This window comes from Paraburkholderia nodosa DSM 21604 (assembly GCF_000519185.1).
Lineage (GTDB): Bacteria > Pseudomonadota > Gammaproteobacteria > Burkholderiales > Burkholderiaceae > Paraburkholderia > Paraburkholderia nodosa.
Genome location: NZ_JAFA01000006.1, coordinates 57,672 through 114,174, shown reverse-complemented (window position 1 = coordinate 114,174; position 56,503 = coordinate 57,672). Strand labels below are relative to the sequence as shown.

Annotated in this window: 54 protein-coding genes (2 of these 54 only partly in view); 20 read left to right on the top strand and 34 right to left on the bottom strand. The window is 63.5% G+C overall.

Annotated features, from left to right (window positions below; genetic code table 11):
- The 3 genes in view from scpB to A3CW_RS0110565 are tightly spaced (at most 39 nt apart) and all read right to left on the bottom strand, a layout consistent with a single transcriptional unit that may run on beyond the window.
- Positions 1 to 214: the beginning of a methylmalonyl-CoA decarboxylase gene (gene scpB / locus A3CW_RS0110575; protein ID WP_028203539.1), read on the bottom strand. It extends 590 nt beyond the left edge of the window; only the first 214 of its 804 coding nucleotides appear in the window; the start codon lies at positions 212 to 214; the stop codon falls past the left edge of the window.
- A 4-nt stretch (positions 215 to 218) separates the two neighbouring features.
- Positions 219 to 1,478, bottom strand: coding sequence for a CaiB/BaiF CoA transferase family protein (locus A3CW_RS45880; protein WP_051481372.1), 1,260 nt, complete (start codon positions 1,476 to 1,478; stop codon positions 219 to 221).
- 39 nt (positions 1,479 to 1,517) lie between these two features.
- A complete protein-coding gene (locus A3CW_RS0110565; protein WP_028203538.1) occupies positions 1,518 to 2,837 on the bottom strand; it encodes an MFS transporter in 1,320 nt (439 codons plus the stop codon).
- Between the two features lie 153 nt (positions 2,838 to 2,990).
- On the opposite strand from A3CW_RS0110565, the gene A3CW_RS0110560 reads away from it, so the two are divergent.
- Complete coding sequence (locus A3CW_RS0110560) at positions 2,991 to 3,941, top strand: LysR substrate-binding domain-containing protein (RefSeq protein WP_028203537.1); 951 nt, start codon at positions 2,991 to 2,993, stop codon at positions 3,939 to 3,941.
- Between the two features lie 36 nt (positions 3,942 to 3,977).
- On the opposite strand, the gene A3CW_RS0110555 is transcribed toward A3CW_RS0110560, so the two are convergent.
- Entirely contained in the window at positions 3,978 to 5,753 is a 1,776-nt protein-coding gene (locus tag A3CW_RS0110555) for a phospholipase D-like domain-containing protein (protein ID WP_028203536.1), read from the bottom strand.
- A gap of 123 nt (positions 5,754 to 5,876) precedes the next feature.
- The gene (locus tag A3CW_RS0110550) at positions 5,877 to 6,620 is read right to left on the bottom strand and encodes a FadR/GntR family transcriptional regulator (RefSeq protein ID WP_028203535.1); all 744 of its coding nucleotides are present in this window, start codon (positions 6,618 to 6,620) and stop codon (positions 5,877 to 5,879) included.
- Between the two features lie 318 nt (positions 6,621 to 6,938).
- Here A3CW_RS0110550 and lhpI (A3CW_RS0110545) point away from each other — a divergent pair, with 318 nt between their 5' ends.
- From lhpI (A3CW_RS0110545) to A3CW_RS0110520, 6 genes are all read left to right on the top strand, one after another.
- Positions 6,939 to 7,856, top strand: coding sequence for a bifunctional Delta(1)-pyrroline-2-carboxylate/Delta(1)-piperideine-2-carboxylate reductase (lhpI, locus tag A3CW_RS0110545; RefSeq protein ID WP_028203534.1), 918 nt, complete (start codon positions 6,939 to 6,941; stop codon positions 7,854 to 7,856).
- A gap of 85 nt (positions 7,857 to 7,941) precedes the next feature.
- On the top strand, positions 7,942 to 9,063 hold the full coding sequence (locus A3CW_RS0110540; protein WP_028203533.1) for a branched-chain amino acid ABC transporter substrate-binding protein: 1,122 nt from the start codon (positions 7,942 to 7,944) through the stop codon (positions 9,061 to 9,063).
- 20 nt (positions 9,064 to 9,083) lie between these two features.
- Positions 9,084 to 10,091 (top strand): trans-3-hydroxy-L-proline dehydratase, encoded by a 1,008-nt coding sequence (gene lhpH, locus A3CW_RS0110535; RefSeq protein ID WP_028203532.1) that lies wholly within the window; start codon positions 9,084 to 9,086, stop codon positions 10,089 to 10,091.
- A 193-nt stretch (positions 10,092 to 10,284) separates the two neighbouring features.
- Positions 10,285 to 10,590, top strand: a complete 306-nt coding sequence (locus tag A3CW_RS0110530) for a hypothetical protein (RefSeq protein WP_028203531.1) — start codon at positions 10,285 to 10,287, stop codon at positions 10,588 to 10,590.
- A 37-nt stretch (positions 10,591 to 10,627) separates the two neighbouring features.
- Positions 10,628 to 10,879: a hypothetical protein gene (locus A3CW_RS53805; RefSeq protein ID WP_081771614.1), complete on the top strand. Its 252-nt coding sequence runs from the start codon at positions 10,628 to 10,630 to the stop codon at positions 10,877 to 10,879.
- 71 nt (positions 10,880 to 10,950) lie between these two features.
- Positions 10,951 to 11,343, top strand: a complete 393-nt coding sequence (locus A3CW_RS0110520) for an H-NS family nucleoid-associated regulatory protein (protein WP_407669734.1) — start codon at positions 10,951 to 10,953, stop codon at positions 11,341 to 11,343.
- Positions 11,344 to 11,385: 42 nt separating this feature from the next.
- Here the strand turns inward: A3CW_RS0110520 and A3CW_RS0110515 are convergent, their stop codons facing one another.
- From A3CW_RS0110515 to A3CW_RS0110460, 12 genes are all read right to left on the bottom strand, one after another.
- A complete protein-coding gene (locus A3CW_RS0110515) occupies positions 11,386 to 12,024 on the bottom strand; it encodes an NUDIX hydrolase (protein ID WP_028203528.1) in 639 nt (212 codons plus the stop codon).
- A 10-nt stretch (positions 12,025 to 12,034) separates the two neighbouring features.
- Positions 12,035 to 12,760, bottom strand: a complete 726-nt coding sequence (locus A3CW_RS0110510; protein WP_028203527.1) for a haloacid dehalogenase type II — start codon at positions 12,758 to 12,760, stop codon at positions 12,035 to 12,037.
- A gap of 66 nt (positions 12,761 to 12,826) precedes the next feature.
- A complete protein-coding gene (locus A3CW_RS0110505) occupies positions 12,827 to 13,534 on the bottom strand; it encodes a GntR family transcriptional regulator (protein WP_028203526.1) in 708 nt (235 codons plus the stop codon).
- Between the two features lie 72 nt (positions 13,535 to 13,606).
- Positions 13,607 to 14,638, bottom strand: coding sequence for a proline racemase family protein (locus A3CW_RS0110500; RefSeq protein ID WP_028203525.1), 1,032 nt, complete (start codon positions 14,636 to 14,638; stop codon positions 13,607 to 13,609).
- Positions 14,639 to 14,650: 12 nt separating this feature from the next.
- The gene (locus tag A3CW_RS0110495; protein ID WP_028203524.1) at positions 14,651 to 16,132 is read right to left on the bottom strand and encodes an aldehyde dehydrogenase family protein; all 1,482 of its coding nucleotides are present in this window, start codon (positions 16,130 to 16,132) and stop codon (positions 14,651 to 14,653) included.
- A gap of 56 nt (positions 16,133 to 16,188) precedes the next feature.
- Complete coding sequence (locus tag A3CW_RS0110490; protein ID WP_051481371.1) at positions 16,189 to 17,478, bottom strand: NAD(P)/FAD-dependent oxidoreductase; 1,290 nt, start codon at positions 17,476 to 17,478, stop codon at positions 16,189 to 16,191.
- Positions 17,475 to 18,491: a 4-hydroxyproline epimerase gene (locus A3CW_RS0110485; RefSeq protein ID WP_028203522.1), complete on the bottom strand. Its 1,017-nt coding sequence runs from the start codon at positions 18,489 to 18,491 to the stop codon at positions 17,475 to 17,477. Before A3CW_RS0110485 ends, A3CW_RS0110490 begins: the two co-directional genes overlap by 4 nt.
- Before the next feature lie 56 nt (positions 18,492 to 18,547).
- A complete protein-coding gene (locus A3CW_RS0110480; RefSeq protein ID WP_028203521.1) occupies positions 18,548 to 19,426 on the bottom strand; it encodes a dihydrodipicolinate synthase family protein in 879 nt (292 codons plus the stop codon).
- A 33-nt stretch (positions 19,427 to 19,459) separates the two neighbouring features.
- Entirely contained in the window at positions 19,460 to 20,125 is a 666-nt protein-coding gene (locus tag A3CW_RS0110475; protein WP_028203520.1) for an amino acid ABC transporter permease, read from the bottom strand.
- Positions 20,126 to 20,135: 10 nt separating this feature from the next.
- Complete coding sequence (locus A3CW_RS0110470) at positions 20,136 to 20,807, bottom strand: amino acid ABC transporter permease (protein ID WP_028203519.1); 672 nt, start codon at positions 20,805 to 20,807, stop codon at positions 20,136 to 20,138.
- A gap of 8 nt (positions 20,808 to 20,815) precedes the next feature.
- A complete protein-coding gene (locus A3CW_RS0110465) occupies positions 20,816 to 21,649 on the bottom strand; it encodes an amino acid ABC transporter ATP-binding protein (RefSeq protein ID WP_028203518.1) in 834 nt (277 codons plus the stop codon).
- A 361-nt stretch (positions 21,650 to 22,010) separates the two neighbouring features.
- Positions 22,011 to 22,844, bottom strand: coding sequence for a substrate-binding periplasmic protein (locus tag A3CW_RS0110460; RefSeq protein ID WP_028203517.1), 834 nt, complete (start codon positions 22,842 to 22,844; stop codon positions 22,011 to 22,013).
- Positions 22,845 to 23,286: 442 nt separating this feature from the next.
- Here A3CW_RS0110460 and A3CW_RS52285 point away from each other — a divergent pair, with 442 nt between their 5' ends.
- Positions 23,287 to 23,457, top strand: coding sequence for a hypothetical protein (locus tag A3CW_RS52285; RefSeq protein ID WP_154677899.1), 171 nt, complete (start codon positions 23,287 to 23,289; stop codon positions 23,455 to 23,457).
- 12 nt (positions 23,458 to 23,469) lie between these two features.
- Here A3CW_RS52285 and A3CW_RS0110445 read toward each other — a convergent pair whose 3' ends face one another.
- The 4 genes from A3CW_RS0110445 to A3CW_RS0110430 all read right to left on the bottom strand — a co-directional run bounded on the left by A3CW_RS0110445 (position 23,470) and on the right by A3CW_RS0110430 (position 29,064).
- On the bottom strand, positions 23,470 to 24,690 hold the full coding sequence (locus A3CW_RS0110445) for an aminotransferase-like domain-containing protein (RefSeq protein WP_028203516.1): 1,221 nt from the start codon (positions 24,688 to 24,690) through the stop codon (positions 23,470 to 23,472).
- A gap of 183 nt (positions 24,691 to 24,873) precedes the next feature.
- Positions 24,874 to 26,046 carry an NAD(P)/FAD-dependent oxidoreductase gene (locus A3CW_RS0110440; RefSeq protein ID WP_028203515.1) on the bottom strand — a complete coding sequence of 391 codons (1,173 nt, stop codon included), beginning with the start codon at positions 26,044 to 26,046 and terminating at the stop codon, positions 24,874 to 24,876.
- Between the two features lie 116 nt (positions 26,047 to 26,162).
- Complete coding sequence (amaB, locus tag A3CW_RS0110435) at positions 26,163 to 27,662, bottom strand: L-piperidine-6-carboxylate dehydrogenase (RefSeq protein WP_028203514.1); 1,500 nt, start codon at positions 27,660 to 27,662, stop codon at positions 26,163 to 26,165.
- A gap of 250 nt (positions 27,663 to 27,912) precedes the next feature.
- The gene (locus tag A3CW_RS0110430) at positions 27,913 to 29,064 is read right to left on the bottom strand and encodes a branched-chain amino acid ABC transporter substrate-binding protein (RefSeq protein ID WP_028203513.1); all 1,152 of its coding nucleotides are present in this window, start codon (positions 29,062 to 29,064) and stop codon (positions 27,913 to 27,915) included.
- 489 nt (positions 29,065 to 29,553) lie between these two features.
- On the opposite strand from A3CW_RS0110430, the gene A3CW_RS0110425 reads away from it, so the two are divergent.
- The gene (locus A3CW_RS0110425; RefSeq protein WP_028203512.1) at positions 29,554 to 30,177 is read left to right on the top strand and encodes a helix-turn-helix domain-containing protein; all 624 of its coding nucleotides are present in this window, start codon (positions 29,554 to 29,556) and stop codon (positions 30,175 to 30,177) included.
- 10 nt (positions 30,178 to 30,187) lie between these two features.
- On the opposite strand, the gene A3CW_RS0110420 is transcribed toward A3CW_RS0110425, so the two are convergent.
- Positions 30,188 to 31,213 (bottom strand): DUF1338 domain-containing protein, encoded by a 1,026-nt coding sequence (locus A3CW_RS0110420; protein WP_028203511.1) that lies wholly within the window; start codon positions 31,211 to 31,213, stop codon positions 30,188 to 30,190.
- 155 nt (positions 31,214 to 31,368) lie between these two features.
- On the opposite strand from A3CW_RS0110420, the gene A3CW_RS0110415 reads away from it, so the two are divergent.
- The 4 genes from A3CW_RS0110415 (at position 31,369) to A3CW_RS0110400 (ending at position 35,776) form a co-directional block, all read left to right on the top strand.
- Positions 31,369 to 32,280, top strand: coding sequence for a LysR family transcriptional regulator (locus tag A3CW_RS0110415; RefSeq protein WP_028203510.1), 912 nt, complete (start codon positions 31,369 to 31,371; stop codon positions 32,278 to 32,280).
- Between the two features lie 101 nt (positions 32,281 to 32,381).
- Positions 32,382 to 33,623, top strand: a complete 1,242-nt coding sequence (locus A3CW_RS0110410; protein WP_028203509.1) for an NAD(P)/FAD-dependent oxidoreductase — start codon at positions 32,382 to 32,384, stop codon at positions 33,621 to 33,623.
- A 57-nt stretch (positions 33,624 to 33,680) separates the two neighbouring features.
- Positions 33,681 to 34,589: a bifunctional Delta(1)-pyrroline-2-carboxylate/Delta(1)-piperideine-2-carboxylate reductase gene (lhpI, locus tag A3CW_RS0110405; RefSeq protein WP_028203508.1), complete on the top strand. Its 909-nt coding sequence runs from the start codon at positions 33,681 to 33,683 to the stop codon at positions 34,587 to 34,589.
- 95 nt (positions 34,590 to 34,684) lie between these two features.
- The gene (locus tag A3CW_RS0110400) at positions 34,685 to 35,776 is read left to right on the top strand and encodes an asparaginase (protein WP_028203507.1); all 1,092 of its coding nucleotides are present in this window, start codon (positions 34,685 to 34,687) and stop codon (positions 35,774 to 35,776) included.
- 45 nt (positions 35,777 to 35,821) lie between these two features.
- Here A3CW_RS0110400 and A3CW_RS0110395 read toward each other — a convergent pair whose 3' ends face one another.
- Complete coding sequence (locus A3CW_RS0110395) at positions 35,822 to 38,101, bottom strand: amylo-alpha-1,6-glucosidase (RefSeq protein ID WP_028203506.1); 2,280 nt, start codon at positions 38,099 to 38,101, stop codon at positions 35,822 to 35,824.
- Between the two features lie 250 nt (positions 38,102 to 38,351).
- Positions 38,352 to 39,653: a citrate synthase gene (gene gltA, locus A3CW_RS0110385; protein WP_028203505.1), complete on the bottom strand. Its 1,302-nt coding sequence runs from the start codon at positions 39,651 to 39,653 to the stop codon at positions 38,352 to 38,354.
- Positions 39,654 to 40,025: 372 nt separating this feature from the next.
- Between gltA and A3CW_RS0110380 the strand changes: the two genes are divergently transcribed.
- Positions 40,026 to 40,427 (top strand): hypothetical protein, encoded by a 402-nt coding sequence (locus tag A3CW_RS0110380; protein WP_028203504.1) that lies wholly within the window; start codon positions 40,026 to 40,028, stop codon positions 40,425 to 40,427.
- 98 nt (positions 40,428 to 40,525) lie between these two features.
- Here the strand turns inward: A3CW_RS0110380 and A3CW_RS0110375 are convergent, their stop codons facing one another.
- The 3 genes from A3CW_RS0110375 to A3CW_RS0110365 form a co-directional block, all read right to left on the bottom strand.
- Positions 40,526 to 41,311 (bottom strand): alpha/beta fold hydrolase, encoded by a 786-nt coding sequence (locus A3CW_RS0110375; protein WP_028203503.1) that lies wholly within the window; start codon positions 41,309 to 41,311, stop codon positions 40,526 to 40,528.
- A 236-nt stretch (positions 41,312 to 41,547) separates the two neighbouring features.
- Positions 41,548 to 42,603, bottom strand: coding sequence for a rod shape-determining protein (gene mreB / locus A3CW_RS0110370; protein ID WP_028203502.1), 1,056 nt, complete (start codon positions 42,601 to 42,603; stop codon positions 41,548 to 41,550).
- A gap of 353 nt (positions 42,604 to 42,956) precedes the next feature.
- The gene (locus A3CW_RS0110365) at positions 42,957 to 43,607 is read right to left on the bottom strand and encodes an alpha/beta hydrolase (RefSeq protein WP_028203501.1); all 651 of its coding nucleotides are present in this window, start codon (positions 43,605 to 43,607) and stop codon (positions 42,957 to 42,959) included.
- Between the two features lie 276 nt (positions 43,608 to 43,883).
- On the opposite strand from A3CW_RS0110365, the gene A3CW_RS0110360 reads away from it, so the two are divergent.
- Together A3CW_RS0110360 and A3CW_RS0110355 are read left to right on the top strand one after the other, a co-directional pair.
- Positions 43,884 to 45,455 carry a DHA2 family efflux MFS transporter permease subunit gene (locus A3CW_RS0110360; RefSeq protein ID WP_028203500.1) on the top strand — a complete coding sequence of 524 codons (1,572 nt, stop codon included), beginning with the start codon at positions 43,884 to 43,886 and terminating at the stop codon, positions 45,453 to 45,455.
- Positions 45,456 to 45,564: 109 nt separating this feature from the next.
- Entirely contained in the window at positions 45,565 to 46,491 is a 927-nt protein-coding gene (locus A3CW_RS0110355) for a glutaminase (RefSeq protein ID WP_028203499.1), read from the top strand.
- A gap of 152 nt (positions 46,492 to 46,643) precedes the next feature.
- Here the strand turns inward: A3CW_RS0110355 and yfcF are convergent, their stop codons facing one another.
- Positions 46,644 to 47,276, bottom strand: a complete 633-nt coding sequence (yfcF, locus tag A3CW_RS0110350) for a glutathione transferase (RefSeq protein ID WP_028203498.1) — start codon at positions 47,274 to 47,276, stop codon at positions 46,644 to 46,646.
- A 97-nt stretch (positions 47,277 to 47,373) separates the two neighbouring features.
- On the bottom strand, positions 47,374 to 47,643 hold the full coding sequence (locus A3CW_RS0110345) for a hypothetical protein (RefSeq protein WP_028203497.1): 270 nt from the start codon (positions 47,641 to 47,643) through the stop codon (positions 47,374 to 47,376).
- Here A3CW_RS0110345 and A3CW_RS50115 point away from each other — a divergent pair.
- Positions 47,630 to 47,881, top strand: coding sequence for a hypothetical protein (locus tag A3CW_RS50115; protein ID WP_028203496.1), 252 nt, complete (start codon positions 47,630 to 47,632; stop codon positions 47,879 to 47,881). The two genes, A3CW_RS0110345 and A3CW_RS50115, sit on opposite strands and share 14 nt — an antisense overlap.
- A gap of 172 nt (positions 47,882 to 48,053) precedes the next feature.
- Here A3CW_RS50115 and A3CW_RS0110335 read toward each other — a convergent pair whose 3' ends face one another.
- The gene (locus A3CW_RS0110335) at positions 48,054 to 48,722 is read right to left on the bottom strand and encodes a response regulator transcription factor (protein ID WP_035512756.1); all 669 of its coding nucleotides are present in this window, start codon (positions 48,720 to 48,722) and stop codon (positions 48,054 to 48,056) included.
- Between the two features lie 18 nt (positions 48,723 to 48,740).
- Positions 48,741 to 49,646, bottom strand: a complete 906-nt coding sequence (locus A3CW_RS0110330) for a S1C family serine protease (RefSeq protein WP_028203494.1) — start codon at positions 49,644 to 49,646, stop codon at positions 48,741 to 48,743.
- A 202-nt stretch (positions 49,647 to 49,848) separates the two neighbouring features.
- Between A3CW_RS0110330 and A3CW_RS0110325 the strand changes: the two genes are divergently transcribed.
- Positions 49,849 to 50,727, top strand: a complete 879-nt coding sequence (locus A3CW_RS0110325; RefSeq protein WP_407669735.1) for a hypothetical protein — start codon at positions 49,849 to 49,851, stop codon at positions 50,725 to 50,727.
- A gap of 47 nt (positions 50,728 to 50,774) precedes the next feature.
- On the opposite strand, the gene A3CW_RS0110320 is transcribed toward A3CW_RS0110325, so the two are convergent.
- Positions 50,775 to 52,445 (bottom strand): thiamine pyrophosphate-binding protein, encoded by a 1,671-nt coding sequence (locus A3CW_RS0110320; protein ID WP_028203492.1) that lies wholly within the window; start codon positions 52,443 to 52,445, stop codon positions 50,775 to 50,777.
- A gap of 444 nt (positions 52,446 to 52,889) precedes the next feature.
- Here A3CW_RS0110320 and A3CW_RS0110315 point away from each other — a divergent pair, with 444 nt between their 5' ends.
- Positions 52,890 to 53,315 carry a tripartite tricarboxylate transporter TctB family protein gene (locus tag A3CW_RS0110315; RefSeq protein WP_035512754.1) on the top strand — a complete coding sequence of 142 codons (426 nt, stop codon included), beginning with the start codon at positions 52,890 to 52,892 and terminating at the stop codon, positions 53,313 to 53,315.
- Between the two features lie 8 nt (positions 53,316 to 53,323).
- A complete protein-coding gene (locus tag A3CW_RS45870; RefSeq protein ID WP_051481395.1) occupies positions 53,324 to 54,883 on the top strand; it encodes a tripartite tricarboxylate transporter permease in 1,560 nt (519 codons plus the stop codon).
- A gap of 450 nt (positions 54,884 to 55,333) precedes the next feature.
- Here the strand turns inward: A3CW_RS45870 and A3CW_RS0110305 are convergent, their stop codons facing one another.
- Together A3CW_RS0110305 and A3CW_RS0110300 are read right to left on the bottom strand one after the other, a co-directional pair.
- Positions 55,334 to 56,329 (bottom strand): Bug family tripartite tricarboxylate transporter substrate binding protein, encoded by a 996-nt coding sequence (locus A3CW_RS0110305; protein ID WP_028203490.1) that lies wholly within the window; start codon positions 56,327 to 56,329, stop codon positions 55,334 to 55,336.
- 98 nt (positions 56,330 to 56,427) lie between these two features.
- Positions 56,428 to 56,503, bottom strand: the 3' end of a protein-coding gene (locus tag A3CW_RS0110300; RefSeq protein ID WP_028203489.1) for an L-aspartate oxidase. It continues 1,655 nt past the right edge of the window; the window shows 76 of its 1,731 coding nt (coding positions 1,656-1,731); its start codon lies beyond the right edge, outside the window — the gene reads right to left on this strand; its stop codon occupies positions 56,428 to 56,430.

Below are 56,503 nucleotides of genomic sequence, written 5' to 3'. Positions count from 1 at the left end.
CCGCGCTCCAGACCTTCTCGCCCACGCCGCTCGTCAAGATCACTACGGGCACGCCCTTCGATGTCAGGTCCGTCAGTTGATCCTCGAGTGCGCCCAGCAATTCCGCATTCAAGGCATGGTGTCTGGAAGCGTTGCGGAAAATCACCTTTCCAATACGCCCTTCAATGATTTCAGTGGTGACCTTCACGCATTCTTCCGGCGCAATCGCACTCATTTCGTTACTCCACATGTTGCGTCAGACCGCGCTGTGACTCTTGCGCCGGCACGCGGGGAATTTGATAAAGCACACCCGCGGAGAGTAGCTCATAGAGTTCCGATTCGCTAAAGCCACTCTCGCGCAAGACTTCTACCGAGTGCTCACCCAGCGCAGGCGGCGCATGGCGTGTCGCTTCGCGAGCAGCCGGCTCGCCCTCCTTCGATGCATTGAACAAGGGAGTGGGGACCTGGCGCACTTCTCCGAGGATTCGATGTTGCACCGCTTCAACCAGACCACAGTGCTGGACCTGTGCATCGGCGAACACTTCCTCGAGCGTGTTGATGGGCCCGGCTGGCAATCCGGCATCGACAAATAACGCCGTCCACTCGCGTTTTCCCCTCGTCTTCAGTCGGCGCTCGATGATTTCCTTCAACTCGCCACGATTGGCCACGCGCGCTTCGTTGGTCGCAAAACGCGGATCGCCCGGCAATTGCGGGAGGTCGAGAAGCTGGCACAGCCGACGCCACATCTCCGTCGTGATCGGAGCGATATTGAGCGGGCCGTCCGCGGTCTCGAACACCCCGTACGGGGCGATGACCGAGTGCGCATTGCCCGTGCGCGCCGGAACGTCGCCGAGGCTCAGATAGCGTTGCGCATGCACGCTCAGCAGCCCGACCAGACTGGCGAGCAACGAGGTGCTGACATGCTGGCCCTGCCCCGTCCGCTCGCGTTCGAAGAGCGCGGAAATCACCGCAATGGTCAGCCAAAGGCCGGAACTCAGGTCGCCGATGGCCGTGCCCGTACGTGTCGGCTCGCCTTCCGGGAATCCCGTGAGACTCATGAGACCCGAATAGCCTTGCGCAATCTGGTCGAAACCCGGCCAATCCTTGAGCGGGCCGGAGTCGCCAAATCCGCTGATGCTCGCCATGACGAGGCCCGGATTGCGCTCACGCAACACGTCGTACCCCAAGCCCATTTTCTCCATGGTGCCAGGCTTGAAGTTCTCGAGCACAACGTCGGCCTCTTCGATCAGGCGTTTTACTGCGTCCAGTCCACGCGGATCGCGCATGTCGATGCATAGTGCCCGCTTGTTCCGGTTGCACGACAAGTAGTACGTACTAATGCCGCGATCGAACGGTCCCCAGGCGCGGCTCATGTCGCCGTCAGGACCGGATTCGACCTTGACGACGTCAGCACCAAGGTCGGCCAGCACCATCGCGCAAAACGGGCCCGAGAGCGCGCGCGTCAAATCGACGACCCTGATTTTCTCCAACGCTTTCATACGATGTCTCCAGTTGCCACTTTTGTGTTCCAGCCAAGATTACTCCGGAAGGCGCGCGTGGTGCGTCTCGGTAGCAAAAGGCAGGATGAGAATGCCTAACCCGAAAGCCGCCGCCGTCCAGGCGACCGGCGTACCCAGCGAGCCCTGCCAGTTAATCGCGGCGGCGAGGACGAAATTGACCCCTGCGCCAATGAATCGGCCTACCGATGCATTGAACGCAAATGCCGTCGCGCGGATGCGCGTCGGGTACTGTTCCGGCAGCCACAGCGAGAAAATCGCGAAGTTTCCGCCGAAGAATCCCAACAACGCGAGCGATGCCATGAATAGACGCAGCCCGTCTGGCAGATAGAACGCCCATCCGAACGCCAGCACGATAGCGCCCGCCATCCCCACGAAATACAGACCGAGAGCCGTTCTGCGCCCCACTTTTTCCGCGAGATACGGCGCGACCAGACAGCCGATAATCGTGCCAACGGACAGAATGGCCGCTCCCACCGACGCAAGGTGAATCGCGTCGACTTTGCTCAGTCCGGCACGGGTCGCGAGGCTCACGACGGCACTCGCCTCATAGACGGAGCCGGCCCACAGCCCCACGATTGCCACACCGACGAGCGCGGCGCTGGTGATGGTGCGCCGCCGAAACTCGGGAGCGAATATCAGCCGCAGTGGCGACACCGCGTGTCGAGCAGTTGAAGAATGGCGCGCGGATTCCCGGTCCCACTTCCCGGGTTCCTTTACCTTGAATACGGTGAAGATGGCGAGGAACGCCGGCGCCAGACCGCAAAGGAACATGGCGCGCCAGCCGTATTGGGCGCCGACGGTGTAGTTGAGCCACGCGGCGATGAAAAACCCCAGGTAGTAGCCGGTCTGCAGGTAGCCCGCGCCCATCTTCCGGCGGTCCTCGGGCCAACTCTCTGCGATGTACGTGCCGGCTAGCGCCCACTCACCGCCAACGCCGATGCCTGCAATCAGACGAAACACCCCAAGTTCCCACACGTTATGCGCGAAGGCCGCGGCGCCCGTGAAAATCGAGTAAATCAGAATACTGGCCGCGAGCGTTCGCACACGCCCGTAGCGGTCGGCGAGCGGCCCCCAGATGAACGACATGCCCCAGCCGATAAGGAACAAGGCGAACAGAATCGAGCCGTACATGCCGAGATTGCCGGGCGTTGGCTCGATGCCGGAAAGGGGAAGCAGTTCTGTGAGCGCGGGAACAAGCACCAGTGCGTAGATCACGGAGTCCACGCCGTCGAGAACCCAACCGAGGTAAACCGCCCAGAAGCCGCCTATCTGCTCCCGCGAAAGCGGCGTGCGCCGCGCCCTCACTTCGTTTGAGGCTGTCACAAGGGTTTTCTGCATGCTCGTCTCCGTTTGTATCGACCGTCCGGGCTTGAAAGTGCGTCGTTCGGCAGCGGTTATGTGAGGCGAGTATAAGAAGCGACACCATCCATGAAAAATATGATATTCCTCTCGCGCGAGAACAATTTCTTATGGCGAGACAGGAGGATCGGCGTGGACCTGAGACAATTGCGGTACTTCGTGAAGGTCGTGGAATACGGCAATGTGACGCGCGCCAGCGAGGCGCTTCACGTTGCGCAGCCTGCCGTCAGCCAGCAGATACGCAATCTGGAAAGCGAACTCGGCACCCAGCTGCTCGAGCGAAGCACCCAGGGCGTTGCGCCAACGGCGTCCGGAAAAACGCTGCATCGCCATGCACTGGAACTGTTGCGGCAGGCCGACCGCACTGGCGAACTCTTGCGGCAAGACGCCGAATCTCCCGAGGGCAAGGTTTCCGTCGGGCTGCCTTCGAGCACCTCCCGAGTGCTCGCCATCCCGCTCGCGCAGGCTGTGCGAGCGCGCTATCCGGGAATCGTGATCGAACTCATCGAGGCACCCACCGCCGATTTGCACAACCTGATTGCAGGTGGACGCGTGGACCTGGCAATCGTCGCAGATGCCGTTGAAACCCACGGCATCCAGGCCGAACACCTGCTGTCCGAGGCCTTGTATCTGATTGCCTGGCCCGAGTTCGAGCTTCCTCGAGAGCCGATTGCCTTGAGCGCGCTCGCGACGATGCCGATGGTGCTGCCAAGTGCGCCAAACACCATTCGCAGCCGCGTCGAGTGGGCACTGCGCGAAAAGGGCCTGGCATGCAAGATCCTTTTCGAGGCCAGTTCGACGGCATTGTTATTCGCGGCGGTGATGGCAAAGCTCGGCGTGACCGTTCTGCCGTGGACTGCGGCTCACGTCGAACTGGACGAGGGCAAATTGAAGCTGGCACAACTCAATCACAGCCTGTTTCGGCGCGATCTCTCGCTCTGCTGGAAAGACACGCCGCTCGTGAGCAACGCCGTTCTCAAGGTCAAGGATACGATGCGTGAGCTCGTGGCAACGCTGAGCGCGCGTCCTGAATGGGCGGCCGGCAACGCGCAACGCCCGCGGCGTGCGACGCGTGCGCGGTGACTGCGCAGCCAATGCGCAGTCACTGAAGCGATTGCATCAGTTGGCCGGATCCGATGCCAGGGCAATGCGCGCCTTCTCCTCCGGACTATTCGCCTTGTAATACTTGTCGGCCCACTTGCGGTCGGGCTGCAGCAACAGCCGCTGCACGGTTCTATGCTGCTGCTCCTCGATGCCAACGGCGCGAGCACGATAGTGCTCGTATAACCGCATGAATTCAGCGAGGTAAATGCCGGCAATTCGCGTGTCTTTTATTTCGAGCAGATTCTCGTCGTTGAAATGCTCGGAGTTATTGCTCATGTTCGCCGAGCCCGTGTAGACAATCGGATTGTCTCCCTCGGCGTCGATCACAATGAACTTGTGGTGGATGATGACCGGGGCGTAACTGGGCGCGACTTCGCCAGGAAAGAGCCGTAGTTCGGGTTCGAATCCTTCGGGCACGGTTGCCGGAGAAAAATACGATGCGTCGATGACGTCGCGGTTTTCCTTGCTTCTATGATAGAGCGCGAGATTTGCCAGCGCAGTCGTACTCACCGCTTCTCCGGCTTTTTGCGCCTCTTGTGCATTCTCAGCGGACTTTTCGCTAATGTTGTTGACGAGGCCGAACATCATTAGCCCCTTGTCACCGGCGGCAAAGCAGGCGTCGCGAAGCGGTTCGTCTGTCGGCATGAAGAGGCAAAACAGGACGGAATGCTGCGCCTTTCCTATCGCTTCGACGATGGTATCGATCTGGGTACGTCTGGTTTTCGTTTCCGGAGAGAAGCAAACACGCACAGCTGCGCTTCCCACCGTCACAGAATCAGACCAGCCATTCGTGAGTTCCGCGGTCTGGTTGATCGGCGGATTGCTCGCGATGGCTTTCGTTCTGTCGTCGTACAGTTTCGCGAGATCAACCGAATCGAACAGGTGAAGCACGTTGGCCTGTTCCGTAATGCCTTCCGTCGTGAAGTTCGCAGACCCCGCCACGACGAATGCCGGGTTGCCTTGTCGATCGCCCCTATCCGTCACGATAAGCTTGTCGTGCATGATATGCGTCTTGTCACGCGGGCAGAACGTCACGACGCTGCCTAGTTCATCGACTGCGGGTTGATTGGGCGATGGTGCGGGAGCTTTACCTTTTTCGCGAACCAGGTGGGAATCGTATACGACGGCAACATTCGCTTTGCCGTGAGCGGTCCCAAATTCCTTGAACGCCGGGATCGCCCAAAGCGGATCAGTCAGGTGATAGATGGCTGCTGCAGCGCGCGACGCGTCCAGAAATATTTCCTTGAACACAAGCTGCATGTCGTTCGCGAGCCACGTACGAAGTTCAAGCGCCTCTGCGGCCGGCGGCGCGGTATGCGGATCGATTCCCATGGCCTTCACCTGTCGTGCAAAAGCCTGTGAGCTCACCACTGCACGGTTGAACCAGGTACCGACGCCGTCTTCGATATGCGCCGGAAGCGTGACCTCAACCGAACTCGCCTCTGCGTTCAGCACATTCACATTGTCCGGCGTACCGACTACCGGATAGACGGTGTACTTGAACTGCTTGCCTCTGTCGGCCTCCTCGATACGCGCGTCCCACCACATGAATTTTTGAATCGGCGCGATGTTCGAAGGCGCATCGGGCTTCCCATCCGGCACCGGCCCGTTGAACGTGATTCGATTAGGGAGCCAGCTGCTCGCCTCATGGGATCTTCCGTCCGGGCTCGTGAAACCCGGGGCGCGCTCTATGGCAAAACCCAGGAAGTCGGCACGTGTCGCCCCTTCTGGCCAGTCGAGCGCGAGTAAAACCAGCGTCGGGGAGAGATAGCTACGGACCTTCGTCGACATCGTTCACCTCTGCTGTGTTAGCCAAAAGCCCCAGTTTCAACCAACAGTTTGTTGAAACAGTGAACGAACCATGTTGCCTGGATGTCGTTTCGATGACGCTGCCGACAGCCGCGACAAACACATTTACTGCGGCGTGATATCTCTTTGCACCCGATGAATATGCTGCTCGACATAGAACGCCGCCGCATCGGCGTCTCCGCAGACAATGGCTTCGTAAATCAGCCGATGCTCCGCAACGTACAGTCGAATGCGAGCCGGGTCATAAATCCCGTCGTCCTTGAGCCGCTTCCACAGCGACTGGTCCATGGTCGATGCAATTTCTTCCGCGAGCTTCGCCAGCAACGCATCCCCTGTCATCACCGCCAGTTGACGATGAAAGAGCCTGTCGCTGTTGTTCCACAGCGCTCGCTCTTCGGGCGTCGCCACGTCCGTCAACGTCTCCATCTGGTCCAGATAGTGCTCGGCCAGCCGGTCTCGCTGTTTGCGTGCTGCCGCTCGCCTTGCAATGGCGGGCTCGAGAATCAGACGCACGTCGAGCGTAGCCGACGGGCTGAAGTCCGATGCCGATTCCCCCGTCTGCGTTTCCACGCTCGGCGCTGCGGCAAGAATCTGGTTGGCCATGGATGCCACGTAAGTGCCCGAGTTGCGCTTCGTGACAACGAGGCCCTCGTTTTGCAATTGCCCGATGGCTTCGCGCACGGCAGGCCGCCCAACGCCAAAGAGCGTGGCCAGTTCGCGCTCCGAAGGCAGCCGGGCGTCCGGCAGGAATCGGCCGCTGCGGACCTCGGCCCGGATCTTTTCCGACACCTGCTCGTAAATCTGCAGTGGCCGAAAGTTGCCTTCAAGTTCGAAGCGAGCGGATGCCATCGTGTGTTCTCGGTGCGTCGTGAGGTGGTTCTAAAATATACCACTTTCGTGACTCCGTCCTGAAGCCCGCGGTGGCGTATCCCCGCGATAAATCGGGAAAACTCGAACCACTTTTCTCTATTCGACCAGTCCTTGCGATCCAGTTTGGTCCAATAAAAGTCCACAGCGACACCATATCGACACAAATTGGCTTGCCAGTCATCCACCAGTGGTATAGATTCGTTCCACACCGAGCCCAAGGAATTGGCCGGACTGAAGCCAGAAACCCACCTGGCCGCATGCTTCCGCTTTTCGACCGCCAGAACCCAAGGCTTCCGAATGACCTCACGCGACATCCGAAACTTCGACGCGGCCGCGACGGCTTCGCTGCTCGACTACCGCCTTCTCGTACGCGTGCTGGCCGAGACCGTCGTCGAATACAGCGCGGGCAAGGTCGTCAGCCCCGAGCGTCTGGCCATCCCCATCCAGGAAGGCGGCTTGATGCTGTCCATGCCGGCGAGCGCGCCGGACATCGCCATTCACAAGCTGGTCAACGTCTGCCCGACCAACACCAGTCGACAACTGCCGACCATTCACGGCCAGGTCATCGCATGCGATGCGTTCACGGGCGAAATGCTTTTCATGCTCGACGGACCGACCGTAACGGGACGCCGCACGGCGGCCGTGACGGCACTCGGCATCCAGACCCTGCACCAGGCGCCGCCGCGGGAAATCATCATCATCGGGACCGGCAAACAGGCTGCCAATCACGCGGAAGCCCTCGCGGCCATCTTCCCGGAGGCGCAGTTGCGGGCAAAGGGCCGTTCGCAGGCCGATGCGGACGCATTCGTTGCACGCAATCGCGCGGCAGCGCCGAATCTCGCCGCGCTCGAAAGCGACGCCATTCCGGAGACCGCAGACGTCGTCATCACGCTGACGACCAGCAAAACGCCCGTGTATACGGAGTCCGCACGCACGGGCCGCCTGGTCGTGGGCGTCGGCGCGTTCACGCCCGACGCGGCCGAAATCTCCCGCCAAACCGTTGACGGCAGTGCTTTGGTGGTCGATGACCCCGTCGGCGCGAAACACGAAGCCGGAGACCTCATCCAGGCCAACGTGGACTGGCACGCCGTTTCCCCACTGGCCAAAGCCCTCGCCGGGGAATTTCACGCGACGAAACCCATTCTATTCAAGAGCGTAGGCTGTGCAGCATGGGACCTGGCGGCATGCCGGGTCGCACGCGACGCCCTGCGCTAAGCGTCGACGTTCATGACGGCGCTGCGCCGTCACAGCAGCAGTTCAAATTCGCATTCGACTGGCAGTCCAATAATCTGGAGACATCATGCGCCACCTTGCCACCACCCTCGCCGTCCTCACGGCCGCCGGCTTCTGCCTCACCGCCCATGCTCAAACTGTCGTCACCATCGGTCACTCGGCGCCGCTGACGGGCCCGCAGGCACCGAACGGCAAGGACAACGAAAATGGCGCCCGCCTCGCCATCGACGAACTGAACAAGAGCGGCGTGACGGTCGACGGCAAGAAGGTGACCTTCAAACTGGACTCGGAAGACGACCAGGCGGACCCGAAGGTCGGCGTCCAGATCGCGCAAAAGCTTGCCGACAGCGGCGTGGTCGCCGTCATGGGTCCGTACAACTCCGGCGTGGCGATTCCGGCATCGCGTGTCTACAACACCGCCGGTATTCCGATGCTCCCCGTTGCTTCGAATCCGGCGCTGACGAAACAAGGCTTCAAGAACATCTTCCGGATCGGCGCAAGCGACGAGCAGTTGGGCGGCACGATGGGCCAGTTCGCAGCAAAAACGTTGAAGGCGAAAACCGCCGCGGTGATCGACGACCGCACGGCCTATGGGCAAGGGGTGGCGGAGCAGTTCATCAAAGAGGCGAAGGCGAACGGCATCCAGATCGTCGACCGGGAGTTCACCAACTCGGCGGCGACCGACTTCCTGGGCATCCTTACCACCATCAAGGCGAAGAACCCCGACGTCATCTTCTTCGGCGGATACGCGGCTCAGGGCGCCCCCATGGCCAAGCAGATGCGCGCGCGCGGACTGCGCGCGAAGTTGCTGGGCGGCGATGGCATCTGCTCGGCCGACATGGGCAAGGTGGCGGGCGAAGCCGCGTCGATCGTGTATTGCGCGCAGGGTGGCGTCGCGCTGGACAAGACTGCAGCGGGCCGTGACTTCCTGAAGAAGTACAAGGACACCTACCACACCGACACGCAGGTCTATGCCGTCAACTACTACGACGGCGTGAAACTGCTCGCCGACGCGATGGTCAAGGCGGGCACCACCACCGATAAGGCAAAGCTTGTCGCCCAGTTGGCGAAGACCGACTACAAGGGCGTCGCGGGCACTTACTCTTTCGATGCAAACGGCGACCTCGTGGGCGCGCCCACAACCGTCTACATCATCAAGGACGGCCTGCCAGTTCCGTACGGTCAGTAAGCCAATAGCGCAAAGACATCATGAAGACTACTCGTACCATAACGACCGTCGAAGTTCATACCGGCGGCGAAGCATTCCGTATCGTCACCAGCGGATTGCCTCGCCTGCCCGGCGACACGATCGTGAAGCGTCGTGCGTGGCTGAAGGAAAACGCTGACGAAATCCGCACCGCGTTGATGTTCGAGCCGCGCGGTCACGCCGACATGTACGGTGGCTATCTGACCGAACCGGTCAGCCCCACCGCCGACTTCGGCATCATCTTCCTCCACAACGAGGGCTATAGCGACCACTGCGGACACGGCGTGATCGCGCTGTCCACCGCAGCGGTCGAGCTTGGCTGGGTCCAACGCAGTGTTCCGGAAACGCGTGTCGGCATCGACGCGCCCTGTGGCTTTATCGAAGCGTTCGTTCAGTGGGATGGCGAACACGCCGGCAATGTGCGATTCGTGAATGTCCCATCGTTCATCTGGAAGCGGGATGTGACTGTCGAGACGCCGTCCTTTGGCACGGTGAAGGGCGACATCGCGTTCGGCGGTGCGTTTTATTTCTATACCGACGGTCAGCCGCATGGCCTCGCCGTGCGCGAGTCGTCGGTCGAGGAACTCATCCGCTTCGGGGCAGAGGTGAAGGAAGCCGCGAACAAGGCCTACCCTGTCGAGCATCCCGATATCCCCGAAATCAACCACATTTACGGGACCATCATCGCCAATGCAGCGCGACACGAAGGCTCGACGCAAGCCAACTGCTGCGTGTTCGCGGACCGCGAAGTGGACCGCTCACCGACCGGCTCCGGCACGGGTGGACGCGTCGCCCAGTTGTACCTGCGTGGCGAACTCGGCAAAGGCGAGACCCTCGTGAACGAATCCATTATCGGCACGGTTTTCAAAGGACGCGTACTCAGCGAGACGACCGTCGGCGACTTCAAGGCAGTGATCCCAGAAGTCGAAGGTAATGCGTTCGTGTGCGGTTTCGCGACCTGGATTGTGGACGAGCGCGACCCGCTGACTTACGGGTTCCTTGTCCGCTAGACTCTTCCTCCTCGTGGTACCCGTTAGCGCGGAACGCTGTGAATGAGCGTCCGCGCTTTTTTACGTATCGGAACACGCGAAATAACGCGCCGTTACGAAACTCGCACCGCCGTTGCACCTGTGTCCGGGCCCGCCGCCTACACTCCGAACCGTGCTTACCAGAAACGCACGACACGTGCGGAGGAGTAGTGAAATGAAAAGGACGATTCTCGGCGTGGTACTGGGCGCGGCCGCACTGGCCGCTTCGAGCGCGGCGTTTGCGCATGTCGATCTGGCCGTGGGTGTCAACCTGCCGGGAGCCGCCTACGCCCCGGCTGAACCGGTGTACGTTGCTCCGCCGCCCGCTGCCTATGCGCCTGCTCCGGTCGCGGTGGCCTGGCGCGGCGACGATGACTGGCGCGCCCGTCAGTGGCGGGAACACGAATGGCGGGAACACGAGCGGCGCGAACACCAATGGCGTGAGCGTGACTGGCACGACAATGGGCGCCGGGGCTATTGAGCCGGTCCGAAGCTAATATTTCACACAAGTGTTTATCATGAACGTCAATAATCGAATCAGGATGCTTGCCGCGGCTGCCACTTTAGGACTGGCGGCAGCCGGAACCGCACATGCCGCCGGCTGCCTCAAAGGCGCTGTCGTGGGGGGCGTAGCCGGACATTATGCGGGCCACCACGCCGTTGCTGGAGCCGTTGGCGGCTGCATCGTGGGACATCACGTTGCGAAAAAGCATGCGGAGGAACGGGCCGCAGAACATGAAGCCGAGCGCGCCCAGAAGCTCAACACCTGATTCCCGCCAGGCCTTTCGCGACCGCCGCCAGGGACGCCCGTTCAAGCTGTGATATCCTGGCGGCACGCGACTTGCGCTATATTCTGCTCAAGAGTTGCATTCAGAGCAAAGCACAACTAGAAATGGACGAACGAAAACGCGAAAGCATCGTGGCCTATCTGCGGCGTCGGATGGCCGAATTTGGTATTGAACCGGATGATATTGCTGCGTCAATTGCCGCAGACGCCGCGCAATTGCGCGCCGCCCGTTACCGGGATGCGGCTGGCCACACGTGGGACGGCAATGGCGACGCCCCGCGGTGGGTGGTGCAGGCGACAAGCGCGGGGCAGTCGCTCGAGCATTTTGCAATCGGCGAGATAACCGAGCAGCAGCCCGTGAAAACCCCAAGCGTGGACTGGCGGCAGGACCCGTTTGCCGGCAGCCGCCTGGCAACAGTCAGCACCGAGCAGCCCAGCGCCGGCTGAAAGCACCACCGTTAGGTGCCACCCCGGCGTCAAAGAGAAACTTCAGTCGAATTCAACGTCACTGTTATTGCGCAGTGCGTCCAGTTGTCGAATTTGTTCCGGCAGAATCCGGCCTTGCGACAAGTCTGGAAGGTTATCGATATCGAAGAACTGAACGGCGTCGGTTTCGGCTCCGGATATTTTCCCCGCGCGCACGATTTCCCCAAGGAAAACCAGCTTCCAGATGTGAAACACGGAAGGCGGATGTCCGTGCTTGAGCATGTCCCACACGGCCAGCAGCCGAACGATCTTCACCGTGTAGCCGCTTTCTTCACGAGCCTCTCTTGCCGCGTTCTCCGCGGGCGAAACGCCTATGTCGGCCCAGCCGCCAGGCAGGGACCACAAACCATCCACGGCCTCTCGCACGAGAAGGATCTGACCGGACGGATTGAAGACGGCGCATCTGACATCGAGTTTAGGATTCGCGTATCCCGTTTCGAAAGCAAAGAGCGCGGCGACATCGCTCGATTGCATGGACGCCATTTCCGCGAGTTGCTGATGCGCGATGCTGGCGATTTCCGTGTACCGTTCCTGGTCGAACGGGCTCGTCGCGTAGTGCAAGCCCGATTGCGCAAGCGCCAGTAGCCGGCGCGCCTGCGCAAGGCGTGCTCTCGGCGATTCTTGTTCGTCAGGCGTGGGCATCCATACCGCCTTACTTTTTCGCCGCGGCGTCCTGATGCGCCTTCGCAAGGTCCGCCATGCTGTTGAAGCGAAAGGCGACGTTCGGCTGCCAGCCGGGATTCATGGTCGCGCCAAAGCCCGGTTGCGAATGACGGCGGTAAATCCAGCACGACGCCAGACCAAACTCACTGGCAGGCTTGTGGTCGTGGAAAAGACTTTCGGCAGTGTGAAGGATTTTTTCCTTCTTGATGCCACGCTCACCCAGCTTCTCGAGCATGTATTCGAAGTTTCGCGGCGCTGGCTTGTACGAGCCGATATCTTCCGCCGTAAAAATCGCGTCGAACGCTACCTGCAACCTTGCGTTGCTGTAGCTGAACGTCTCGTTGTCGACGTTGGAGAGTATGGCCAGCTTGTAGTGCTTTTTCAGATACTGCAGCGCGGCCACGGTGTCCTCGAATGCCGGCCAGTTCCGCACTGACCGACCGTACGCCATGCACTCCTCGTGCGTGAACGACAGTCCCCATTCCTCGGCCAGTCGCTTGTAGACGATGGGCAGCAGTTCCTGGTATCGCCTGGCCGGCGTGTATTTCTGCTGCGACGACTCGTGGCGCGCGTGGGCCTCCAGAATCTGGTCTCTCGACAGCGGCGTCCTGGCCCGTTCGATCAGGGGCTTGAGTCCAGCGAAGATGCCGCTTTCCCAGTCGATCAACGTGCCGTAGCAGTCAAAAGTCAGTGTGTCGAAGTCGGTCAAATCCATGGTTACTCCTTTTGGAAGTGCATGGTGGCGATCCCGTTTCCCAAGGCCCCGCTTCGACGCAGCGAATCACACAATGGCGATCGATTCCGTCATGTTCTGGCGCATGTAATCGAGGAACCGTTTCTGGAAGAGCATCGTGTGTTCGTGTGCGAGCTTCTCGGCCAGATCGGCGTCCTTACGCGCAATGGCGTCGATGATCTCGCTATGGTCATTGCCCAGCCTGGTCGCGTGAGGCGAGGTCACCGTGTAGTCGAAGTGCAGATGCGTCAGACGTTGCCCCTCGCCCAGCAGCCGTTCGTAATACCCCACGAAATAGGGATTGTTTGCCGCATGTGCGATGGCCATGTGCAGCTGCTTGTTCCGCTCGGTCAACACCTCGGCATCGCCGCTCTCGACCGCCTTCATATACGCGGCGTCGGCCTTCTTGAGGATCGCGAGGTCCTCTTGCGTACGATGTAGCGCGGCGAGCCGGGTCACCGCGCGCTGAATGAGATCGAGCGCCGATACGTACTTCGGAAATTCTTCGATTTCCAGCGGCGTCACGAGCGTCGTGCGATTCGGCAGGATCGTGACGAGCCCCTCGCTAATGAGCCGGGCGAGCGCATCACGAACGGGCGAACGCGAAAGGCCGAATTGCTCTGCGAGCGATACCTCGTCCAGCGGCGCGCCAGGCTTGAGTTGCAGCGTCAGGATCTGTCTGCGCAGCTCTTCGTAGATGTATCGCCCGCCATGGCGGCGGACACCCGCCTCTGCCTCGTTGGTCGCTTTGCTCATGGTCTTCCCGCCGTCGTCGTAGGCCCGGTAAAGCGGGCGTGCTTTGGAGTTTAACATTGCCCGCCCCTCGCCTCAGACCTTCGGAAATCCCGCGCCCCACGTGTCGCTGAGCATGAATCCCGCCGCCAGCGGGTCGTCGGGGTCAACCCCGATCTGCTGGATGCCGTACACCCACGCGCGGCCCTGCACACGCGGCAAAACGGCGGGCCGGCCGCCGACTTCCGTCTTGCCGAGCAACTCCACGGAGAATTCGCCCCCAATTGTCGAGCGCGACTTCAATTTCGTGCCGACGTCTGCCAGACCGCGGGCGGCGAGCGTCGCGAGATTCGCCGAGCTTCCGGTGCCGCACGGCGAGCGGTCGACGCGGCCGGGAGGCAAAGTCGTGCAGGTCTGATACAGCTCGTCGCTCACGCGATTGCGGAACATGACATAGGCAACTTCGTTGATTTGCGGGTATAGCGGGTGCTCAATCTCGATCTGCTGGTTGATCACGTCCTTGAGCGACACGCCCAGCTCGGCCAGCGCGCGTGCGTTCTCCGGGGCGATCGTCAGCCCGACCTGCCCGACGTCGATGAGCGCGTAATAGACGCCGCCAAATGCGATATCGGCGCGAATCGTCCCGAACTGCGCAGTGTCGATGCCGAAGTCGAGCCGTTCGACGAACGACGGCACCATGTCGAGCGCGACGCCCATGCAGCGGCCGTCCCGGCACGTTGCGCGAGCCGTGACGAGACCGGCAGGCGTGTCGAGCACGACGGTCGTTTCGGGCTCCTGCATTTCAACCATGCCGAGTTCGAGCAAGGCCGTCACGACGCAGATGGCATTGCTGCCGGACATCGGGTGGGCCTTGTCCGCCTGCAGCACAATAAAGCCCGCGTGGGCCTCGGGCCGCGTGGGCGGCAGCAGCAGATTGACAGACATCTGCAGGCAGCCTCGCGGTTCGAGCACGACGAGCCTGCGCAGGCTGTCGTCCACCTCGTTGAGGTAATTCATCTTGTCGAGCATGGTCTCACCGGGGATGCCCACGACGCCCCCGGTGATGACTTTGCCGATCTCGCCTTCGCAGTGCACATCCACGAGTTGAAGTGTCTTTTTCCAGCGCATGTTCGATCTGCCTTACTTGATGTACCAGCCCCACGGCTTGTCGCTGCCGTACCGCGTGATCTGCTTGGTTTCGAGGTAGTTGTTCAACCCCCACTCTCCCAGTTCGCGCCCGATGCCGCTCTGCTTGTAGCCGCCCCACGGCGCCTCCGTGAAGGTCGGCTGCGAGCAGTTGATCCAGACGATACCTGCCCGCAGTTTGCGCGCCACGCGCTCGCAGCGCTCGCTGTCGCGCGACATCACGGCCGCGCCCAGGCCGAAGCGTGAATCGTTGGCAGAACGTACGGCTTCCGTCTCGTCTTCAAAGGGTCGGACACAAACGACCGGGCCAAAAATCTCTTCATTCCAGACCCAGCTGGTCTCCGGCACGTCGGCGAAAACAACCGGCTCCATGAAATAGCCCTTCTCGAGATGTTTGGGCCGCCCGCCGCCGGTCACGAGCCGCGCCCCCTCTTCCACGCCACGCTCGACCGCATGCCGCACCTTGTCGTACTGGCCCTTGCTGACAAGCGGCCCGAGCAGCGTGCCATCCTGCAAACCGCTGCCGATGGTGATCTTCTGCGTCTCCTCTTTCAGGCGATCGAGCAGCTTTGCATAGATGCCGCGCTGCACCAGCACGCGCGACGTGGCCGAGCACACCTCCCCCTGATTCCAGAATATGCCGAACATGATCCATTCGACAGCCGCGTCGATATCGCTGTCGTCGAAGACGATGAACGGCGACTTGCCGCCCAGTTCGAGACTGATGTTCTTGATGTCGCGCGCCGCGGCCTGCATGATGCGGCTGCCGGTCGGCACGCTGCCGGTAAAGGCGAGCTTGTCGACTCCGGGATGCTCGCTCAGCGGCGCGCCGGCGTCCTGGCCCAACCCAGTGATGACGTTCAGTACGCCCGGCGGCAGGTCCGCCGCTGCCGCGATATCCGCAAGCTCGAGCGCCGTAAGCGGCGTCAACTCCGAGGGCTTGAGCACCATCGTGCAACCCGCGGCCAGCGCGGGCGCCACTTTCCACGCGGCCATCAGCAGCGGAAAGTTCCACGGAATGATGGCGCCCGCCACCCCGACGGGTTCCTTGCGCGCAACCGAACTGAAGCGGTCATCGGGGAGCGCGATAGTCGTTTCGGCATGCTCGTCGAGTTTTTCCGCGAGGCCCGCGTAGAAGTCGAAGCAGCCCGCCGCATCGCCCAGATCCCACAGCGCCTCCGGCAGCGGCTTGCCGTTGTCGCGCACTTCGATTTCGGCCAACGCCTGCAGGCGATCGCGAATGCCTTTGCCGATGCGGCGCAGGACAGCCGCACGCTCGGCGCCGCTCATGCGCGGCCATGGGCCTTCGTCGAACGCCTTGCGCGCGGCCTTGACGGCAAGATCGACGTCTTCAGCCGTTGCGGCCGCAACTTTCGCAATGACTTGCTCGGTGCACGGATCGACCGTTTCGAAGCTGCCGTTGTGCACCGGCGCGACCCAGCGGCCATCGATGAAGAGCTTTTCGTACGATTTCATATTCAACCCGATATTGGTTTGCGCAATGTGATGAGCATGGCGTCGAACGCTGCCTGCTAGAACCGGTAGGCGCTGAACGGCGCGAGATCCTGCCTGGTGGGGCGGCCCGCAGCCATGTCGGCGATCAGCCTTCCCGTCGTCGCGCCGAGGGTGAGGCCGAGTTGCCCATGGCCGAAAGCCATCAAGACGTTGTCGAGCCTGCGCGAGCGGTCGATAACCGGCTTCGTGTCCGGCAGGAAAGGACGATAGCCCACGCCATATTCGACGTTCGCAGTGCGCAGTTCAGGCAGCACGCGTTTCGCCTTCTCGAGAATGATGTCGGCCCGTTTGAAATTGGGCGCGGCGCCCTGCCCGGCGAATTCGATGGTCCCGCCAATCTGCAGGCCGCGCGTCATCGGCGTGAAGCAAAATCCGCCGTCGGCGTAGATGGTCGAGTGGCGCATCTCGACGCCGGGGTCGGCAACCACCACCTGGTACCCTGCGATGCCCTCGAGCGGCACGCTCACACCGAGAGCACCGAAAAAGCGCCGCGCGCCCGTGCCGGCGGCAACCACCACGTGCCGGGCTGCCACGCGCTCGCCGTTCGCGAGCGTGACGCCGGTCGCCCTGCCGTTCGCCTCGTCGATACGGGTCGCTTCCGTTCTGATCCGGCGGCCGCCTCGTGCAATGAAGCTGTCGGTGAGCGCGGCGATGAATCCCATGGTGTCGCGCACGGAACGCCAGTCCGCGAAGAGCAGCCCATGAGAAAACTTGCCTGCGAGCGCCGGCTCGAGGTCGCCGATTTCTTTGGCGTTCAACCGTTGCGCCTTGAAGCCGAGTGACTCGCGCAACGCCAGATGCGGCTGCTCGTGCTCGATGCCTTTCGGGCCGTCGAATACTTCCAGAATGGGGCGCTCGCCCATGAGCGCCTTGTCTTCGCAGGCGTCGAGCAGCGGCGCGTAATCCGCGTAGACTTCGTGCGTGAGTGTCGCCATGGCGTTGGCGATATCGACGATCTTCGCGTGTCGCGCGCACATGAGAAAACGGACGAACCAGGGGATGATGCCGGGCAACGCGCCCGGCCGCAGCGCCAACGGCCCCTTCTGGTCCATGAGCCAGCCGGGAATCTTCATGAGAATGCCGGGCTTGGACAGCGGAATGACTTCGCTCACCGCCATCTGCCCGCAGCTCCATTTTGCGGTGCTGTTACCCGGCGCTTCGGGATCGATGAGCGTGACCGCGTAGCCGCTGCGCTGCAGATACAGCGCGCAGCACACGCCAACGATACCGCCGCCAATGACGACGGCCGACTCGCGCGGCGCGGCGTTGCGTTCAATCACTGCGGATTCGAGAGGTACGGCGCTCACCTGGCGAACTCCTGAAGGTCGAAGCCCAATGCATAGGGTTGATCGTCGTCCACGTAGTGTTCGGAGCGACCGGTGATCCACGCGCGCCCTTCGACGCTGGGGCGGACGGCGTCGATGCCGCTGTCGAGCCGCGTCGTCGATTCGACGCGCCCGATGAAACAACTGCCGATCAGACTTTGATGCCTGAAAGCCTGCCCTGCTTCGAGCAACCCACGCGCATACCGTTGTGCAACGCGCGCAGAGGTGCCGGTCCCGCAGGGCGAACGGTCGATCAGACTCTCGCCGGCAATCACCACGGCGCGCGCGTGGGCGTCGCCCGAAAGCGGTGCACCCGTCCACATGCAGTGCTTCACGCCGCGAATGAGCGGATTGTCCGGATGAACGACTTGCATGGTTTCGTTCAACAGCGCCTGCATGTCACGGCCCCATTCGAGCAACTGCTGCGGATTGAAATGCTCGCATCCCGGGAAATTCTGCTGGACTTCCACGATCGGATAGAAGTTGCCGCCGTAGGCAATGTCGAGCACGAGCTTGCCCAACTTCGGATGCACGACTTCCACGTCGCGATGGAGCAGGAAACTGGGCACATTCGTAAAACGCACCGACGTCACGCGATTTCCGTCCTGTTCGTAGCGCGCGCTCAGTTGCCCGGCGGGCACGTCGACAACCACCGTACCCGGCGCTTTCGGCTTCACCAAACCGGCTTCCAGCGCGAACGAGATCGAGCCGATGGACGCATGTCCGCACATCGGCAGGCACCCCGAGGTTTCGATGAAGAGCAAGCTCATATCGGCATTGGCGGACACCGGGGGATACAGCAGCGTGCCCGACATGTGCGAATGGCCGCGCGGCTCCAGCATGAGCGCACGGCGAATCCAGTCGTATCGCCCGACGAAGTCCTCGCGCCGCTCGGCCATCGTGCGCCCCGCGAGCGACGGCGCGCCCTCGATGACCATCCGTACCGGCATGCCTTCCGTGTGACCTTCGATGCACTTGAAGCTATGTCGCGTCATTGTCGGTTTTCCACCGGAACGTGTGAGCCGGCGCCGCCCAGGCGCCGGCGTGCGGATTAGGCCTGAGCGGCTTCGAATACCGCGCGGAATGCGGCCTTTTCTGCGTCGGTCAGCGGCATCAGCGGCATGCGCGCGGCGCCCACCATGAAGCCTGCCAGTTCGCAGCCGTACTTCACCTTCTGCACGAACTTGCCGGCTTCCATCGTGGCCATGACCGGGAAGAGCGAGCGCATGACGTTTTGCGCACCGCGAATATCGCCGGCCTCGAACTTATTGTAGAAGTCGACGACCGGCTTGACGAAACAATTCGCCGGCCCGCAAATCCAGCTCGTGGCGCCCCACAGGAAGAAGTCGAGCGCCTGATCGTCCGAACCGCATGAGAGCTGGTAGTGATCCTTGTACTTCTCGCCGATTTCGATGGCGCGCAGCAGGTTGCCACTGCTCTCCTTGATCCCGACGACGCGCGGGTGATCCTTGAAGGCATCGAGAACGCCGAAACCGACTTCCACATTCGTGCGGACCGGATAGTTATAAAGAATCACGTTGACGTCCGGCACGGCTTCGAGAATCGCGGCGTAATGCCCAATCAATTCTTCCTGCGACGGCAGCGCATAGTACGGCGGCGCAATAAGAACGTTCGTGTAGCCGGCGTCGCGGACGAGTCGCGTCTGCTCGATGACTTCACGCGTGGACGAGCCGTTCGCGCCGCCGATGAGCGTCCCGCGTTCGCCCACGACTTCGCGCACCGTCTTGAGGATGGCGCGGCGCTCGTCGTGCGTCAGGGCGTAATATTCGCCCGTCGAACCGAGCGGCACGAAGCCGTTGACGCCGGCCTTCAGCTGAAACTCGAGGATGTTCGCGAGGGTGTCGTGGTCGACGGCACCGGACGCATTGAACGGCGTAACGAGCGCCGGCAGGATACCTTTCATCTGCATTTGAATCTCCGCTTCACGAAACAATGGTTGGGTTTAGTAGGCAAAGCGCCTGAGAAACTTTGTCTCGACCAAGCCGACCAGACGGGTCAGCGGGAACGCGACAAGGAAATAGATCATGGCGACCGTGGTCAGGAATTCGACTGGCCGTGCCGTGCTGGTCGAAATGTTCTGCCCGACGAACATCAGATCGGCGACACCCACGGACGAGATGAGCGCACTCTCCTTGAACAGGCTCACGACGTTCGAGAGCAACGGCGGAACGGCGCGCAACAGCGCTTGCGGAAAGATCACATAGAGAATCTTCGCTTGCGGCGTGAGACTGAGCGCAATGCACGCGTCATGCTGCTCCGAGGAAATCGACTTCAGCGCCCCGCGAAACGTCTCGCTCGTGATGGCCGCCATATACAACGTCAGCGAAATCACGACCGAGAGGTAAGGCGGAATCGGAATCCTGAAAACGACCGGGAAACAGAAGAACACCCAGAAGAGCTGAATCAGCAGCGGCGTTCCACGAAAGAATTCGACATAGAGCGTCGTTGCCGCTTTCATCCACCGCGACGAGGACATGCGCAGCAGGCTCAACACGAAACCGGCAAGGCTGCCGATCACGGCGCAACTGCTCGTGAACGCGAGCGTCAGCCCCAATCCTTTGAGCAGGACCAGCCAGTACGGCAGCACGGAGGCGAAATCGAGGTTCATGGTCTTCTCCTTAGCGCTGATGGGCCAGTTCCTGACGTCGCTCGATCACGTGGACGAGCCGCGCGATCGGCAGCGAAAGCGCAAAGTAGATGAGCGCCACGACCGTGTAGGTCTCGAGCGGACGATAGGCTTGCGTCGCCAGGCTCTTGCCCACGTACATGAGATCCGCGACCGCCACGATTGCGACGAGCGCGCTTTGCTGCAGGCTCCCAATGCCGTTGGTCATGAGAACGGGCATCGAGCTACGAAGCGCTTGCGGCAGGACCACGTAGAAGGTACGTTGCCACGGCTTCAGGCCGAGCGCGACGCACGCGTCGAGGTGTTCCTTCGGCACCGCCTGAACGCCTGCGCGATAGGCTTCCGCATTGAATGCCGTCAGGTTCAGGCCCAATGCCAGGATGCCCATCACGATGGGGTCGATGAACACATCGACCATCATCGGGATGCAGTAGAAGAACCACACGATTTGCAGCAGCGCGGGCGTGCAACGAAAGAATTCGATGAAGAGTTGCGCCGGCCAGCGCACGATTGCCCAACGGCTCATGACCAGCAGGCACAGGAAAAAGCCGAGCACGAGCCCCATGATGTTGGACGCGAGGGCAAGCTCGACCGTCACCCGCAGTCCGTCAAGCAGGGACCCGAGGCTCCCTTGCAGGAAGTGGAAATCAAACTGGTAGTTCATGGCCACCCTCAGTCGAGATGCAGAACTTTCTCGAGAAACTCGCGCGTGCGCGCTTCCTTCGGACACTTGAACATCTCATCCGGTGCGCCCTGCTCCACGATCTTCCCGCCCGCGCAGAACACGACGCGCGTGGCGATATCGCGGGCGAAGTGCATGTCGTGTGTCACGATGATCATCGCCATTTTCTGTTCTGCGAGCTGGAGCATCACGTTCTGCACTTCAATGACCATTTCCGGGTCGAGCGCCGAGGTCACTTCGTCGAACAGCATCAGCTTCGGCTCCAGCATGAGCGCCCGCGCAATGGCGACGCGCTGTTTCTGGCCACCGGAGAGCTGGCTCGGATAGGCGTGGAGTTTGCTCTCCAGGCCCAGACGCGCCAGATACATGCGGGCGCGCTCAGTGGCCTGGGCTTTCGAGAGGCCGCCGACTTTCACCGGCGCGAGAATGAGGTTGCCGAGCACGGAGAGATGCGGAAACAGCGTGTAATGCTGAAAAACCATGCCGATCTGCTTCTGCAGCTTTGCATCGATACGCTTCGATCGTCCAGAATCCTCGCCGTAGATGTACGGCTTGCCCTGAAAGCCGATCTGTCCGCCCTGAATGCCTTCGAGGCCCATCATCACGCGCAGAAGCGAACTCTTGCCGCTGCCGCTCGGGCCGATGATCACGAGCCTGTCGTCTGCGCGCATGTCGAGGCTCATGCGGTCCATGACGACGAGGTTTTCGCCGTAGCGCTTATAGACGTTCTCGAATTGGACGAACTCGCCCGTCGCCGACGGCGAGAAGTTCAGGACAGTCGGGGCAATGTTGGGTTGGGCAGCCATGGTTCGCATTGACAACATGAAATCTCTCCAGCGGGGCGCGTGCCGAAGCGCGCGATATGTGAATCGAATCTGCTTTGTCGATCGGTCCAGTGCGGCTGGCGCCGTCACCTCCTCGCCTGGAGCACACAATCTTGCGCATCTACTTGTGTGCAACGTTGTACACATATTAGAAGCCCAAAATTCGACCGTCAATGAGAGATGCGGGATTTCCAGGGAAAACACCGGGACCGTGCAGACGGGGGCATGCGGCGGGCATCGAAATGCAAAAAAGGCCGCGGCGCGCACACGCGCGCGGCGGCCTTCCAGCAGCGGAATGTTTCGGAACGTGTGCCGGATGCCGCACGTCGCGGGCAAGCACCGCGGCACCAAACCAGTGTGATTACTTGTTGGTCACGAGCATCGACTGGACGGAAGTCTTGATGAGACGGTTGACCGCCCCCGACTTGACCTGCGCGTTCAGAAAGTCGTTGAGCACGGCGAGATCGGCTTTCGACGTTTCCTTGCGCACGCCGAACGAGACCGCTTGCTGCGCCAGCGGCGGATTGGGCTGAATCGCAACCGCCCACTCCGGGTGCTCCTCGGTCAGCAGCATGTTGGTGATGTTCGCGTCCGCGAGCAGATCGGCGCGCTTCGACATCAACGCGAGACGCGTCTCGTCGTTGCCCGGCAGACGCATGATTTGCGCTTGCTTGATGGCAGCGGAGATCGCCTTGTCCTGGGACGTGCCCGACATGACCGCAATCGTCATCCCGGGTTTGTCGATATCGGCGACGCTGTGCGCCCCCTTCGGAATCTTCGGGTTGTTCTTGTTGTAGACCAGCGAGACGTTGTAGTCGGTGGCGGGCACCGAGAACGAGATCGCTTTCTCGCGCTCAGGCGTGTCGTTCAGCGCGAGCGAGAGGTCCCATTTGTCGGATTGCAGACCCGCGACGATGTTGTCCCACGACGTGTCGACGAATTCGACCTTGACCTTGAGAACGTTCTGCCCGAAGTCGCGGCACAGGTCCGAAAAAAAGCCGCTGTACTGGCCAGTTTTCGCGTCGCGCATCACGTACGGGGGCGCAACCGCGGCGCCGCAGCGCAGAACACCTGCTTTCTTCACGCTTTGCCACGCGCTCGCGTCCTCCGCGCGAGACGACGCGCTCGCGAGCACGCAACTCACTGCAACCAGGCCGACGAAAGCTTGACGGGTAATGCGAGACAGCCGAACCATGATGACCTCTCCAATAAGGGTAATCCCGTAGATGCACGATTCCTACGCCACACAATTTTGCATATCTCTTTGTGTGCAACGTTGTATGCATAATAGGAAGCCAATATTTGGACTGTCAACCAGGCGATTGCCCTGGCGCTCCGCGCGCGTCGCTCCGTGCGGCGGCGCGCTCCGGCCGCCAGAACGCGAACGCGAGCAACCCGCCTAGCGACTGAGCGCCCACGACGAACGCCACGCACCCCGCCCAACACAGCGCAAGCGATGCCATGCGGGAATCGGCAACAAGGAGCCGAGGCTGCCGCCGAAGTCATAGCAGGAGAGGTAGATTCCGATCGCCGTGACCGCCACCGCGAGCCAGCATCGGCCGGTCGTCGAGGGCGCACTCGATATCGGCTTTGGCTGGTCGGCAGCGAACGCGCAGGAAGACGGGTTGTGATCGCTCGTGATCGCGCGCGAGCCGCTCGTCGCCGCCGTGCCGAGCGGCAGCGTGCATGCGCGCAAGAAGGCGCTCGATCAGACTGTCTCGTGGATCGAGCCGTTCACCTCGACGTGCGTGGAGCGCTACGTCGAGCTTGCGCAGTTGGTTGCGCAACGAGAAACGCGCGGAACTTGAACCGCGCGAATTTCAAACAGGTGCCGACGTCACGTCCGCCGTTTGCGTGGCATGCGCGGCCCGCTTCAAACGCGCCACGCCTTCGCGAATCTCATCCACGTTCGGCGCGGCGAACGAAAGGCGCAGCGACGCCGTGTCGGGCTCGTCGGCGAAAAACGCCTTGCCCGGAACAAAAATCACCTTGTTCGCAATTGCATTCGGCAAGAGCGCATCGATCGCCACACCCGGAATACGCGCCCACACGAACATGCCGCCTTCCGGTTGATGAAACGCGATTTCATCGCCGAATTGCGCGCGCAAGCCATCGCAAAGCGCTTCGCATTTGCGCCGATACGCTTGCGTGATGTGCGGAAGATGCCGTTCGAGCGAGCCCGCCGCCAGGTAGTGCGCGGCGATTGCCTGGGTCCACGGCGTACTGCACAGGTCGACGGTCTGCTTGGCAATCACGCAGCGCCGCGCGATTTCGGCGGGCGCGACGGTCCAGCCTACGCGCAAGCCGGGCGCGACAACTTTCGAAAGACTCGAGAAGTGCACGACCCAGTCGCGCGCGCCAGGCACTACGCTTGCCAGCGCCAGCATCGATGGCACCGCGTTGCCTGCGAAACGCAGATCGCCGTACGGATCGTCCTCGACGATCACGAAGCGGTACTGAACGGCGAGACGCAAGAGCGCAAGGCGCCGCTCGCGCGTGAGCGTGGCCCCGGTGGGATTCGCGAAGGTCGGCACCGTGTAGAGCAGCTTAGGCCGGACGATCGCGCCCGAAGCGAGCCGCGCGGCGAGTTCGTCCACGTCGAGACCGTCGCCGTCTACCGGCACCGTCACGACATGCGCCTGCTGGAGCCTGAGCGCCTGCAGCGTGGCCGGATAGGCCGGCTGCTCGGTCAAGGCCGTGTCGCCCGGATTGAGCAGCACGCGCAACAAGAGGTCGAGGCCTTGCTGCGACCCTGTGGTGACGACCATCTCCTCAGGCGCGCAGGTCACACCGCGGCGCGCCATCAGCGCGAGCAGCTGCGTTTTCAATTCGGGCAAACCGTCGGTCGGGCCATACTGAAGGCAGCGCGTGGAAGCCTGCCATGCCTGAGCCGCTGCCGCTTGCAGTCCATCGGCATCGAACAGGTCGCTGGCAGGATAGCCGCCAGCGAAGGAAATCATGCCTGGCTCTCCCAGGTACTTGAAAAGCTCGCGAATGGGCGAACCGGCGGGATGCTCAAAGGGCGCGGTGAAATCGTACATGGCGGACATGGAGTCGATGGCGGTTAAGCGCGGCAACGGACAAGCTTCGATTGTGGTCAGCCCTCACGGACGTATCAAACGAAATCTAATCACCATGTCATGCGGTTTGCTCATCAAGCGGTCGCGCAATAAAAAAGCCCGTGAAATCACGGGCTCTTTTTTGCGCGGCCTGACTACCCACCGTCACACGACGTTCTTTTCGACGATCGGCCGGTTTTCCAGTACGCGCGACCAGTCGAGCGAAGCAAGATCGAGCGTCGTGTACCTGCCGTTGAGGATCAGCTCGCTCACGCCGCGCCCGGTTGCTGGCCCCTGCTGCAGACCGTGCCCGCTAAAACCATTGGCGAACACGCAGTTGTCGATAGCCGGGTGATAACCAATGATCGCGTTCTGGTCGAGCACGTTGTACTCGTAATAGCCGGACCAGCAGTTCTCCACGCGCAGCGCCTCGAATCCCGGCACGCGGTGCGCAAGCGTGGGCCAGATCACGTCGTCGAAGATGGCGTGATCGACTTCGTCGAGCGGCAGGTCGTTGGGGTCGTTGTCCGCGCTCGGCGACGTTCCGGTGATGTACGTGTTGCCCTCAGGGCGGAAATACACGCCGGACGGATCGATCAGCAACGGGCACGCGGCGAGCCGCGCCGGCGACGACACGTTGAAAATGCTGCGGCGGCGCGCATAGACCGGAATGTCGATATCCATCATTTCCGCGAGCTTGCGCGCCCACGCGCCGGCTGCGTTCACGAGCGTGTCGCACGCATGGCGTTCGCCGTCGCTCGCGATCACGTGCGTGACCTTGCGGCCACTACGCACGACGCCGGTCACATCGGCCGTCACATAGCGCGCGCCGAGCGACTGCGCCTTCTTGCGCAACGCCTGCACGAGGCCGTAGCCGTCGAACCAGCCCTCGCCGCTGCGGCCATACGCGCCGCTTGCGAGATCCTCGACGTTGAGCCAGGGAAACTTCGCGTGCAACGCGTCGCGCGACATGAGTTCGATGTCCGCGCCAAGACGCGTTTGCAGCGCGTGATTCTCGCGCAGCGTCGCATCGCCCGCTTCCGTCGCGAGGAAGAGATAACCGCCCTCGTGCAGCTCGATCGACGGGCGGCTGCCGTTCACTTCGAGCCGCTCGCCAATGCCGCGCAGAAACTCGATGCCGAACAGCGACATCTGGATCGACAACGGCGTGGAAAACTGCTGCCGGATCGACGCGGCCGAAAGCGCCGATGACGAGCGCGCATAACTCGGGTCGCGCTCGAACACGGTGACGGAAACCGTTGGGTCGGCTGCGCGCAGAAAGTAAGCAATAGAACTACCGATTACCCCGCCGCCAACGATAACGACTTGAGAACTCACGACTTGCTCCAGATTGCGGATAACTGCGGCGCGCATGGATTGGGTTTGCGCGAATCGATCCATCGACCGGGTGCACCGTGCGCCCGGTCATGTCTGCTCAACTACGCCAAACGCGCTTATTCGACGTTGAAATCGATGCCCTGTGCGAGCGGCAGCGCCGACGAATAGTTGACCGTATTGGTCGCGCGGCGCATGTAAGCCTTCCACGCGTCGGAGCCCGACTCGCGCCCGCCGCCCGTTTCCTTCTCGCCGCCGAACGCGCCGCCGATCTCCGCGCCGCTCGGCCCGATGTTCACGTTCGCAATGCCGCAGTCGCTGCCCGCGGCCGACGTGAAGCGCTCGCTCTCGCGCAGGTCCGTCGTGAATACGCACGACGACAGGCCATGGTGGGCGGCGTTGTTCGCATCGATGGCGTCGCCGAAGTCGCTGTACTTGAGCACGTAGAGAATCGGTGCGAAGGTTTCCTTAAGAACCACTTCGGTTTGCGACGGCATCTCGACGATCGCCGGGCGCACGTAAAAGCCCTTCTCGTTGCCCGCCACCGCCTGGCGCTCGCCGCCGAACACCTTGCCGCCCTCGCGCTTTGCCTGCTCGAGCGCCGACTGCATGCGGGCGAACGACTGCTCGTCGATGAGCGGCCCCATCAGCGTGCCCTGTTCCAGCGGATTGCCGATCACCACCTTGCCGTAGAGCGTCTTCAGGCGCTCGACTGCCTTGTCGTACACGCTCTCGTGCACGAACAGGCGGCGCAGCGACGTGCAGCGCTGGCCGGCCGTGCCGACCGCCGAGAACAGGATGCCGCGCAGTGCGAGTTCGAGATCGGCAGTCGCGGAGACGATGCCTGCGTTGTTGCCGCCCAGTTCGAGCAGCGAGCGGCCGAAGCGGCGCGCGACCTCGACGCCGACGGTGCGGCCCATTTCGGTGCTGCCCGTTGCGCTCACGATGTTCGAGCGCGGATCCGCCACGAGCTTCGCCCCCACTTCACGGCCACCGACCACGAGGCTCGTGAGGCCTTCGGGCGCATCGCCGAATTCCTTCAACACGTCCTGCATGATCTTGTTGACGGCAACCGCGGTGAGCGGCGTTTTTTCCGAAGGCTTCCAGACCACGGCGTTGCCGCACACGAGCGCGAGCGCCGCGTTCCACGACCACACGGCGACCGGGAAATTGAACGCGGAAATGACAGTACACACGCCCATCGGATGCCACGATTCGGCCATGCGGTGGCCGGGACGCTCCGAAGCAATGGTCAGACCGTAAAGCTGACGCGAGAGGCCGACCGCAAAGTCGCAGATGTCGATCATTTCCTGCACTTCGCCGAGGCCTTCCTGGAAAATCTTGCCGGTTTCCAGCGAGACGAGGCTGCCGAGCGCGCGCTTCTGCTCGCGCAGCTTGTTGCCGAGCAGCCGCACGAGTTCGCCGCGGCGCGGCGCGGGCACGTTGCGCCAGCTCTTGAACGCCTCCTGTGCCTTCGCCAGCGCGGCGTCGACGTCGGCTGCCGACTGGCTCGCGACGCGGCCGATCAGTTCGCCGTTGATCGGCGAATGCACGGCGATGTCGCCCGCTTCCGCGAGCTGGGAAATACCGAGATCCGAGAGGATGGAGGAGGCTTTCATAGGTAGAATCCCTTAAAAATTTCCGATACGAAACATTGCTACTTTAGGAAACTATACACGCGCAATTTGGCGGCGACAACACGAAAATCCACGGGATTTTCGCCATGCCGCGTGTATCGCTCCCGCCCGGCTTTCCGCCATTGAAATGGCATGAGGCCGCCCTGCGGGCGGACCCTCGATTTCCTATTGGAAACAATGCATTGGGCGCCGGCAGTGCCGGCGCCCTTCAAGGTAGCAGAGGCGAGTGATCTCAGTCCGCGGTTCGCGTCGTGACCGGCACCCACGCCACATTCTTGACCTGATACAGCGTAGAACTCGGGCTCTTCAGGTCGCCCTGGGCATTGAAGGCGATCTTGCCCGTAATGCCGTCGTAGTTCGTGGCCTTCAGCGCGGCGTTGTACTGCGCCGGCGTCGCCGAGCCGGCCTTCTCCATCGCCGTGATCGCGACCCACGCCGCGTCATAGGCGAACGGCGCGTAGGCGAGCATGTCGATGCCGTACTTCTGCTTGAACTTCGCTTCGAAGCCTCGACCCTTGGGCAGCGTGCCGAGCGGCTGGCCGTATTCCCACACCGAAGCGCCATCGGCGGAATCGCCGGCGAGCTTGATGAAGTTCGCGTCCATGACGCCGCCGCCCGCGAGGAATTGCGCCTTCAGGCCAAGCTGGCGCATGCGCTTGACGATCATGGCGGCCTGCGCGTCGAGGCCGCCGAAGAATACGAGATCCGGACTCGTGCGCTTGATGCTCGTGAGCTGGGCGCTGAAATCCACCGCCTTGTCGTTCGTGAACTCGCGCGCGACGATCGTGCCGCCGCTCGCCTTCACGGCCTTCTCGAACTCGTCGGCTTCGCCCTGGCCGAAGGCCGTGCGGTCGTCGATGATGGCAATGCGCTTCGCCTTCGTCACCGTCGCCGCATAGTTGCCCGCGTTGCCGGCGTTTTGCGAGTCGGTGGCGATCACGCGGTAGATGGTCGGCGCGCCGCTTTGGGTGATGGCCGGATTGGTGGCGGCCGGCGTGATCATCGGAATGCCCGCCTTTGCGTAGATCTTCGAGGCCGGCAGCGTCGTGCCCGAATTGAAATGGCCGATCACGACGGCCACGTTGTCGTCCACGAGTTGCTGCGCGACCTGCACGCCAATGCGCGGATCGCTCTGGTCATCCTGCGAGTCGATTACGAACTTGACCGGCTTGCCGCCGATGGTGGGATGCGCGGCGTTGGCTTCGTCCACGGCCATACGCACACCGTTCTCGATGTCCTTGCCATACGCTGCGCCGCCGCCCGTGAGCGGGCTGGCCACGCCGATCTTCACGACCATTTCCTGCGCGCTCACCGCGCCGGCAACCAACATCAACGACGCTGCGATCGCGCAGCCACGACGAGAAGCGAGGAAACGAGGAGACATGCGATATTCCTTCGGAATCTGGATGGAGCCGGCACGTGATGCGTCCGAACGGTCGCGCGGACCTTCGACGCACAGGATTCGTCCAGCACCGCAGCACGGCGGGGACGTGAACGGATTGTCGGCAGCGGTTCCGGCGGCATCAAACGAAATCTAATCACCACGTAATGCGCTTTTCTCATCAAGCCCGTCCACGCGGGGAATACGGCAACGCGTGACGCGGCCTCGCAGGCATTGGGAAATACCCGATAACGCCGAGATGCCCGCTTGTGCGTGGATGTCATGCGAGCGCGGCTTGTGCGCGCGCCATGCCTTGCGCCGTCTGGGTTTGCGTCAGAAATCATCAACTTCCGGGTGGACAATTTACTTAGCCATGCTTGTTAAACGCGGCATGACGCAACAAGCGTCACGCGATACGCCAATGTTATGATCGGAAACATAGAGTACGATACGAACACCCGCGAACCATCAGCGAGCACCCCGAGTTCCCGAATGGAAACCCCGTCCCTCAAGCCCGCCGAGAACGCTTCGGCGGAGCTGGGCAAGCGCGTCAAGGCGGCCCGGCTGAAGCAGGATTACACGCTCGAGGCCGCCAGCCGCGTGTGCGGCGTGTCGCGCTCCACGCTCTCGAAGGTGGAAAACGGCGTCATGTCGCCAACGTTCGACGTGCTGCAGAAGATCGTTCACGGCCTGAAGATCGACCTCGGCGAGCTGTTCGGCTCGGCGCCCAGACCGCGCGCGAGCGGACGCCGCGCACTCACCCGCAAGGGCGGCGGGCAGCAGCATGCGGCCGGCTGCTATCAGATGGAGTTGCTGGCAACGGAGCTCGCCCACAAGGCGATGCACCCGTTTCGCATTCGCGTGACGGCGCACTCGCTCGACGAGTTCACGGAATGGGGCCGGCATGAAGGCGAAGAATTTATCTTCATACTGAGCGGCTCGGTTTGCCTCTACTCCGAGCTTTACGCGCCGACGCATCTCGAAGCCGGCGACAGCCTCTATTTCGACAGCCGCACGGGGCATGCGGCCGTCTCCACGAGCGAAGAGGACGCGGAAGTCCTCTGGCTCATCAACGAACCGCACCCGGACACGCAGGACGGCGCGCCGGGCGTTTGAACCTTCAAGCTTACGCAGCGTTCGCGGTCATTTTGAAGATGCCGGTGGCGTTACCCGCGTCGAAGCGCAAATCGGTCTGCCAGCGCCGCGTGACCTGATCGAACGTACGCTTGCGCGTGATGAACTCGTAGAACGAGCCCGGCACCTCGCGCGTCACGCGCTGGCCGTCCGCCGCGCGGAACTCGCGCTTCACGGTGTCGGCGCGATACGCCGTCTGGAACACGCGGCCCGAGCGCGAGGTCTCGACGCTGGGCTTCATCGGACGCCCCTTGGCCTTCTCGTCGTCCGAAAGCTGGAAGACGTCTTCCACGCGGTCGGTCGCGTGATTGAAGGCGTTGCCTTCCGTTGCGATCCACGCCATTTCCGCGGATTCCTGCAGCAATGTCTCGTAGTCCGAAATAGCCGGCACATCGTGCTGCCGCGCGAATGCCCCGACGATCACGGGCAGCAGCTGCAGCGCTGCATCGAGCGGCAGCGAGCCGTCGCGTTCGAGTTCTGAGAGCTGTGCCATGGCAAGCGGCGTGAGCGGATCTTTCGACGCGCCCACCACGTTCGTCACGGCTTGCTGGAACGCCGCCGAAAAGCGCTCGGGGTACAGTTCGCTCACGAAGAACTGCGCGATCTCGTCGGGCGCGTCTTCGTGAGCATAGGCGCGTCCCGTCATGCCGAGCTTGTCTAGCGGATAGCGGCCATTCAGGCGAAAGCCGAGCGGACGCAGAATACGCGTGAACGCCGCTTCGCCGGGCGGCAGCGCGCCGTTCTGCGCCCAGCGCACCGTGCGCAGCGCGCCATGGTCGAAGTACACCGCGCCGCCCTGCGCCACCGTATCGTTCGTGTACGTGCGGCCGTTGGGCGAGCGCTCCAGCAGGTCTTCGAACAGCGCCATGTTCATCGCCTGGGCGAGTTCGGCGCGCGTGACGGTGCCGCTTTCCCAGTCGCCGAGCATCGACGGAAAGTTCAGCGTTGCAAAGAGGGTTTCGGTTTTCTCGCGGCCCAGCAGCGCGGACAACAAGCGTTCTACGTTCGAATTGCGCATCACCAATCTCACAGGAAACGACCGCCTCGCAGCGGCCATCAAACGGGCCTCTGGCCATTGGCTTCGGCCGACTATACGTAAAACGCATTATTCAAATGGTTGCGCACTGCGTAAAGCGAGATTAAATTGTCACTTGATGAGTTTCTGGAATTACCATGCGCAAGTTCAAGATCCCGAACATCGGCGCGCTGACGGCTTTCGAAGCCGCGGCGCGGCACGAGAGCTTCACTCACGCCGCCAAGGAGCTGTTCCTCACCGAAAGCGCAGTCTCGCGCCAGATCGCCACGCTCGAATCGAATCTCGGCGTGCGCCTTTTCGTGCGCGCCAAACAGCGGGTCGTGCTCACACGCGCGGGCCGGCTCTATAGCACCCAGGTGCGCCGTGCGCTCGAAAACCTGGATCGCGACACGCTCTCCATCATTGCGCACGGCAGCGGCGGCGGTTATCTGGAACTCGCCGTGCTGCCGACCTTCGCGTCCGAGTGGCTGATTCCGCGCCTCAAGGACTTCTACGACCGCACGCCCGATGTGCGCGTGAACATGGGCGTGCGCACCGAGACGTTTTCGTTCGAGGAGTCGCATTTCGAAGCCGCGATCCACTATGGCAAGCCCACCTGGCCCGGCACGTCGTCCGACTTTCTGTTCGGCGAGGAAGTGGTGCCCGTCTGTTCGCCGTCGCTGCTCGCGCGCCCCATCAAGAAGGCGCATGAACTGCTCGCCTACCCGCTGCTGCACTCCACCACGCGCCCCGACGCATGGACGCGCTGGTTCTCCGACCTCGGCGTGGAAGACAACGCCACCATGCACGGCGTGCGCTACGAGCTGCACACGATGCTGATCGCAGCGGCCGCCGCCGGCCTCGGCGTGGCGCTCGTGCCGAAGTTCTTCGTGGAAGGCCAGCTCGAGCGGTTTGGCGTCGTCATACCGTTCGAAGCCCCCGCGATTGCCGATGGCGGCTACTACTTCGTCTATCCCACCGAACTCAGCCACGGCAAGCCACTGGAACGCTTCCGCGCGTGGCTGCTCGAGCAGGCGGGCGCCTACAACGCCTTGCAAGGGCAAGGCTGATCGGCGGTCGGGCACGCGAGAGATACGATCAGAAAAAAGTTTCCTATAGGAAATAGTTGGGTTAGCATCGAAGGAAATCACTTCTTCGTCGCGAGACTGACATGGAAGACGTCGTCGTCATCGGTGCGGGTATCGTCGGGGCCTGCGCCGCGCTCAACCTGGCGCAGCGCGGCGTGCGGGTGCATATCGTCGATAGCGCCCCGCCCGGCTCGGGCTGTTCGTTCGGCAACGCGGGGCTGATCGCGGTCGACCATGTCGCCCCACTCGCGAGCCCCGAGACGATGGCCGGCCTGCCCCGCATGCTGCTGCGCCGCGACAGCCCGCTGCGCCTGCACAAGCGCAGCCTGCCGCGCATGGCGCCGTGGGTGCTGGAGTTCGCCGCGCAGGCGCAGCGCCCGCGCTTCCGGCGCAATACGCGCGCGCTCGCGAGCCTCGTGACCGGTGCGGCGCAGGCCTGGCGTCGTTTGCTGGATCGGCACATCGCCGCCGACCTCTTTCGCGACATCGGCTCGCTCTACGTGTTCGAGCAACCCGTTGCGCACGCAACGGAACGCGCGCAACTCGATCTGCTCGACCGGCACGGCGTGCGCTACGAAAATCTCACGGCCGAGCAGGTGCGGCGCGACTATCTGTCGTCGCTCACGCCGCATATCAGCCATGCGCGCTACTTTCCCGGCATGGCTTCGGTCACGAATCCGCAGCAGGTCGTCGAGCGTATTTTCGAGGCGGCGCTCGCAGCGGGCGCGAGATTCACGCGCGCTGCCGTCGATGCCTTGCGCGCCCTGCCCGACGGCCGTATCGGCGTCACGCTGAACGGCGCAACGCACCCGGCCGCCAGGGTGCTGATCGCGGCCGGCTCGCGCAGCGCCGAACTCGCGCAGCAACTGGGAGCCAGGATTCCGCTGACCAACGAGCGCGGTTATCACGTCCAGCTCGGCGCACCCTCGCAAGACACGCTGAGCGTGCCCGTGAGCTTCGTCGAGCGCGGCTTCACCTGTAACCCGATGGCGCAAGGCATCCGGCTTGCCGGCACCGTCGAGCTCGGCGCGCGCGACGCGCCCGACTGGCGGCGCGCCGATCTGCTCGCCACGCAATTCCAGGCGCTCTTTCCCGGCGCGCCCGCCGTGCAGGTCGCAAGCCGCTGGTACGGCGAGCGCCCCACGCTGCCCGACTATCTGCCGATGATCGGCGAGATGCCCGGCGCACGGAATGTGTTCGTCGCGACCGGTCATCAGCATCTGGGCCTCACGCTCGGCCCGCTCAGCGGCGAACTCGTCGCACAATTGATGACGCGCGAGACGCCCGCCGTCGATCTCGCGCCGTTTCGCATCGACCGCTTTTGAGGCGGCCGGAACGCACGCCGCCACACCCACGCATCATTCATCAGGAGAGAAGACTCGATGGAGCCCATCGCGATTTACGACGCAGCCGCCACGGCGCGCCTGCTCGACTTCGGCGTGCTGCTCGACGCCCTCGCCACGGCCGCGCAGGACCACGACGCGGGCCGCATTCACGCGCCCGTGCGCACGGGCGTGCCGCTCAAGGGCAACGGCGTCATGCTCTCGATGCCCGCCAGCGCCGAGGACATCGCCATCCACAAGCTCGTGAGCGTGTGCCCGGCCAACACGGCGCTCGGTATGCCGACCATCTTCGGCGCGGTGACGGTGTGCCATGGCGCGACGGGGCAGCCGGAGTTCATCCTCGACGGCCCGACCGTGACCGGGCGGCGCACCGCGGCGCTGTCCATGCTGGGTGTGCGGCTCTTTCACCCCGGCGCGCCGCGCGCGTTTCTGGTAATCGGCACCGGACAGCAGGCGCGTTTTCATGCCGAGGCGATCGGCCAGCTTTATCCGGCGGCGACGCTCTACGTGAAAGGCCGGACCGAAGCGTCCGAAGCGGCATTGCGCGCCCACTTCGCGCAGTCCGGCGTGGACGTGACGCCCGCGCACGGTGCGGTACCACAAGAAGTCGATGTGGTCATCGCCGCGACGACGAGCAAGACGCCCGTGTACGACGACGCCGCGAGCCAGGACCGGCTCGTGATCGGCGTGGGCGCCTTCACGCCCGACGCGGCCGAAATCGCCCAGGATACGGTGCGTGCAAGCCGCGTGTTCGTCGACGATCTCGCAGCCGCGCGCGAAGAAGCCGGCGACCTGCTGCAGGCCGGCGTCGACTGGGCGAACGTGCGCACGATCGGCTCCGCCGTGGCAAACGGCGCGGCGCATGACGGCAGTCCTGTGCTGCTGAAGACGGTCGGCAGCGGCGCGTGGGATCTCGCAGCGTGCCGAGTGGCGCGCAAAATGCGCTAACCCGCCAAGGCAGCGTCCACCATCCGAACGTGCGGATTAGAATCGCACATCGACCGCGCAGCAAGATCCCATCCGAGACCCAAGGCAGACGCACCATGACGACGAGCGCCCCCCAACCCGCCGTGAAAGTCCTGCGCGGCGGTGTCATCGAAACCACGCATATCGCCCACATTGCCGTGGTCGACGCCCAGGGCCGCCTGCTCTACGCATTCGGCGACCCGCATCGCATGACGCTCGTGCGCTCGGCGGCCAAGCCCGCACAAGCGCTCGCCGTAGTCGAAACAGGCGCGCTCGAACGCTTTCACTTCGACGACGCCGATCTCGCGCTCATGTGCGCCTCGCATAGCAGCGAGGACCGCCATATCGAGCGGACGCGCGCGATGCTCGCCAAGGTGTCCGCTGCGGAATCGGACCTGCGTTGCGGCGGCCATGCGCCACTCTCCGACGCTGTCTACAAGGCGTGGATCAAGCGCGACTTCACGCCGGGCGCGGTGTGCAGCAACTGCTCGGGCAAGCACGCGGGCATGCTTGCGGGCGCGCGCGCGATCGGCGCGGCGCTGGCCGATTACCATCTGCCTTCGCACCCCTTGCAGCAACATGTGAAGCGCGTCGTGGCCGAGGTTTGCGATCTTCCCGAGACGGGCGTCGAGTGGGGCATCGACGGCTGCAATCTGCCCACCCCGGCCTTCCCGCTCGACCGGCTCGCCCGCCTGTTCGTGAAGCTCGCCGATGCGCAGGACCGCGCGGCTTTGCCAGGAGCGGCCGCGACCGACTCGCGCTCGCAGGCGCTCGCCCATATCTATCGCGCGATGACGTCGTATCCGGAACTCGTGGCCGGCGAAGGCCGCTTCTGCACGGCGCTCATGCGCGCGTTCGAAGGTGCGCTCGTCGGCAAGCTCGGCGCGGCGGGCAGTTATGCGATTGGCGTGCGCGCCAGCGCGGCGACCGCACCGCACACGGGCGGCCCGGCATTGGGTATCGCGGTGAAGATCGAGGACGGCGATTTGACCGCGCTCCATGCCACCGTCGTGGAAGTACTCAGGCAACTGGGCATCGGCACGCCGGAACAGCTGGCACAACTAAGGAAATTCGACGCCCCGCGCATCGTCAACACGATGGGCATCGAGACGGGTTACGTCGCGCCGCAGTTCACGCTGGAGCGCGTCGATCACCCGCCCGGAAAGTAAGGAAAAGATGAGCCAGACGCGGGCTTTGAATGCCCGCGCCCAGACTCACAGCAACGCGACGACCTTCACGTCGCTGCGATCGGCCGATGCCACGACCTTGCCGTCCACACGGCGGAACATCAGCGTCACCGTATGCTTGCCCACGCGCAGGTCGCCCACTTCGAGCCAGTCGATGCCTTCGGGCAGCATGGGCTGCTCGACCCGCACTTCGTTGCGCGCCGCGTCGATCGTCACGCCAAGACACGCTTCGAGCATCATGAACGGCGAGCCCGCGGCCCAGGCTTGCGGCAGGCAGGCCACCGGATACGCCGTGGGCGGCTCGCCGCGCCTGCGCGGGAACCCGCAGAAGAGTTCGGGCAGACGCATGTCGAACGTCACCGCGGCCTCGAACAGCGCCTGCAGGAGGCGCACCGCTGCCGCCTTGCGGCCATAGCGCGCGAGACCGCGTGCACACAGCGCGTTGTCGTGCGGCCAGACCGAGCCGTTGTGGTACGCCATGGGGTTGAAACGCGCCTGGCCCGCCGCGAGCGTCCGCACGCCCCAGCCCGTATGAAACAGCGCCGATTCGAGCACTTCCGCCACGGCACGGCCGCGCTCCTCCTGGGGCAGCCCGAAGGCGAGCAGATGTCCCGCGTTCGACGCGAGCACGCGGCAAAGATCGCCGTGGCCATCGAGCGCAATACCGTAGAACTCCGACTCCGGCATCCAGAACTTCTCTTCCACGCAGCGGCGGATTTTGGCGGCGCGCGCGGCGTAGCGCGCCGCGTCTTCCACCTGGCCGCGATGCGTGGCGAAACGCGACATCGTTTCGAACGCCGCGCTCGCGTACGCCTGCACTTCGACGAGCGCGATCGGGCCGTCGGGGAAACGGCCATCCGCATGGAAGACGGAGTCGTGACTGTCCTTCCAGCCCTGGTTCGCGAGCCCGCCTTCCGATTCGCGCCGGTAGTCGAGCAGACCGAGTTTGTTGCGGTCGCATACACCTGCGACCCAGGCCGCCGCGCGTTCCAGCGCCGGCCACAACTCGTCGATCAGCGAGACATCGCCCGTGCGTTCGACATAAGCGCCCGCCAGCACGACGAACAGCGGCGTGGTGTCCACCCCGCCGTAGTAGAGCGCGAACGGCACTTCGCCCGTGGCGGCCATCTCGCTCTTGCGCATTTCGTGCATGATCTTGCCGACCGCCGCGTCGCGGAACGCCGAATCCTCACGCGCCTGATGCTCCGCGAGAAAGCGCAGCACGCCGCGCGCGAGTGCGGGCGTGAGCCACAGCGTTTGCAGCGAGGTGATGACCGCGTCGCGGCCGAACGGCGTGGAGAACCACGGAATGCCCGCATACGGATACGGGCCGGTCGGCAGGTCGGTCGTCAAGAGACCGAGATCGGCGATCGAGCGGTTGATCCACGCATTGAAGAGCGGATTGCTCGAACGCAAGGCCGCCGCCGCGCGACGCCGTTCGCGCATCACGATATGTGAGTCGACCAGCGCGGCGCGCACAGCGGCGCGGCCCACGCGCTGCTCCTGCGAGTTCGCGAGGCAATGGGGCGGCTGGAAGATGCCCGCGCTCTGCGTGCCGGGCGCGGCGTCGGGCATGGCCTCGACTTCGATCGCCACCGTGAGATAGATCGAGACGCAGGCCTGCGCGGGCAGGTCGACCGTGAAGTCGGCGCGATCGGCGAGGAGTTTGTTCGGCGTGGGCGAGAACTCGATACGCACGCGCCGCGCCACCTTGTCGAGGCCGATGTACTCGAGCCGCACTTCGCCATCTTCGACGCGCGGCGGCTTGAGCGTGCCGCGTTTTTCGCGCTTCAGACCGCGCACTTCGAACATGTCGCGGAAGTCGCTCGCGAACGAGATGGAAAGCGGCACCACGGCGTCTTCGGTGCCGTAGTTCGTGAGTTCGATGGCCTCGGTCATCATCGTGCCGGAGAGCACGCGCTCGCGCTGCACGTGAATCACGCCTTCGGGCGTGGTGGTGCCGCCGAGCGGCGGCAGCGGACGATTGGTCAGGTGGGCCGTGAACACGGCGTTGTCGCTGCTCACGCTGCCCGAGAGCAGCGAGGGCACGCGTCCGCCGAACGTGAGGCGCAGCGACGAGAGCACACGCGTGTCGTTGACGAAGAGGCCGTCGTCGATGCCGGTGATGTCGCCGAGCGGATCGTTGACGATGAAGGTGCCGCCCGACTTCAGCACATGCTGGTCGGCGCTTGCGACCTCGGGCGTTTCGGGCGCGATGAACGCGCCGTCGGTTTCCCGCGTGTCCTGGCCGGGATGATCCACGCCGCTTGAGCGCGTGACGCCACCGAGTGTTTCAGGATCCTGCATTGCTTGCCTCCTGGGTCCCATGCAAAGGGTTACGGTACGGTTCGCTTGCGATTGATTGTAGTGGCTTCGGCGCACGCGTTGGCGGCGAATGCGCGAAGAATACGCGAGTGTTACGCGCGAAATCGGTGGCAAATCGCGGCGCGAGCAAGGAACGTGCGCGGAAAAAATTGCGGGCGCCGGCACGATGTAACGTGCGGGCGCCCGTGCAGGCAATGCGCTCGCGCGCCAGAAGCGGCGCGCGCTGGGGGCATCAGCGTTGCGAAATCGGCAACGCCACGCGCGACGTTTCGCCGATGAAGAGCTGGCGCGGACGGCCGATCTTCTGCTCGGGGTCGGCGATCATCTCGTTCCACTGCGCTATCCAGCCCACCGTACGCGCCATCGCGAAGATACACGTGAACATCGAGGTCGGGATGCCCAGCGCGCGCTGCACGATGCCCGAGTAGAAGTCGACGTTCGGATACAGCTTGCGCGACACGAAGTAATCGTCTTCCAGCGCGATCTTTTCGAGCTGCATGGCGAGCTTGAAGAGCGGATCGTCGTGCAGACCCAGTTCGTTGAGCACTTCGTAGCACGTCTCGCGCATGAGCTTCGCACGCGGGTCGTAGTTCTTGTACACGCGGTGGCCGAAGCCCATCAGCTTCACGCCCGAGTTCTTGTCCTTCACCTGCTCGATGAACTTCGGGATGTTATCGACCGAGCCGATTTCTTCGAGCATGTTCAGCGCGGCTTCGTTCGCGCCGCCGTGCGCCGGGCCCCACAGGCAAGCGATACCGGCCGCGATACACGCGAACGGATTCGCACCCGACGAACCGGCCAGACGCACGGTAGACGTCGAAGCGTTCTGCTCGTGGTCGGCGTGCAGGATGAGGATACGGTCGAGCGCGCGCACGAGCACGTCGTTGACCTTGTACTCCTCGCTCGGCGCAGAGAACATCATGCGCATGAAGTTCGCGCTGTACGAGAGGTCGTTCTGCGGATACACGAACGGCTGGCCGATCGAGTACTTGTACGCCATGGCGACCAGCGTCGGCAGCTTCGCGATCATACGGATCGCCGACACCTCGCGATGCTTCGGGTTGTTGATGTCGAGCGAGTCGTGATAGAACGCGGACAGCGCGCCGACCGCCGCCACCAGAATCGCCATCGGATGTGCGTCACGGCGGAACCCCCGGAAAAAGAAGTGCATCTGCTCGTGAACCATCGTGTGGTTCGTCACCGAGGCCACGAATTCGTCCTTCTGCTCCTGCGTAGGCAGCTCGCCCTTGAGCAGGAGGTAGCAGCTTTCGAGGAAGTCGGCGTTTTGCGCGAGGTTGTCGATCGGGTAGCCGCGATAGAGCAGCTCGCCCTTGTCGCCGTCGATATAGGTGATCGCCGAGTTGCACGCCGCCGTGGACATGAAGCCCGGGTCATACGTGAACATGCCGGTCTGGCCGTACAGCTTGCGGATGTCGATCACGTCCGGGCCTGTGGTGCCCTTGTAGACCGGCAACTGAACGCCTTCAGCGTGGCCGGGGATCGTGAGCGTGGCGTGTGTCTTCGAATCGATCATTTCGTGTCCTTGAATTGCTGCTACATCGCAATACTTCGCGCAAAACTCGCGCAACAGGACGCAGCCGCCGGAAAGGCCGGCATCGCTGCGACCGCTTGCCGCATTCTACGGCGCGGTGCAGCATCGATTGATAGCGCAGCCAGCAACAATCCCTCTTCAAGCTCGCAACACTGCCAAGCTTGCGGGTTCCTTAACGCCGATTCCTGCAACAATATTTTGCTCTTGCAGCGCAACATGTCGCACCCCATCTTTGCGATACTGCTTGACATGCAAGGGTTTTCCATTACTTGCATTTTGTAATCTAGCCCGCTGTCATCGGCGGGCTTTTTTCACCGCCACACGCGCTTAAAGCAAAACGTAAGGAAGCAACAGATGAACATCTCGGTCGACACCCTGTTCGCAGAAGACGAACAAGCAGAGGGCGCCGTTGTCACGGCACTCAATCACCAGGACATCGTGGTCGCACTTTCGGCCGCGCTCGCCAGCGAACGCGTGGCCGTGCTGCACATGCTGTATCCGCGCACCGACGCGCGCACGCACCGCAGCCTGGATCACCTCGTGGACGCGCTCAACGGCCACGGCCTGCACCAGGTCGCCCGCCTCGTTTCGCAGGAAGCGCACTATCTCGTGTTCAAGGATCCGGTGAAGGCATGGAAGGCCTTCCACGAAATCCGCAACGATTCGCTCGCGATCGGCGTGCACCTCTATTACGCGGGCCTCGTCGGCGAGGCGGCCGAGCACAAGCTCGACGCCCACGCGCACGGCCGCGACTAAGCGAGCGTCGTTCGGACTGCGATATTTCTCGCAGCAATTAAAAGGGCGGCCGCGGGTTCAGTTCTCTCGCACGGCCGCCCTTTTTGCATCGGCGCGCTTCAGCGCCCGTAGCCGCTCACGAAGCGATCGATCAACTCGTTGAACGCCCCGGGCCGCGCCAGATTCATCCCATGCGATGCGCCCGCCACACTCGCGCGGCGCGCATCGGGCAGCCATGCTTCGAGCGCGGCCACGGCCCGGTGAAACACTTCCGGACTCAGCTCACCGTCGATCAGCAGCACGGGGCATCGCACCTCGGCGGCCTGCTCGCGCGTGTACGCAGGCAGCGGATCCTGAAACTGCGGTCCAAGCGTGTGCGCGTTGTCGGTGGCCATGCGGCGAAACGCATGCGTGCTCCTTGCCCAGAAGCCGGGGCGGCTCACCGAATCGACGAACAACTCCAGCCCCGCGTCCACCTGGCCCGACTCGATCAGCGCCACGACGTGGGCGCGCAGCGCGTTGACGGTCTCGGGCAGCGTGGCGAGCGTCTGGCCCGGCTGCTGGACCGGCCCGCCCGGATCGGCAAGCGTGAGCGTGCGCACGTGCTGCGGATGGCGCCGCGCGAACTGGAATGACACGAGGCCGCCGCGCGAATGCCCGATCACGTGCGCCGGGCCGGCGCCCAGCGCTTCGACGAATGCCGCGAGCTCATCCGCATGCTGCCGCCAGCTGAAAGGCTGGCCGCGCGCAGCGTCCCCGGCGGGCCAGTAGTGCGTGAGACTCACCGATACACAGCGATATTGCTGCGCGAGGCCGGCCAGTTGCGGCTGCCAGTAGCGGAAATCGCACAGCGAGCCGTGCACGAAGAGAAGGAGTTCGCCCGCGCCCCGTTCGACATAGGGCATGGACAGGCCACCGGGCAGTTCGATGAACGTACCGGGGACCGGAAAAGCGGCTGGATTCACGGCTGGACGATGTGGAGACAACAGGACAGCGGCGCGTTGCAACGGACAACGGCCTGCGGGCAGTCCATCGCGGCACACGCCGGCAAAGTGGCGTATTGTCCCACGCCCGCGGCGCGAACACCCGGCACGCCAGCGCCCTGGCGAAGCGGCGTTGCCTCGAGCACCGGCTGGCGCCGTTATTCGACCATTTCGAACGCGTGCTCGCTCATGAGCGAGGCCGCCGCGCCCGCGCCGCGCACCGCGCAGGTGAGCGGCTCGTCGGCCACCCGCACGACCACGCCGAGCTCGGCGGCGAGGCACTGGTCGAGCCTGCCGAGCAGCGAGCCGCCGCCCGTGAGGACGATGCCGCTATCGGCGATATCGGTGACGAGTTCGGCGGGCGCCGTCTCGAGCACCTGCCGCACCGCGTTGATCACCACGCGCAACGGCGCGGCCAGCGCGTCCACCACGTCGTGGCTCGTGATCTCGACCGTGCGCGGCAGACCGTCTTCCATGCTGCGCCCGGTCGCGCGGATGCGTTCGATGGGTTCGCCGTACAGCGCGCAGCCAATCGTCTTTTTCACGTGTTCGGCGGTCTGGTCGCCCAGCACGACGCCATAGAGCGTGCGCACGTGATCGACGATGGCGCGGTCGAACTGGTCGCCGCCCACGCGCACCGAGCCGCTGCACGCCACGCCGCCCAGCGCGACGATGCCCACTTCCGTCGTGCCGCCGCCGATATCCACGACCATCGAGCCGGTTGCCGCATGCACCGGCAAACCCGCACCGAGCGCCGAAGCCAGCGACTCGCCGATCAGGTTCACGCTCGCCGCGCCTGCCGCGAAGGCCGCCTCGCGAATCGCGCGGCGCTCGACGCGCGTCGCGCCCGCCGGCACGCACACCGTGAATGCCGCACGGCGCCCGAGCAGACGGCGCGGCTGCGCCATCGCCACGAAGCGGCGCATCATGTGTTCGGCAGCGGAAAAATTGGCGATCACGCCGTGCGAGAGCGGCCGCACCGTCTCCAGGTTGGCCGGTGCGCGGCCAAGCAGATCCTTCGCCTCGCGGCCCACCGCGGCCACCGTTGTCTCGCTCGCCCCCGCGCGCCGCTCGAAGCAGACCACGGAGGGCTGGTTCAGCACGATGCCCTTGTCGGCGGTGTAGATGAGCGTATTGGCCGTACCGAGATCGAGCGCCACGTCCTGGCGGAACAGCCTCTTGGAAAAAATGGAATGCGGCTTGGCTCGGGCCATATTGGTCTGAAGTTCGGTTCTTTTTGGCGACCCGGCAGACGACGCGCCGCCGGATGGCATTCCCGATGGCGGCCTCGTCCAGGCAGCGCGAACTAGCCGCGCGCCGGGCGGAACGGGCCTACGCGGCCCATAAGGTCGCGGCGACTCCCCGTATTAACGGCCGCGACCGGCGCGAACTTTAGCCGGTCCAAAAACAACTGCAAAGCTTATCCGGAAAATATGGCCGAAATACGACACTGCGGGCTTATGCGACTGCCAATTTGTACCGATTTGGCCCGCCGATGCATGTCGATGCATGCCGATTAACGGGGACTGAACTCGCCCCACCGCCAGCGATCGGATCAATCCGGCGATCAGCCGCGCGCGAGCGCGCGCACCAGCGCGTCGCGCCCGAGCATGACGCCCTGCGGCGTGATCGTATGGCCCACGCCCGGCAGCGCGAAAGCGGTGACCGCGAAGCCCGCGTCGCTGAACGCGGCGGCTGCGCGCTCCAGTTCGGTCGCCGGAATCACTTCGTCGTCCTCGCCGTGCACGAGCGTGAGCACCGTGCGGCTTTTCGCGACCACGGGCGTGACGAGCCGGCCCGCATAGGCGACCACGGCCGCCGCGCCCGCCGGCTGCGTGGCCGTGTGGTAGAGCGACATGATCGAGCCTTGCGAGAAGCCCACCAGCGCGAGCGCGTCGTGGCCGAGCCCCCAGTGGGCGAGTTCGGCGTCGAGCCGCCGCTCGAGCGCCTGCGAGGCGGCAACGACGCGCGCCTCGCGGTTGCTCTCGCTGATGTCGCGCAGGCTGAACCACTGGCGTCCGCCAAAGCCGCCGTCGAACGGTTCGCTGCCATCGAGCGACGTGAACGCGACGCCCGGCAGCGCATCGCGCCACACGTCGGCGAGCGGCGTGAGGTCCTGTGCGTTGCTGCCTACGCCGTGCAGCAGCACGACGAGCGCGCGAGCGGCGCCGTCGGCCGGCGCCAGACGCCAGCCCCCTTCGAATGCTTCCCAGCTCATGATCGGACCTCCCCTGTACTGACATTCGTATTGTGTGTCCAGCGCACGCTTTTTGCGCGGCGCACGGCAGGCGCAAGGATACGCTCGCCGCGCACCGCGTGTACGAAAGACTCCATTTCCCGGCGTTACCTAAAGGCGCGTCAGCAGCCCGATCGCGCGCGAAAGCCATTCGCAAGCCCCATGACCCTGCGCCACATGGGGATGCTCCGCGGCTGGCGATGACAAAAGGCGATTGCAGGTATCCTGTGCCGCAAACCGAATACGCGGAGAACATGCTTGAACCAGCCCGCCGCATCATCGGCGCCGCCTGCGCCGCCGCCGCCGCTCCAGGGAGGCCGTCTGGTCCTCGGCACCATCGCGGTCTCGCTCGCGACCTTCATGAACGTGCTCGACACGTCGATCGCCAACGTCGCCATTCCGACCATCTCCGGCGACATGGGCGTTTCCGTGGACGAAGGCACGTGGGTCATCACCGTGTTCGCGGCGGCCAACGCCGTTTCCATTCCGCTCACCGGCTGGCTCACGCAGCGCTTTGGTCAGGTGCGCCTGTTCATCACCTCGATACTTTCGTTCGTGCTGGCGTCGTGGCTGTGCGGCATCGCACCGACCCTGCCTTTCCTGCTGATTGCGCGCGTGCTGCAAGGCGCCGTGGCCGGCCCGCTCATTCCGCTCTCGCAGGCCATCCTGCTCGGCTCCTGGCCCAAGGACAAATCCGCGAGCGCGCTAGCGTTCTGGGCGATGACGACGACCGTCGGCCCGATCGCGGGACCGGCGCTCGGCGGCTGGATCACGGATAGCTACAACTGGGCGTGGATCTTCTACATCAACATCCCGGTGGGTTTTTTCGCGGCTTTCGTGACGTGGTCGATCTACCGTAACCGCGAATCTGCCACGCGCAAACCGCCTATCGACGTGGTGGGCCTCGGCCTGCTGATCGCCTGGGTCGCCTCGCTCCAGATCATGCTGGATAAAGGCAAGGATCTCGACTGGTTCAACTCGCCCGTGATCGTCACGCTCGGCCTCGTCGCGCTCATCAGCTTTGCGTTCTTTCTCGTCTGGGAGCTGACCGAGGAACATCCGATCGTCGATTTGCGTTTATTCGGACAACGGAACTTTCTCGGCGGCACGATTGCGATTTCCGTGGCCTATGCCGTGTTCTTCGGCAATCTCGTGCTATTGCCGCAATGGATGCAGGAGTATCTGAATTACCGCTCGGTGGACGCGGGCCTCGTGACCGCGCCGCTAGGCATCTTCGCACTGCTGCTCTCGCCTGTTGTGGGGCGCCTGTTGCCGCGCTCCGACGCGCGCATCATCGCGACGATCGCGTTCGTGATGTTCGCGGGAGTGTTCTACATGCGTTCGCAGTACGTGATCGAAATCGACACCTTCCATCTCGTGCTGCCCACGCTGCTGCAAGGCATCCCCATGGCGCTCTTCTTCGTGCCGCTCACGGCGATCATTCTCGCGGGGCAGCCGCCGAGCCGCGTGCCCGCGGCGGCGGGCCTCTCGAACTTCGTGCGCGTGTTCTGCGGCGCGGTGGGCACCTCGATCGCGACCAACGCATGGAACAACCGCACGATCCTGCATCACGCGCGGCTCACGGAGCAGGCCTCGGTCAACAACCCGACCTTCGTGCAGGCGATGGACCAGACCCAGAAGGTGCTGAATCTGAGCGAGCCCTCCGCACGCGCGCTGTTCGACTTTCAGCTCACCACGCAGGCCGCCATGATGGGGCTGAACGACATTTTCTATATCTCGGCGATCATCTTTCTCGTGATCATTCCGCTCATCTGGATCACGAAGTCGACGAAGGGCGGTGGTGGCGGCGGCGCGGCGGGAGCGCATTGACCGGCGAGGTTCGGTCAAGACGCGCAATGAAGCCGTGGCGCCAAGCGCGAGCCGCTACAATCGCGGGGACCGCGGCGGGCGCCCCGCCGCGACTGCCCGGCTCCCTCCCATGAATCACACGTTCGACTACACGCCCATCCTCGACGCCATCCATCGCGACCTGCAGCCGTATATCGGCACGGGCCGCATCGCCGACTACATTCCCGAACTCGCCACAGTGCGCCCCGATCACTTCGGCATGGCTATCGTGACGGTGGACGGCCAGGTGTACCGCACCGGCGACGCCGACGTGCGCTTTTCCATCCAGAGTATTTCGAAGCTGTTCGCCTGCACGCTCGCGTTCCAGCTGCTCGGCGACGCGCTCTGGCAGCGCGTGGGCCGCGAGCCTTCCGGCACGGCATTCAACTCGCTCGTGCAGCTCGAATTCGAGGCGGGCAAGCCGCGCAACCCGTTCATCAACGCGGGCGCGCTGGTCGTGACCGACGTGCTGTGCCGCCGCTTCGTGCAGGCGGAAACCGCGCTCGTCGATTTCGTGCGGCGGCTTTCGGGCGAGCCCGGCATCGGCTACGACCTGCGCGTCGCGCAGTCGGAACTCGCGCACGCCGAGCGCAATCGGGCAATGGCGCATTTCATCGCGAGCTTCGGCAACCTGGAGATGCCCGCCGATACCGTGATCGACGCGTATTGCCGGCAGTGCGCGATCTCGATGAGCTGCGTGGAACTGGCGCGCGCGGCGCTCTTTCTGGCCAACGGCGGCGTGTCGCCCGCGAGCGGCGAGCCTGTGCTCGACGCGAGTTCGGCCAAACGCCTTTCTGCGCTGATGCTGACCTGCGGCACCTACGACGCGGCCGGCGATTTCGTCTACCGCGTGGGCTTGCCTGCGAAGAGCGGTGTGGGTGGCGGGATCGTGGCCGTGCTGCCGGGGGAGTTCGCGGTGTGCGTCTGGTCGCCGGGGCTCGACGCGAACGGAAACTCACTGGCTGGCGTCCAGTCGCTCGAACTGCTGACCACGCTTACCGGGCGGTCGATTTTCTGAGGCTACCCAGGCAGGGTCACTCGGTTTATTGTGACCGATCGTGAGGTCGCTGGCGCTGGAGTGGTTGACGACGCGCACCGGCCGCTCGATTTTCTGAGCTTGGGTGAACGCCATCCGGTCAGCATCCGCGCCCCCTGCGCGACGACGCAGCGTCAGAGCGGCGGCCGCTCGAGCGTGAGCCAGCGCTGCACGGCAGGCCTCTGCCACTGCGAGAGGGCGTACTGCGCCAGCCGATGCGGCACCGGATCGCCGTTCAGCACCAGACGGTTCAGCATCAACGCCAGGTCCACGTCGGCGATCGACCAGGCGCCGAAGAGATGCTTTTCGCCTTGCGCGAGCAGCGCGTCGGCCATCGCGAAGAGCTTCTCTGCCGCGAGTTGCGCCGCGCCGGAAAGCGGCGCCGTGGTCGGGCCGTAAAACACGACCTCGGTCGAGCGCTCCTGGCGGATCGGCATGAGATCGCTGCGCAGCCACGCCTGCACCTGGCGCGCGCGGGCGCGCTGTTGGCTATCCGCCGGATACAGCGCCACGCCGGGGAAGGTTTCGTCCAGATACTCCGTGATCGCCGAGGACTCCGAGAGCGCGAAGCCGTCGTGGATCAAGGTCGGCACGCGCCGCGTGAGCGACATCGCCGCGAATTCCGGCTGCTGGTTTTCGCTCTTTGCGAGATCGACGGTCGAAAGCTCGAACGCGAGCGCCTTCTCGTGCAGGGCGACGAAGACGGACATCGCATAGGGACTGGCGTACTGGGCGTCGGCGTAGAGGTGGAGAGTTGGGTTGGTCACAGTCGGCTCCGTTATTGGCGCCGACGATAGTAGCAAGCAGGGCCGCCGTTGCGCTCGACCACTGACGGGCTGACCGAATCACGCCGCCCCGCTCCGCTCACGCCGTCGTGGAGACCAGCCCCGTGGTCTTGCCGCTCGCGACCATCAACTGCGCCAGCGAACTCTGTACGCTCGCCAGTTGCGACGCGATCTGGCTGACCTGGCTCGCGTCCGATTGCGACGCCGAGCTCAACGCGCTTTGCGCACTCTGGATCTGCGCCTTGATCTGGCTGATCTCGCCCGAATTCGACCCTTGCGCCGCGGCGCCCGAGGTCTGCGACGACACCTGCGCGAGCTGCGCCTGAAGCGACGCGATGAGCGAATTCAATTCGTCGAGTTCGCTCGATGACGAACTGCTGGAGGATGCCGCGCCGCCTCCCCCGCCGCCGCGCGCCTTCGAAGAGGCCGAAGTGCTTTGCGTCGAAGTCGAAGTCGACGTGGTGCCGCTGCTGGACGCGCTCGTCGACGAACTCGTCGTGCTGTTGTCATTCGAATTCGACGATGCCGCGCCCGAGGAAGCGCCGTTGCCTGCGCCGCTCGTCGAAGCCTGCGCACCGCTGCCGTAGGCAGTCGTCGTAGTCGTCGTCGCGGTAATGGGTTGAATCTGCATGGAATCTCTCTCGCCGTAGTCAGGGGCAGCGCAGCCGCCGAATAACGCCCTATCCGTGTGTTATCGGCAAGCCTGAAGGTTTCTTTAGAGACGCCCGTACCGCTTCTATTCAACGCCGTGTGGTCCGTCTACACCATGATGTATCCGTGCCGCATACCGAGCATTACCGCTTCGGTGCGATTGGTCGCGCCGAGTTTGCCGAAGATGGACGAGAGGTGGGATTTCACCGTGTTGTCCGAGATGTCGAGTTGCCGGGCGATCTCCTTGTTGCCGAGTCCATCGGCGAGCATCGCCAGCACTTCGATCTCCCGTAGCGACAAGGCTTCGAACGGTCCGCCGGATGCCGTCTGGCGCAACGGTTTTCGTCCCGCCAGCAGCCTTGCGAGGATGTCGGGCGACAGCACGCACAGGCCGGCGGCGGCGGCTTCGATGGCCGCGACGATTTCGGCGGGCGTCACGTCGCGCGACAGGATCGCCGTCGCCTCGGCGGGCAGTTCGTCGAGGAACCCATCGCTATCCGGGTCGTCGAGCAACAGGACCAGCGCCGGTGGCGCGCGGCCAGGGTCGAACAGCGTCTTGAGCGCGTCGCCCGCCTCCGGCTCGATGTCGGCCACGACGACATCCGGCACCGAACCGGCCAGGTCAGCGGCGAGCGTTTCGGCGTCGGCGGCGCTACCCAGCAACGCGAGTGCCGGGTCCGCCTCGACAATCGTTTGCAGGCTTGCACGCACCTGAGGCGATGCCGCAATGAGCGCAACCCGCACCGGCCCCATGTATTCCATCTTTCCGTCCGACATATCGCCGCGTCCCGGACCTCACCTGCATGCATGCCGTTGAGGCCGTTCGCCCACGGTTACCGTGCACGCGTGGCGCTCGCCGCCCCGGATCAACGTCACTGGCAACGGCTGTCCGATGCCCGTCGAGCCCAGCGCGGCGTGCAGGTCGCCCATGTCGCGGCAAGGCTGACCGTCCAGTTCGATCAGCACATCGCCGATGAGCACGCCTGCCTGCTCGGCGGGACCGCCCGTCGCAAGCGAACTGATCAGCAATCCGCTATTGAACGACAGGTTCATTTTGTCCACCCATGCGTTCGGCAGGCTGACCTGCTGTGTGCCGACGCCAAGATAGCCCCGTGAGACGCGCCCCTTCGCCAGCAGTTCATCGGCGACGCGCTCCACCGTCATCGCGGGAATCACCATGCCGGCGCCCCGCATCAGTCCCGACGTGCAGATGCCCACAACCTGGCCGCGCATATCGGCGAGGGCCGCGCCCGAGAAACCCGGGCGCAAACCGCCGTCCAGTCGCACGAATGCGTCGAGTTGCCCGCCTCTCCAGGTGCGCCAGGGACCACCCGTGCTGCCGATCACGCCAAAATCGGCGCTGACGCCGAGTTCGTCCGCACGCGCAACGGCGAGCGCCAGATGACCCGGCTTCAGTGAGCGGGCATCGCCGGACTCCACTGGGTCCTGGTCCACGCCGTCCAGCTTCAGCACGGCGAGGTCGGTGCCCGGATCCTGGCCTGCGAGGACTGCGGCGACCGTACGACCGTCGGCCAGGGTGATGTCGATGCCCTCCTCACGCCGGATCGTGTGGGCAGCCGTCACGACGACGCCATGGCGCCAGATTACCCCACTCGACGGCATGCGATGCCGGCCATGGATTGCCACGACGCTCTGCCCGACTCGCGCGACAATGTCGGCCAGACCGTCCGAGAGAACTATTAGAGGATTTGCGCTCGAGGATGTCGTTTCCATTTCAGGTCTCCTGCTGATCGTGGGTTCACAATGACAGAAGGACAGGCGGCGCACACCACCCAAATGGGTAGTCGGATCGATGCAGCTCACACTGAGTCAAAGCGGGAGGAAGGCCATGAGGACGCTTGCCAGATTCACATCAGGCATCCGGCGCACGCGCCAGTGGTGGATGGCCGTGATGACCGCGGCGCTCTGTTTGCTGGGCCAGGGCGCTTTCGCGCAAGCGGACGCCAGGGCGACGAGCCTGCGCGAAAAGTACCAGAGTCTCACGCAGCCACTCGCGGAAAACCAGTTTCAGCGGCCGCTGTACCTCGAATCCCAGGAGTTGCCATCGGCACTCAAAGGCGATATTTACGGGGTGGTCAACTTCCCTTTCGCGACGGTCAACGACACGCTCAACCACCCGACTCAAGGGCCTGCCAACTGGTGCGACGTGCTGATCCTGCACCTGAACATCAAGTACTGCCATGCCTCGACCAGCGCGAGCGGGACGGTTCTCGCGGTGAATATCGGCAAGAAAACCGAGGAATCGCTTTCCTCATCCTACCGCGTGCAATTCACCTGGCACCAGGCCGTGAGTAGCCCTGATTATTTTCGCGTGGAGCTTACCGCCGCCACGGGTCCGCTGAGCACGAAGGACTACCGGATCGTGCTGGAGGCCATACCCGTGGGTGACGATCGCACCTTTATTCATCTAACTTACGCCTACGGTTACGGCACAGCGGGCCGGCTTGCCATGAAAGCCTATCTGGCGACGATAGGCAGCGATAAAGTCGGCTTTTCCACGACCCACGATCCGTCGACGAACGAGACGCGATACATCGGCGGCGTGCGCGGTCTGGTCGAACGCAATACGATGCGTTATTACCTCGCCATTCAGGCGTATCTCGATGCGCTTGCCAGCCCGCCCGCCACCCGTCTCGACAAACGCCTCACCGAGTGGTTCGACGCGACCGAGCAGTATCCGCGGCAACTGCACGAGGTCAGCCGCGCCGACTACATGCAAATGAAGCACGACGAATATCAGCGTCAGCAGATCGCGCAGTAGCCCGCGCAGCGCACGGGCGTCACCGGCCCGTTTGCGAACATCTCGACCTAGCGACCGGGCGATGCAGCTTCTGGCGCGCGGCGTTTGAAAGACGGCGCAGCAACACCCTCGATCATGATGTTCACGCACGTTGGCAGCTTCGCGTTCTGCGCAGCCTGCGCCCGTTCGATCGCGTCTTTCATGTCGTCCGCATGTTCGACGAACGCGCCAGCGCCACCGAAAGCCTCGGTCACGCGATCGTAGCGTGCGGGCAGCAGCTCGCAGCCGATCAGCCGCTCAGGGCCATAACTGCGCAACTGGATCTGATACTCGGCGTTCCAGCGCGCATCATTGCCAACCACGGCCACGAAGGGTAATCCGTAGCGCACGGCGGTATCCATTTCCGCCGCATGAAAGCCGAACGTGCCATCCCCCATCACGGCAACGATGGGCGCATCGGGGTGCGCAACGCGCGCGGCCAGCGCGAACGGCAGCGCGGCGCCGATCGCCCCGGCGACGCCGTTGATCACGCGATGCGGTGCGCGCAGGCAGGCTTGCGCCCACTGCCCGAATTCGCCGCCATCGGAGACGAAAACCGCGTCGGGATGGCTGTCGAGAAACGCCTGGAACGGCGCGAGCGCCTGAACAGGATGAACACGTTTTTCGAGCGACGACGACGCCGTGCGCCATTGCTCGGGCCGCCATGCAATCGCGCCCCGCACGTCGCGCGTCCAACTTTCATCGCGCTTGTGCGCATTGCGGCAAACGGTAGCCAGCATGTCGAGCGCGGGGAAACTATCCGCCACCGCCGTGCCGATCAAGCGCTCACCCACCGCGCGACGCGTGCGTGCAATCTCTTGCGGCTCCGGGTCGACCTGAAGAAACGTGCAACCCGGCGCAAACGCGGGCGATTTCCCAAACGCCAGCGTGAAATCCATCCGCTTGCCTACCAGCATCACGCGGTCAGCCTGCGCCAGAACCTCGGCGAACGCCCCCAGAGCCGGATCGTTGATGCCGCGCGGGCTCTCCATGCCGATGACCGGAATGCCGACCGCCGCCGCAAGCGTGTCCGTCCGCTCGCGGCCAGCGCGGGTCATGCACGCCGGCCCCACGAGGATCAGCGGGCGCGCCGCATCGGCGAGGCTCGATACCAGGCGCCTTGCCGTTGTGTCGTCAAGCATCTGCCTTGCCGGCATAAAGCTTTCGGCATGCATTTCGCCGGGCACGTGCGCCGCGCCCTCCAATACGTCCACTGGAAGGCTCAGGTGGACGGGCCCGGGCCGCCCCGACTGCGCGGCGCGCATCGCGTGGGCCAGTTCATCGACCAGAGTGTCTGGATGCTGTGCGGTGGCGGCCATCTTCACGAGCGGCGCCGCGACATCCGCCTGCCGCATCTCCTGAAATGCGCCCATGCCCAACTGGTCGTGCGGTGCATGCCCAGAGAGAAGCAGAACGGGCGATTCCGCCATCTGAGCCGTATAGAGTGCCGATACCGCGTTGGCGTGACCGGGACCGCCGGTCACCAGCGCCACGCCGACCTTGCCGGTCAAGCGCGCGTAGGCATCCGCCATGTGCACGGCCGCGGCCTCATGGCGCGTGTGGAACAACTCGATACCCGCGCCAATGCAAGCGTCGAACACCGGCATGATGTGGTTGCCCGACAAGGTGAAGACATGCTTCACCCCTGCTTTGGACAACGCCTTTACCAGCGCGTCAGCGCCGCGGCATGCAATCGACATTGCGATATCTCCTGTTCAAGACGTGTGGATTCCCGCATTAAATGGGTGTCGAGTGGATTATTCGCGTCATCCATCAACGCGAAAAGTCAGTAATTCTTGAAGTCGACGAAAGAATTGCTTCGTCTCGCGCACGATGCGCCGACACCCATGTTTTCCCTGATGGCAATCCGAAGGCTAACACATTACATTGCGACTCATACATATGAGTTGTATGACTGTGTCGGACAGGCGACGCTCCCTGCGGGCCCGCGCCGGCTACACAGCAAACTTCAATTCGTAGTGCTACCTTCTGCCCGGCCGCACATGGGCCGGGCAACCTTGCCGGACCTCGCTCTCCAGACTTCATGCGCCGGGCTGCGCTGCGGATGTCAATCGCTCAGGCGGCGGAGGTATGCGTTGAACCTCAGAGTTTCTTTCAGCAAGGATTACTACGCCGGCGCACTGATGGTCGTGATCGGCGTAAGCGCCGCGTACGCCGGCATGTCCTATGAAGTGGGATCGCTGACGAGCATGGGGGCGGGTTTCTTTCCCGTCGCCGTGGGCACGCTTCTGGCTGTCGTCGGCATTCTGATCGCGCTCTCGGCGAAGGATCTGCCCAAACCCGCTTCGAACACGGCGGATGCGCATGCGCGGCTGCCCGACCTGCGTGGCGCCGTTTGCATTATCACGGGCACGCTCGCCTTCATCCTGCTCGGCAAGTACGGCGGCCTGATTCCCGCCACCTTCGCGATCGTCTTCATTTCCGCGCTCGGAGACCGAACCAATACCCTGTTTCGCGCAGCCGCGTTGTCGATCGTCATGTGCGCGATCGCCCTCGTTGTCTTCTCATGGGCGCTAAAACTTCAGCTGGCGCCATTCGCCTGGGGATAGTGAGCAACATGATCGAACAATCCTTGCACGACCTCTTTTACGGCTTCTCGGTTGCGCTTCAAGGCACCAACCTGATGTGGTCGTTCTTTGGCGTTCTAGTGGGCAACATGGTGGGCGTGTTGCCGGGCATGGGCGCGCTGTCGGCAATCTCCATCCTGTTGCCGCTGACCTATGTCATGCACCCTGTACCGGCGATCCTGATGCTCGCCGGTATTTTCTACGGCTCGCAATACGGCGGCGCGATCGGCGCCATTCTGCTCAATCTGCCTTCTCACCCTCCGCATGCGATCACCTGTCTCGACGGGTATCCCATGGCAAAGGCCGGCAGAGGCGGCGCGGCGCTCGGCATCACGATGTTGAGTTCGTTCTTCGCGGCGTCGACCGGCATCATCCTGATGATTTTTGCTTCGCCATTGCTCACGGCAATGGCCTTCAAGTTCGGCCCCTCGGAGATCTTCTCCGTCATGCTGCTGGGCCTGCTCGCCGGCTCGACGATGTCGAGAGGCTCGGCGCTCAAAGGCATCGCCATGACGCTTTTCGGCCTGCTTTGCGGCATGGTCGGCACCGATGTCAATACGGGCACGTTCCGCTTCACGTTTGGCCTGACCGACATGAACGACGGGCTCGAACTGGTTGCGATCGCGATGGGGCTCTTTGGCGTGGCCGACTTCCTGTGCAACGTCAACAGAATGCAGGTATCGAGCAAGTCGCTCAGCGTGCGCTTCAAGGACATGCGTCCCACGCGCGAGGAACTCAAAGCCACCTTCTGGCCCATGACGCGAGGGACGGCCGTGGGCGCGCTGTTCGGCGCCATGCCGGGAACCGGCCCGACGATCACGACGTTCGTGGCCTATGCGCTCGAGCGCAAGCTCTCAAAGAATCCCCAGGCGTTCGGCACGGGCGTGATTGCCGGCGTCGCGGCGCCCGAAGCGTCGTCGCACTCGAAAACGCAGGTCGATTTCATTCCGACGATGAGCCTCGGCATACCCGGCGATCCGGTGATGGCGCTGATTCTCGGTGCGCTCATCATTCAGGGCATTACGCCTGGCCCGCAGTTGATCTCCGAGCACCCCGATATCTTCTGGGGCCTCATTGCGAGCTTCTGGATCGGCAATATTCTTCTCGTGCTGCTCAATGTGCCGATGATCGGCGTGTGGGTCAAATTGCTCAGACTGCCTTATCGGTATCTGTTTCCCTCTGCGATGTTCTTTATTGCCGTTGGCGTGTTCAGCACCCAGAACAGCCTTTTCGAAGTGTGGCAAGTTCTGGCGTTCGGCCTGATCGGCACCGTGTTCAACTACCTTGGCTTTTCAGTCGCGCCTATCCTGCTTGGCTTCGTCCTCGGACCGATGATCGAGGAGAACTTTCGCCGCGCGCTGCTCATTTCGCACGGCAATATGTCCATTTTCGTCGAGCGGCCCATCAGCTGCGGATTCCTCATTGCATCGCTGTTGCTCGTCGTGATGGTCACGCTGTCGGCACAACGAAACCGCCGCCGCGCGAACAAAAAAGAACGCGTGCGCCAGGGTGGAGCGCGCGCCGAAATGCCCCGGGCAAGCAGCGATTAAACGGGGCAGTAGAAAGACCGCCCGGCTGCAAACTGCGCGGGCGGTAAAGTCGATCCAGTTGGCGTACTACCGACCAGGATGCTGTTGTAAGCAGGCCATAGCATCGGTCATGTGCGATCACCTGTTCGCTTCAACGCTAGTACAATACGGGTTACTACCTAACTGAAAACCCGGTTGCTCGTGAATACCCCCTCCTCGCCCGTTCGCACTTCCCCTGATACCTTCCAACGCATTCAACGCCAGATCGCTGCTGCCGCACGGTGGATGCTCGAGTTGCACGACGACATCAGCGATCTGAAAGCGGCCGTCAATCGTCGCCCGATTCAGTCCTGACCTCGGCTCGGCCGCCGCGCTTGCGATACGGGGCCGATAATCAGCCAAGCAAATGAAAAAGCCCGCCGGGACATCGCATCCGACGGGCTTCGCAACAACGGCAATCAACGATCAAGTTCAATTCGCGCCGATATGGCTCGCGCTGACGACCTTTTGCCATTTCGCCGATTCCGTGGCGATCCTGGCCTGTAGTTGGGCAGGCGTGTCGCCTACCGGGTCCATACCGAGCACGGCCAGGTGCTGGCGTGTGTCGGGCTGTGCGAGCACCTTCACGGTATCCTGCTGAATCTTGTTGATGACGCTCGCGGGCGTGCCGGCCGGCGCCACGAGTGCGAACCAGCCCGTCACATTGAAACCGGGCAAGCCGGCTTCGCTCACGGTCGGAATATCGGGCCACGCGGCTGAACGGTGATCGCCGGTCACCGCGAGCACCTTGATCGTCTTGCCCTTCATGAAGGGCATGGCCGCGGCGATGTTGGGCAGCACGACCTGCACGCGGTCCGCCATCAGATCGTTCAGCGCAAGCACCTCGCCCTTATAGGGCACGTGAACCATCGGAATGCCCGCCGCGCCCGAGAACGCTTCGTCGGCCATGTGAACCTGGCTGCCGATACCGGCTGAACCAAAGTTCAGCTTGGGATGTTGCGTTTTCCCGTACGCGATCAGCTCCTTCACATTCGAAATGGGCAGCGAGGGCGCCACGGCAACGACCATCGGATTACTGGCCACCGTCGTGATATAGCTGAAGTCCTTGGCCGTGTACGGGAGTTTTTTGTAGATGTACTGATTGACGGTGAACATGCTCCCCGACGCCAGCATCAATGTGTAACCGTCAGGCGAAGACTTCGCTTCGACTTCGGCGGCGATCATGCCGCCCGCGCCAGGGCGATTGTCGATCACCACCGACTGCTTCCAGAGCGTCCCCAATCCCTGGCCGATCGTTCGGGCCAGCACATCGGTCGACCCGCCGGCAGAGAAGGGAACGATGATCCGGATCGGCTGGGACGGCCACGCGTCTTCTGCATGAGCGGCCGACTGCACTTGCAGGGCAGCGGAAAGTGCGGCAGCGAGCACGAGCCCGCGCCGAAGCGTGCGAACGAATTTGGGGGGCATTGCGTTGTCTCCGTTTGAAATAGTGTGGATCGGCCGTGGCTCGATTCAAGGCGGACAGCGAAGCAGTTTCCGGAAATGCGCTTGCCACGCGGCACCCCTCATTGCGCCATCTGCTCGCAAAGAATCGTTTCTCCCGGCCGTACCCGGCTAAATGTCACTGGCTCCTGTTTGATC

Bases quoted from the DNA above. Each gene is read 5' to 3' on its own strand.
- A3CW_RS45880 (WP_051481372.1), bottom strand. From the start codon at position 1,478: ATGAAAGCGTTGGAGAAAATCAGGGTCGTCGATTTGACGCGCGCGCTC.
- A3CW_RS0110355 (WP_028203499.1), top strand. From the start codon at position 45,565: ATGAATCACACGTTCGACTACACGCCCATCCTCGACGCCATCCATCGC.
- A3CW_RS0110395 (WP_028203506.1), bottom strand. From the start codon at position 38,101: ATGCAGGATCCTGAAACACTCGGTGGCGTCACGCGCTCAAGCGGCGTG.
- A3CW_RS0110315 (WP_035512754.1), top strand. From the start codon at position 52,890: ATGGTCGTGATCGGCGTAAGCGCCGCGTACGCCGGCATGTCCTATGAA.
- A3CW_RS0110565 (WP_028203538.1), bottom strand. From the start codon at position 2,837: ATGCAGAAAACCCTTGTGACAGCCTCAAACGAAGTGAGGGCGCGGCGC.
- A3CW_RS0110465 (WP_028203518.1), bottom strand. From the start codon at position 21,649: ATGTTGTCAATGCGAACCATGGCTGCCCAACCCAACATTGCCCCGACT.
- A3CW_RS0110375 (WP_028203503.1), bottom strand. From the start codon at position 41,311: ATGCCCTATGTCGAACGGGGCGCGGGCGAACTCCTTCTCTTCGTGCAC.
- A3CW_RS0110475 (WP_028203520.1), bottom strand. From the start codon at position 20,125: ATGAACCTCGATTTCGCCTCCGTGCTGCCGTACTGGCTGGTCCTGCTC.
- A3CW_RS0110335 (WP_035512756.1), bottom strand. From the start codon at position 48,722: ATGTCGGACGGAAAGATGGAATACATGGGGCCGGTGCGGGTTGCGCTC.
- A3CW_RS0110505 (WP_028203526.1), bottom strand. From the start codon at position 13,534: ATGAGCAAAGCGACCAACGAGGCAGAGGCGGGTGTCCGCCGCCATGGC.
- A3CW_RS50115 (WP_028203496.1), top strand. From the start codon at position 47,630: ATGAGCGAATTCAATTCGTCGAGTTCGCTCGATGACGAACTGCTGGAG.
- A3CW_RS0110430 (WP_028203513.1), bottom strand. From the start codon at position 29,064: ATGTCTCCTCGTTTCCTCGCTTCTCGTCGTGGCTGCGCGATCGCAGCG.
- A3CW_RS0110460 (WP_028203517.1), bottom strand. From the start codon at position 22,844: ATGGTTCGGCTGTCTCGCATTACCCGTCAAGCTTTCGTCGGCCTGGTT.
- A3CW_RS0110305 (WP_028203490.1), bottom strand. From the start codon at position 56,329: ATGCCCCCCAAATTCGTTCGCACGCTTCGGCGCGGGCTCGTGCTCGCT.
- A3CW_RS0110410 (WP_028203509.1), top strand. From the start codon at position 32,382: ATGGAAGACGTCGTCGTCATCGGTGCGGGTATCGTCGGGGCCTGCGCC.
- A3CW_RS0110480 (WP_028203521.1), bottom strand. From the start codon at position 19,426: ATGCAGATGAAAGGTATCCTGCCGGCGCTCGTTACGCCGTTCAATGCG.
- A3CW_RS0110485 (WP_028203522.1), bottom strand. From the start codon at position 18,491: ATGACGCGACATAGCTTCAAGTGCATCGAAGGTCACACGGAAGGCATG.
- A3CW_RS0110555 (WP_028203536.1), bottom strand. From the start codon at position 5,753: ATGTCGACGAAGGTCCGTAGCTATCTCTCCCCGACGCTGGTTTTACTC.
- A3CW_RS0110400 (WP_028203507.1), top strand. From the start codon at position 34,685: ATGACGACGAGCGCCCCCCAACCCGCCGTGAAAGTCCTGCGCGGCGGT.
- A3CW_RS0110415 (WP_028203510.1), top strand. From the start codon at position 31,369: ATGCGCAAGTTCAAGATCCCGAACATCGGCGCGCTGACGGCTTTCGAA.
- A3CW_RS0110470 (WP_028203519.1), bottom strand. From the start codon at position 20,807: ATGAACTACCAGTTTGATTTCCACTTCCTGCAAGGGAGCCTCGGGTCC.
- A3CW_RS0110445 (WP_028203516.1), bottom strand. From the start codon at position 24,690: ATGTACGATTTCACCGCGCCCTTTGAGCATCCCGCCGGTTCGCCCATT.
- gltA (WP_028203505.1), bottom strand. From the start codon at position 39,653: ATGATCGATTCGAAGACACACGCCACGCTCACGATCCCCGGCCACGCT.
- A3CW_RS0110425 (WP_028203512.1), top strand. From the start codon at position 29,554: ATGGAAACCCCGTCCCTCAAGCCCGCCGAGAACGCTTCGGCGGAGCTG.
- A3CW_RS0110380 (WP_028203504.1), top strand. From the start codon at position 40,026: ATGAACATCTCGGTCGACACCCTGTTCGCAGAAGACGAACAAGCAGAG.
- A3CW_RS0110320 (WP_028203492.1), bottom strand. From the start codon at position 52,445: ATGTCGATTGCATGCCGCGGCGCTGACGCGCTGGTAAAGGCGTTGTCC.
- amaB (WP_028203514.1), bottom strand. From the start codon at position 27,662: ATGAAAGCCTCCTCCATCCTCTCGGATCTCGGTATTTCCCAGCTCGCG.
- A3CW_RS0110530 (WP_028203531.1), top strand. From the start codon at position 10,285: ATGAAAAGGACGATTCTCGGCGTGGTACTGGGCGCGGCCGCACTGGCC.
- A3CW_RS0110515 (WP_028203528.1), bottom strand. From the start codon at position 12,024: ATGCCCACGCCTGACGAACAAGAATCGCCGAGAGCACGCCTTGCGCAG.
- lhpI (WP_028203534.1), top strand. From the start codon at position 6,939: ATGACCTCACGCGACATCCGAAACTTCGACGCGGCCGCGACGGCTTCG.
- lhpH (WP_028203532.1), top strand. From the start codon at position 9,084: ATGAAGACTACTCGTACCATAACGACCGTCGAAGTTCATACCGGCGGC.
- A3CW_RS0110540 (WP_028203533.1), top strand. From the start codon at position 7,942: ATGCGCCACCTTGCCACCACCCTCGCCGTCCTCACGGCCGCCGGCTTC.
- A3CW_RS0110500 (WP_028203525.1), bottom strand. From the start codon at position 14,638: ATGCGCTGGAAAAAGACACTTCAACTCGTGGATGTGCACTGCGAAGGC.
- A3CW_RS0110420 (WP_028203511.1), bottom strand. From the start codon at position 31,213: ATGCGCAATTCGAACGTAGAACGCTTGTTGTCCGCGCTGCTGGGCCGC.
- A3CW_RS0110495 (WP_028203524.1), bottom strand. From the start codon at position 16,132: ATGAAATCGTACGAAAAGCTCTTCATCGATGGCCGCTGGGTCGCGCCG.
- mreB (WP_028203502.1), bottom strand. From the start codon at position 42,603: ATGGCCCGAGCCAAGCCGCATTCCATTTTTTCCAAGAGGCTGTTCCGC.
- A3CW_RS53805 (WP_081771614.1), top strand. From the start codon at position 10,628: ATGAACGTCAATAATCGAATCAGGATGCTTGCCGCGGCTGCCACTTTA.
- A3CW_RS0110510 (WP_028203527.1), bottom strand. From the start codon at position 12,760: ATGGATTTGACCGACTTCGACACACTGACTTTTGACTGCTACGGCACG.
- A3CW_RS0110365 (WP_028203501.1), bottom strand. From the start codon at position 43,607: ATGAGCTGGGAAGCATTCGAAGGGGGCTGGCGTCTGGCGCCGGCCGAC.
- lhpI (WP_028203508.1), top strand. From the start codon at position 33,681: ATGGAGCCCATCGCGATTTACGACGCAGCCGCCACGGCGCGCCTGCTC.
- A3CW_RS0110325 (WP_407669735.1), top strand. From the start codon at position 49,849: ATGGCCGTGATGACCGCGGCGCTCTGTTTGCTGGGCCAGGGCGCTTTC.
- A3CW_RS0110550 (WP_028203535.1), bottom strand. From the start codon at position 6,620: ATGGCATCCGCTCGCTTCGAACTTGAAGGCAACTTTCGGCCACTGCAG.
- A3CW_RS45870 (WP_051481395.1), top strand. From the start codon at position 53,324: ATGATCGAACAATCCTTGCACGACCTCTTTTACGGCTTCTCGGTTGCG.